Here is a 57671-nt window from a genome sequence, read left to right on the forward strand (position 1 = left end):
TATGTACACCGACAAACCGCCATCGCAGGCAAGCCAGCTCCCACATTTTTACCCGCCGTACATCCGCGACTAATGCACTGCGCCAATTCCTTCGAAAGTAGCATTCGCCTCCCACATCCCCCATGCATTAATGACCCAACCGGAATCTTCCGGCACAACAAGAGGAACGCCCCATGTGGAAAAAACCCGCGTTTACCGACCTGCGTATCGGCTTTGAAGTGACCATGTACTTCGCCAGCCGTTGATCGACCCTCCGGCCAGCCCCGTGCTGGCCGGTGCTGGGTGGAAGATGACTCTTTGGTCTGATTGCAATCGCCCAAGGATCAGTTAGTGTGGAGCGCATTCTTCCAAAATAATAAGAACAGGCTTTCCAATGAGCCCAAACCTGAGCCTTCTGCGTAAATTCGTCTCTCCTGAAATCATCTTTGGCGCCGGCTGCCGGCACAACGTCGGCAATTACGCGAAGACCTTCGGCGCGCGCAAGGTGCTGGTGGTCAGCGACCCCGGGGTGATCGCCGCCGGTTGGGTCGCCGATGTGGAAGCCAGCCTGCAAGCCATCGGCATCGACTACTGCCTGTACTCCGCTGTGTCGCCCAACCCTCGGGTTGAGGAAGTGATGACCGGCGCCGAGGTGTACCGTGAAAACCACTGTGATGTGATCGTCGCCATCGGCGGCGGCAGCCCGATGGACTGCGGCAAGGCCATCGGCATTGTGGTTGCCCATGGGCGCAGCATCCTTGAGTTCGAGGGCGTGGACACCATTCGTGTGCCCAGCCCGCCGCTGATCCTGATCCCCACCACGGCCGGTACGTCGGCGGATGTCTCGCAGTTCGTGATCATTTCCAACCAGCAAGAACGCATGAAGTTCTCCATCGTCAGCAAGGCGGTGGTGCCGGATGTGTCGCTGATCGACCCGGAAACCACGGCGAGCATGGACCCCTTCCTGTCCGCCTGCACCGGCATCGACGCGCTGGTGCATGCCATCGAGGCGTTTGTCTCCACCGGCCACGGCCCGCTGACCGATCCCCATGCGCTGGAAGCGATGCGCCTGATCAACGGCAACCTGGTGCAGATGATCGCCAACCCCACGGACATTGCCCTGCGCGAGAAGATCATGCTCGGCAGCATGCAGGCGGGTCTGGCGTTCTCCAATGCGATCCTTGGCGCGGTGCATGCAATGTCCCACAGCCTCGGCGGGTTCCTCGACTTGCCCCACGGGCTGTGCAACGCGGTGTTGGTGGAGCATGTGGTGGCGTTCAACTACAGCTCGGCGCCGGAGCGTTTCCAGGTGATTGCCGAGACCTTTGGCATCGACTGTCGTGGCCTCAATCACCGGCAGATCTGCGGGCGTCTGGTAGAGCATCTGATCGCGTTGAAACATGCGATTGGCTTCCACGAAACCCTCGGCCTGCATGGGGTGCGCGTGGCGGATATTCCATTTCTGTCCGAGCATGCGATGGATGACCCGTGCATCCTCACCAACCCGCGTGCGTCGAGCCAGCGTGATGTTGAGGTCGTCTATGGCGAAGCACTCTGACGACCCGCAACGCGCGCTGTCGGCGCTGTTGGGGCTGGGCGACCAGTCGGCGCGCAAGAGCCACTACCCGGAGCTGACCGCACGGTTGGATGAGCTGGAGGCCGAGCGCAAGCGTTATATCCGCCTCAACGATGAGCTGGAGCAACGCGTCGCCGCGCGCACCGATGAACTGCTGGAGGCCAACCACAACCTGCAACAGCAGATCGCCCAGCGCGAGCAGATCGAACAGGACCTGCGCGACGCCCGTGACGCCGCCCAGGCCGCCAACCGCAGCAAGGACAAATACCTCGCCGCCGCCAGCCACGACCTGCTGCAACCGCTGAACGCCGCACGCTTGTTGATCGCCACCTTGCGTGAGCGCCAATTGCCCAGCGTCGAACAGGTGCTGGTGGAGCGCACGCACCAGGCGCTGGAAGGCGCCGAGGACTTGCTCACCGATTTGCTGGATATCTCGCGGTTGGACCAGGCAGCGGTCAAGCCGGATGTGGCCCTTTACCGCCTGGATGAAGTGTTTGCGCCGCTGGTCTCGGAGTTCCAATCGGTGGCCCAGGCGGCCGGGTTGAATCTGCGGGTGCATACCGGGCATTACGCGGTGCGCACGGACCTGCGCTTGTTGACGCGCATCCTGCGCAACTTTCTCAGCAATGCCTGCCGCTACACCGATGAGGGCTGCATCCTGTTGGGGGCGCGGCGTCGCGGTGATTGCCTGCGCCTGGAGGTGTGGGACACCGGGCGCGGGATTGCGGCAGACCGGCTGGAGGCGATCTTCCTCGAATTCAACCAGCTCGACGTCGGCCGCGCGGCGGATCGCAAGGGCGTGGGGCTGGGCCTGGCGATTGTCGAGCGGATTGCCGAGATCCTCGGTTATCCGATTGCCGTGCGCTCCTGGCCGGGGCGTGGCTCGATGTTCAGCATCGAAGTGCCGCTGAGCGCCGAGATGCCCGTGGCGATCAGCCAACTGCCGGTGCAACCGAGCACCGGCAACCCGCTGCCGGGCCGGCGTTTGCTGGTGATCGACAACGAAACCAGCATCCTCGAAAGCATGAGCGCTCTGCTTGAACAGTGGGGCTGCGAAGTGCTCACCGCCACCGACCAGGCGGGCGCGCTGGCGGCGTTGCAGGGCAGGGCGCCGGAGCTGATCCTCGCCGACTATCACCTTGACCACGGCGTGGTGGGTTGTGAGGTGGTCAAGCATCTGCGTGAGCACTTCGCCTGCAAAATCCCCGCGGTGATCATCACCGCCGACCGTACTGACCAATGCCGACGGGCCTTGCGTCGGCTGGAAGCGCCGTTGCTGAACAAACCGGTCAAGCCGGGGAAGCTGCGGGCAGTTCTGAGCCAATTGCTCAGCTGAGTCCGCACATCTTGCTGTGTAAACCCCATCCCCTGTGGGAGCGGGCTTGCTCGCGAATACGGTGTATCAGTCAATACATTTGCTGACTGACACTCCGCATTCGCGAGCAAGCCCGCTCCCACATTTGAACCGATTGATACCTGTCAACACGGAGTGCGGCAATTCGGTCCATGCTTGCCGCCTGATTTAAAGGCTGACGGAGCCCGCCATGAACGCCCCCGCCACAACCGCAGCATCCTTCAAACTCCCCCTGGGCCTGGTCGTCGCTGTACTGGTAATGGCCGGGGTGCTGCTGTTGCCGCTGCCCGCCGATTTGCCGGTGGCGGGGCATCGCATGCTGGCGATCCTCGCGTTTGCCGTGGTGGTGTGGATCACCGAGGCGGTGTCCTATGAAGCCAGCGCAATCATGATCACCTCGTTGATGGCGTTCCTGCTGGGCACCGCGCCGTCGCTGCAAGATCCCACGCATCTGATCGGCACCAGCCCGGCCATCAGCATGGCGTTGACCGGGTTTTCCAACCCGGCGCTGGCGCTGGTGGCGGGCGCGCTGTTTATCGCGGCGGCCATGACCCATACCGGTCTGGACCGGCGCATTGCGCTGGTGACGTTGAGCCGGGTCGGCACCAGCACCCGGCGTATCCTGTTGGGGGCGATTGCCGTGACCATCCTGCTCAGCCTTGTCGTGCCCAGCGCCACGGCGCGCAGTGCCTGTGTGGTGCCGATCATGATGGGTGTGATCGCGGCGTTTGGCGTCGACAAGCGTTCGAACATCGCCGCCGGCATCATGATCGTGGTGGCCCAGGGCACCAGCATCTGGAACGTCGGCATCCAGACCGCCGCCGCGCAGAACCTGCTCACCGTCGGCTTTATGGACAAGATGCTCGGCCAGCGCGTGTCGTGGATCGACTGGTTGATCGCGGGTGCGCCGTGGGCGCTGATCATGTCGGCGGTGTTGCTGTTTCTGGTGCTCAAGCTGCTGCCGCCGGAGACCGATAGCATCCCCGGTGGCAAAGAGGCGGTGGCCCAGTCGCTGGTGGAGATCGGCCCCATGACCGGGCCACAGAAACGCCTGTTGGGCGTGTCGGTATTGTTGTTGCTGGCCTGGGCCACGGAAGGGCGCCTGCATAACTTCGACACCACCTCGACCACCTACGCCGGCTTGGTGTTCCTGCTGCTGCCGGGGCTTGGTGTGATGACCTGGAAGGATGTGCAGTCGCGCATTCCGTGGGGCACGGTGATTGTGTTTGGGGTGGGTATCAGCCTTGGCACGGCGCTGCTGACCACCCAGGCGGGGCAGTGGCTGGGGGCTACGGTGGTGGCGCACACTGGGTTGGATCAGGTGGGGCCTTTGGGTGTGTTTGCGATTTTGGGGGCGTTCTTGATTCTGATTCATTTGGGGTTTGCCAGTGCTACGGCGTTGACCTCGGCGTTGTTGCCGATCTTGATTGCGGTGTTGCAGACCTTGCCGGGGGATTTCAGTCGGTTGGGCATGACCATGCTGTTGGGGTTTGTGATGAGCTACGGGTTTATCCTGCCGATCAATGCGCCGCAGAATATGGTGTGTTTGGGGACTGGGACGTTTACGGCGCGGCAGTTTGCCAAGGTGGGGATTTTGGTGACGCTGATTGGGTATGGGTTGATGTTGGTGTTTGCCGCGACTTATTGGAGTTGGTTGGGGTGGATTTGAGGGCCCTGGAGTAGTGGTGTACATATCCGTTGGTTAGGTAACGGCGGCTTATGGTTCCGCCCTTACGGCGGGTCACTTTGGAAAAGCCCCAAAGTAACCAAAGGGCTCTTGCCCCAACACTCGGTGCCTCGCCTAGGCTCGGCATGCCCTCACTCCGGCTTGAATCCGTGGGCCGCCGCAATGGGCCATCCATGGCCCAGTGCGGCTAACCCGGCGTCCTGCCGGGTTGCCCACGGATTCAAGCCTGCGTTCGGCCAGCGTGTTTGACGGGGCAAGTAAGATCAAAAGCTAGAGCGCGGCGGCCTTAAAGCCGACCGGTATTTCTCATGGCGTTCACCCTTCAACTGTGGGAACCGGAAACTGTGGGAGCTGGCTTGCCTGCGATGCAGACACCTCGGTACATCAGGCACACCCAGTTGATGCCATCGCAGGCAAGCCAGCTCCCACAGGGTCCCGCGCACGCTTCACCTATCAGGTCGGCTGTCAGGCCGCCTCGCTTTGCTTTTGATTTTGATCTTAGGCGCCCCGTTAAACACGCTGGCCGGAATTCGACATGGATTTGGGGGGTAAACCGGCAGGGATGCCGGTTTAGCCGCCCCGCGCCATGGATGGCGCGTGGCGGCGGCCCCCCAAATCCATGTCGGATTACGGGCATGCCGAGCCCAGGCGAGGCACCGAGTGTTGGGGCAAGAGCCCTTTTGGTTACTTTTGGGGCTCTTTTCCAAAAGTGACCCGCCGTAAGGGCGGAACCATAAGCCGCCGTTACCGAAGAAACGGATATGTACACCGCCAAGCCCAGCCCCCCCACAGAAAAGCACACCCAAGATGGCAAGATACCCGCCCCTCAGGTTTACTACCCTCTGAGTAAGGTTTTACCGACACCCCACGTCGGGTCATCTAGGTCATCGAATGAACAACTACACCCCCCGCACCTGGCAGCCCCACGAGCGCCCGAGCCTGCCCGGTTCGCCGTCGACGCCGTTGCACCCCACGCACAAGCGTTGGCTGTTCGCACTGGTCGGCGTGCTGGTAGCAATCACCGGCGGCCTGGGCAACGCGCTGGTGATCGCCAACCTGCAATACCTGCAAGGCGCCCTCGGTGCGACCACCGCCGAAATGGCCTGGCTGCCCGCCGCCTATGTCATGACCAACGTGTGCATGAACCTGCTGCTGGTGAAGTTCCGCCAACAGTTCGGCCTGCGCGCGTTTACCGAAGTGTTCCTGGTGCTGTACGCGCTGGTGACCTTCGGCCATTTGTTCGTCAACGACCTCAGTTCGGCCATTGCCGTGCGCGCGGCCCACGGCATGGTCGGCGCGGCGCTGAGTTCGCTGGGCTTGTACTACATGATCCAGGCATTCCCGGCCAAGTGGCGCTTGAAGGCGTTGGTGCTGGGCTTGGGCACGGCGCAGTTGGCCTTGCCGCTGGCGCGGTTGTTCTCCGAGGATTTGCTGCAAATCGCCGAGTGGCGCGGCTTGTACCTGTTTGAACTGGGCATGGCGTTGATCTGCCTGGGCTGTGTGTTCCTGCTCAAGTTGCCTCCCGGTGACCGTTTCAAGACTTTTGAAAAACTCGACTTCCTCACCTTCGCGATCCTCGCCACCGGCGTTGCCTTGCTGTGTGCGGTGTTGTCCCTGGGGCGTATCGACTGGTGGCTGGAAGCCCCGTGGATCGGCGTGGCCTCGGCCTGTTCCCTGGTGCTGATCATGGCCGGGCTGGCCATCGAGCATAACCGCGCCAACCCGATGCTGATGACCCGTTGGTTGGGCAGCGGGGTAATGATCCGGTTGGCGTTGGCGGTGATCCTGATCCGCATGGTGCTGTCCGAGCAGTCCACCGGCGCGGTGGGGTTCATGCAAATGCTCAACATGAGCTACCAGCAGATGCACACGCTGTACGTGGTGATGCTGGCCGGGGCGATTGCCGGGCTTGCGGTCAGCGCGTTGACGATCAACCCGGCGCACTTGTTGATGCCGCTGGTGATTTCCCTGGCGTTGATGGCGACGGGGTCGGTGATGGACAGCTTCTCCAGCAACCTGACCCGCCCGCAGAACCTGTATATCAGCCAGTTCCTGCTAGGCTTCGGCGGGACGTTCTTCCTCGGGCCGACCATGGTGTTGGGCACCAAGAACGTGCTGACCAATCCGCGCAACCTGGTAAGTTTTTCGGTGATGTTCGGCATTTGCCAGAACCTCGGCGGCCTGATGGGCGCGGCGCTGTTGGGCACGTTCCAGATCGTGCGCGAGAAGTTTCATTCGAGCATGATCGTCGAACACCTGAGCCTGCTCGACCCGCGTGTGGCCGCGCGGGTGTCGAGCGGCGGCTCGGCCTATGGCGGGGTGATTGCCGACCCGGAATTGCGCAACCTCATGGGTATTCGCAGCCTGGCCACCGCGGCCACCCGTGAAGCGAACGTAATGGCCTACAACGATGTCTTCATGCTGATCGCGATCATCGCGATACTGACCATGATCTGGATCTTTATCCGCAGTCTGTGGCTGATGAGTACCACGAAAGCAGCCACTCCCGTTCAACCCAGCGGCGCACCTCAATGACCGAACCTTCAACGACCACCACCACCGCCATCGCGGCGACCCCGGAAGGCAGCACACCACCCGGTGCAGTGCCCACTGAATTGCGACCGTTGCGGGTGCGCATCCTCTCGTCCCTGGGCTTTGCCGCCATCGCCGTGGTCGGCGTGCTGATCGTGCTCTATGCCTGGCAATTGCCACCGTTCAGCAGCGCGGTGGAAACCACCGAAAACGCTCTGGTGCGCGGGCAAGTGACGATCATCGGGCCGCAGCTCGCCGGTTATGTGTTTGAAGTGCCGGTGCAGGATTTCCAGTACGTGAAGGCCGGCGACCTGCTGGTGCGCCTGGATGATCGCATCTACAAGCAGCGCCTGGACCAGGCACTGGCGCAACTGGCGGTGCAGAAAGCCGCGCTGGCCAATGTGGTGCAGCAGCGCAACAGCGCCGAAGCCACCATCAAGCTGCGCCAGGCCGCGCTGGCGGACAGCGAGGCGCAGGCGCGCAAAAGCACCGCCGATTTGCGCCGCAACGAAGAGCTGATCAGCGACGGTTCCGTGTCCCGGCGCGAGCTGGACGTGACCCGTGCGGCGAATGCGCAGACTATCGCGGCGGTGGCGCAAGCCCAGGCCAGCCTGGAAATCGCGCGGCAGGATTTGCAGACGGTGATCGTCAATCGCGGCTCCCTGGAAGCGGCGGTGGCCAGTGCCGATGCGGCGGTGGAGCTGGCGCGGATTGACCTGTCCAACACGCGCATCACGGCACCGCGTGACGGCCAGTTGGGGCAGATTGGCGTGCGCCTCGGTGCCTACGTCAACTCTGGCGCGCAGCTGATGGCGCTGGTGCCACCGCAGCTGTGGGTGATTGCCAATATGAAAGAAACCCAGATGGACAATGTGCAGGTCGGCCAGCCGGTGACGTTTACCGTGGATGCGTTGAACCACCGCAAGTTTCACGGCACGGTGCAGCATATTTCGCCGGCCACGGGGTCCGAGTTCAGCCTGTTGCAGGCGGACAATGCCACCGGCAACTTTGTGAAGATTGCCCAGCGCGTGCCGGTGCGGATTACGGTGGACCCTGATCAGGAGCAGAGTGAGCGGCTAAGGCCGGGGTTGTCGGTGGTGGTGAGTATCGATACCGCAGGGCGCCTGAAAAACAGCCCACCCTGACACTGACGCTGACACTGACACAACAGAGATCAAAACTGTGGGAGCTGGCTTGCCTGCGATAGCTATCTGTCAGTTGATGCACCTTTTACTGATGTACCGCTATCGCAGGCAAGCCAGCTCCCACAGTTGGAATGTATTTCAGGTTGAACTGTAGGTGTGCCGACTGGCCATGTTCCAGCAGCTTCAACCCCGGTTTTTCGGGCAGATGATGCGCATTCACCGGATGACTCACCGGCTCAATACAAAAGAACCCCAACCCCGGCGGGCAATACAGCAGGAAATAATCCGCACCACTGGCCTGGCACTCCAAGGCATAACCCAGCTCCGGTTGTTCGATCCGGCAATGCCCATCCCACTGGCAAAAACCGTTATCCACCAGGCCTTCAGGCAAGGCCTTGAGCTTTTGGAAATCCCACTCGACCGGAAGCGGCGCCAGCCCGGTAGGCAGTTTAGACGCATCACTCAGCCACACCTGCGAGGCCTTGGCCTGTAACCGCGTGCCGGGTTGGCGCGGCAAGTACGGGTGCAACCCCAAGCCATGCCAGGCGGGTTGTTCGGCCAGATGCGTGACCGTCAATGCGATGCTCAGCTCGCCGTTATTCAAGCGAAACCGTTGCTCGGCACGATAGGCAAACGGCGTATCGCAGATCACCTCCAGCACTACTTCATCCACCGACTGGCTGACCACTTGCCACGCCTGTTGCCACGCCGAACCATGGATCGGCAACGGGTCGGTCAGGCTGTTGGCCGACAGGGCCAGCCAGCCATCGGGGTTGTTGAAACCACCGTTGGCAATGCGGTTGGACCAGGGCGCCAGCGGATAACAGCCCAGCTTGCCCGCAAGCCCGGTGTTCACCGCGTGTTCGTCACTATGGCGCAATAACGGTTGGCCGCTGGCGATAACCTGCCAGTTGACGATGCTGCCGCCAGTGGCGGGCGCCAGGGTGAGGTGGGTGAGGGCGTCTTTGAGTTCGATCATCAGGGCTATCCCGTCAGAGGGTGAAAGTCGGCTCGGCCAAGCCCTGCACACCAGGATTGAGCGCAAACACACCGCCCGACAGCGACTGTTCACTTTGATCATCACGGATCGAGGTGACGAACAGGGTATCCAGGCGGCTGCCACCAAACGCGCACATGGTGGGCTTTTTCACCGGCACGCTGAGGGAGCGGTCGAGGCGCCCGTCGGGGGTGAAACGGTGGATCAGCCCAGCGTCGTTGGCGCAGATCCAGTAGCAACCGTCGGCGTCCACTGCGGCGCCGTCGGGGCGGCCTGGGTGTTCGTGCATGTCCACGAACACGCGGCGGTTGGACGGCGTGCCGGTGTCGATGTCGTAGTCGAACGCCCAGATTTGCTGCACCAGCGGGTGTGAGTCGGAGGCGTACATTGTGCGCCCATCAGGGCTGAAGGCCAGGCCGTTGAGGGTGATGAAACCATCCAGCGCGGCATGGGGCTCCTGGCCCGCCGCGTAACGGTAGAGGATGCCCTCGGCGGCATTCAAGCCCATGTTCAGCACCATGCTGCCAGCCCAGAAACGGCCCTGGCGATCACAGCGGCCATCGTTCAGGCGCATGTCGGCGCGTGGGTGTTCGACTTTGGCCAGGCGCGTGGCGTCGAGGCTGCCATCGCTGTGCGCGGTGAGCTGGAAGAAGCCGCTTTCCATCCCCGCGACCCAGTTACCTGTGGTGGTGCGGGCAATGCAGGCGAGCATTTGCGGGGCTTTCCAGGCGGCGACGTGGCCGCTGGCGGCGCTCCAGCGTTGCAGGCCGCCGTTGGGGATGTCCACCCAGTACAGCGCGTTTTCCTCGGGCACCCACACGGGGCATTCGCCTACGGCGTTGCGCGCGTCGACAATCAGTTCTGCGCTCATGACTCAGTCCCCGAACGGCCCGGCCGCGCAGAAGGCGCCGCCCTGGTAGACCTTGGCCGGATCATCGGCGGCCACCGGTGGCTGCGTCTCGACCTGGGCGCGGAACACTTCGGAATTGTCTTTAGGCGCGTAGCCCAGGTGCGCGGCGTAGCGGTTGTCCCACCAGGTGTCGAGGTTGTCCGACATACCGTAAACCACCGTGTGGCCGACGTCTGGCGTGTACAGCGCGCGCTCCAGCAATTGGGTCAGGTCGTCGAAGCTCAGCCAGGTGTGCATCATCCGGCGGTTCTGCGGCTCGGGGAACGAGGAGCCGATGCGAATGCTCACGGTCTGGATGCCGTAGCGATCGAAGTAGAAGCTGGCCATGTCTTCGCCGTAGGACTTGGACAGGCCGTAGTAACTGTCCGGGCGACGTGGCGAGTGGGCGTCAAGGATTTCGCCCTGTTTGTGGAAGCCGATCACATGGTTGGAGCTGGCGAAGATCACGCGTTTCACGCCATGCCGGCGCGCGGCTTCGTAAATGTGGAATATGCCGCTGATATTGGCGCCGAGGACTTCTTCGAAGGAGCGCTCAACCGAGACGCCGCCGAAGTGCAGGATCGCGTCGACGCCTTCTACCAGGTGGTGTACGGCCTGTTTGTCGGCGAGGTCGCAGGGTTGCACTTCTTCGCTGTCATCGGTGGCCGGGGCCATCTCGGCGATGTCAGACAGGCGTAGCACGTGGGCGTAAGGGCGCAGGCGTTCACGCAGGACTTTGCCCAGGCCGCCAGCGGCACCGGTGAGTAACAGGCGGTTGAAGGGAACGGCAGTGGTGGTGGTCATGGGCGGGTCCATTGTTGTTGTAGGTTGTCGTATGACTGTAACGAAGTATCGGTATTGATTCCCGGGGTTGTCAACGTCCTCTTGGATGAACGAGGTCCCCTGTGGGAGCTGGCCTGCCTGCGATAGCGGTGTATCAGAACCCGCTATGTGGCTGACCCACCGCTATCGCGGGCAAGCCCGCTCCCACACAAGCCTGTTCACACAGGGGGAAGTGGTGTTTGCCGGGGTTGAGGCCCTACAACAGTGAAATCGGGTAACTGATGAAAATCCGGTTTTCATCGAACTCATTGTTGCTGAAATCCCGGCGCATGGTCGAGTTGCGCCATTTCACATTCAAGTTCTTCAGCGCGCCACTTTGCACGGTGTAAGCCAGTTCCGATTCACGGCCCCACTCCTTGCCGTCGGTGATCGCCCCGGTGTGTACGTTACTGCCGCTGATATAGCGGTTCATCATCGTCAGCCCCGGCACGCCCAGCACGACGAAGTTGAAGTCATGGCGCAGTTGCCAGGATTTTTCCTTGGCGTTGTCATAGCTGGCGTTGTAGCTGTCATTGGCCAGGGTGCCGCCGCTGGTGCCGTTGACCTTCATCCACACGCTGTTGCCGGTGAGTTTCTGCAGGCCCACGTAAAAGGTGTTGCCGCCATAGCGCGCCGAGAGCAGGGCGAAGGTGGTCTTGTTGTCGAGGTCGCCGGCCAGGGCGCTGCCGTCTTCCTTGCCGTTGAAGAAGCCGAGGTTGGCGCCCAGGGTCCAGTCGCCCACGGGTTGGCTGTGGGTGAGGTTGAGGTATTGCTGCTGGTAGATGTCGGTGAGTTCGGCGTACCACAGGCCGACCTGGGTGCGTTTGTCGTTGAACGTGTATTCGCCGCCGCCGAAGTTGAAGCGGTCCGAGGTGAAGGCGGCTTTGCCGTTCATGAACATGTCTTCCATGCTCGCATCGTTGCGTGGGCTGTTGCCACGGAACTGGCCGCCGTAGAGGGTCAGGCCGGCGATTTCGTTGGAGGTGACCTGGCCGCCACGGAAGGTCTGGGGCAGGGAGCGGCCGTCGTCGGAGCGCAGAATCGGCAACACGGGCATCCATTCGCCGACCTTCAATTCGGTCTTCGACAATCGGGTCTTCAGCGCCACCCCCAGACGCCCGAAGTTGTCGGCCGGGCGGCCATCGTCGTGCACGGGCAACAACTGCGTGCCAGCGGTGCCTTTGCCGCCGTCGAGCTTCTGCGAGTAAAGGCCCAGCACATCAATCCCGAAGCCCACGGTGCCCTGGGTGAAGCCGGACTTGGCGTCGAGAATGAAGTTTTGCGTCCACTCCTCGGCCTTGGCTTGCGGATTGCTCGGGTTGGTGAAGTTGCGGTTGAAGTAGGCGTTGCGCAGGTTGAGCGTGGCCTTGGCATCGTCAAGAAAACCGTCGGCCTGGGCGCAGAGGGGTAGGACGGCGCTCAGGCTGCCGAGACCGATAAGGCCCAGGCGTGCGCAGGAATGGCGGGCGAATTGACTCACAGTGGAGCTCCCTTTCTTTTGTTGTTTTTATTATTTGTCGTACGTCGTCGTACAACATTGATGGCGATATTTGCGAGGTTTACGGGGCTTGTCAACAAGAAGTTATACGATGACTATGGTTTTCACCGGCAGAGAGTGGGCACGGTTTAAATGTGGGAGCGGGCTTGCTCGCGAATGCGGTAGACCAGTCAATAAATCTTGTGACTGATACACCGCATTCGCGAGCAAGCCCGCTCCCACATTTTTGATTGATGTTCGACTTGAGGGCTTAGTTGCTCATTACCATCGGCGGTAAGGTCCCCAGTAGGGAGACCGCAGCGACCGCCGCAATCCCCAACAGCCACTCCAGCAATACACTGGCCTTCAAGCTGGCACGACGTTCGTCACAGTGCTCGATCCGCAACCGGTTCAACAGCGCCAGGGCCAACATGCCCAGCACCAGCATGACCTTGACCAGTAGAATCAAGGCAAAGCCGCTGAACAAGGGCGTCGGCCACAGTTGCCCGGTCAGCACGCGCACGTTGATCAATCCAGTCACCAACAGCCCTGCAACCAAACCATAGCCCACCCCGCTGAACCGCCGCAGGATCGGCTCCAGTCCATAGCCCTGGGGTTGGCGCAGGATCAACACCAGCACCAATAACCCACCAAGCCACGCGCCGACGCACGCCAGGTGCACCACTTGGTTGAGGATCAGCAAGCGCCCGCTGAGCCCATCGAGCATGGCACCGTGGCCTACGGGCGCCAGGGTCGCCAGCAGCAGCGCGAGCAGCGGCAGGCGCAACGCCGGCCAGGGCTTGGCCAACGCAATCACCAGCAACAGGTTGAACAGCAAATGCCAAGTCCACACCTGGCCAAAAAAGGTCTTGCCCAACACCAGTTGCACGGTGGCCGGTTGCAGCGCCGCGTCCCAACTGCCGGCCATGCTGGCGGTGATCAGCAGCAACCAGGTCACACCCGACAACAGGCCGACCCAGGCCAGTGCCCGGGTGATGCGCAGCAGTTGCCGGTCGAGCGCCGGCTGTGGCCCGGCGCCGAGTAGCAGGGGCCTGAACACGCAAGCCCCGAACATCAGCAGCACGACGATGAAATGCACAAAGCGGCACAGCACCAGCAGGGTTGTCATGGGTTATTGGCCGACCTTGAAGCTGTATTCGCCGTTGCTCTTGTGGGTGTCGACCGACACCGCGTTCCACACCACCTTGTAGTCGCCGGCGGCCAGTGGCGCGGCCGGCGTGACGACCAGGGTTTTCTTGTCGGCGTCTGGGGTTTCCAGGCCCTTGATGGCGACTTCCGTGCCGTCCTTGCTCAGGGAGACTTTGGTGAAGGTGGCTTCCACGCCTTCGCTAAAGGTCAGGCGCAGATCGGCCGGCGCGGCGACGGTGCTGTCGGCGGCCGGCGTGGTGCTTTTCAGGTGGGCGTGGGCAAACGCCGCCGAAGCGCCCAAGAGCGAGGCGAGCAGGGCGACGGTGGTCAGGGTCTTTTTGATCAACATTGGGCAATACCAATCAATGGGGAGGAGGGGGCAGTGTACGAAGTTTCAGTATGGCCTGTCGCCGCGATCTAGAGCCGGTGGTAGTCTCTAACCCATGTTGTTGTCGGGGAGCCCTTATGGGCAATCACAAGAGTGGCATTCGTCGGGTTAACGTCGAAAAAATCCTGCTGGCGGCGGAGAAGGTCTTCGCCGAGAAGGGCTATGGCAGCACCGCCATGGCCGACATCGCCGAAGAAGTGCAACTGCCGCGCTCCAACCTGCATTACTACTTCACCACCAAGAGCGAGCTGTACAGCGCGGTGCTGTTCGACCTGCTGGACCTGTGGAAGCAGGACGCCCTGAGCTTTGAAACCTTCGATGATCCGCGGGTGGTGCTCAGCAGTTACATCCGCGCCAAGATGCAGCGCTCGCGTACGCGGCCGTATGGCTCCAAGGTCTGGGCCAATGAAATCATCCACGGCGCGCCCACCCTGGGTGAGGCGTTGGATGCGAGCCTGTACGACTGGGCCAAGATGAAGGAAGCGAAGATTCGTCAGTGGGTGGAAGACAAACGCATCCTGCCGGTGGAGCCGTCGAGCTTGCTGTATATGATCTGGGCGTCGACCCAGCACTATGCGGACTTTGACCACCAGGTGAAGATTTTGAATGATCACCAGCCGTTGTCGGATAGGCAGTTTGAGAAGGCGATCCAGACGGTGACGGGGGTGATTTTGCGGGGGATTGGGTTGGAGCCTTGAGGCTGATCGTTCCCACGCTCTGCGTGGGAACGCCGCCCTGGACGCTCCGCGTCCGCTGTTGTGGGTGTGACGCGGAGCGTCACTGGAGGCATTCCCACGCAGAGCGTGGGAACGATCAGGGTTAAACAGCTTCCCGGTAGGGATTACGCGGATCCTGCGTCCAATTCAAAAACGGCTTGCCCGTATCCACCGCCACCATCTCGATACAGTCCGCCACCGGGCAGGTGATCTGGCATAGGTTGCAGCCCACGCATTCCTCATCGATCACCTCGTAGTGATGCGTGCCATCCGCCAGTTTCACGTTCGAGATGGCCTGGTGCGAGGTGTCCTCACAGGCAATATGGCAACGCCCACACCCAATGCACGCCTCCTGGTCGATCTTCGCAATCACCTGATAGTTGATATCCAGGTACTTCCAGTCCGTGGTATTGCCCACCGCCCGCCCGGAGAATTCCTGCAAGCTCTTGTAGCCCTGACTGTCCATCCAGCGCGACAGCCCGTCCTTCATCTCATCGACAATGCGAAACCCGTGCAGCATCGCCGCCGTACACACCTGCACCGCGCCGCAGCCGAGGGCAATGAACTCCGCCGCATCGCGCCAGTTGCCAATGCCGCCGATGCCGCAGATCGGCAGGCCCTGGGTCTGCGGGTCACGGGCAATCTCGGCGACCATGTTCAGCGCGATGGGCTTGACCGCCGAGCCGCAGTAACCGCCGTGGGTGCTCTGGGTGCCGACCATTGGCAGGGCGACCATGCGTTCCAGGTCGACGCTGGTGATGGAGTTGATGGTGTTGATCAGCGACACCGCATCCGCCCCGCCGCGATACGCTGCCCGCGCGGCCACGCGGATGTCGGTGATATTCGGCGTGAGCTTGACGATCACCGGCAGCGAGCAGTACGTCTTGCACCAGCGCGTCACCTGTTCCACATATTCCGGCACCTGGCCCACCGCCGCGCCCATGCCGCGCTCGGGCATGCCGTGGGGGCAGCCGAAGTTCAGCTCGATACCGTCGCAGCCGGTGGCTTCTACCAGGGGCAGGATGTTTTTCCAGGATTCTTCCACGCACGGCACCATCAGCGAGACGATCAGCGCGCGGTCGGGCCAGTCCTTTTTCACCTGGGTGATTTCCCGCAGGTTGATCTCCAGGGAGCGGTCGGTGATCAACTCGATATTGTTGATGCCCAGCACTTCACGGTTGGCACCGTAGTGCGCCGAGTAGCGTGAGGACACGTTGACCGCCGCCGGGTCTTCACCGAGGGTTTTCCACACCACGCCGCCCCAGCCGGCTTCGAAGGCACGGACCACGTTATAGGCTTTGTCGGTGGGTGGCGCGGAGGCCAGCCAGAACGGGTTGGGGGCTTTGATACCGGCAAATACAATCGAGAGATCGGCCATTACGCAGCCTCCACAGTCAGCATGAGTTGGGCGTGCATGGCTTCGGCCGCCAGCTTGCCGTGTTGCACCGCTTGCACGGTGAGGTCCTGGCCGAGGCTGACGCAATCACCACCGGCGTACACCCCGGGAATGCTGGTGCGCAGGTGCTCATCGACAAAAATCCGCTCGCCGACGCGGTGCAGTTGCTGGGCCAGTGGGTCGTGCAAGGCCTCGCTGTCAAAGCCTTGGCCGATGGCCTTGAAGATCGCATCGGCGGCCAGTTCGAAGGTCTCGCCGGTGGGGTGCAGGCGGCCGTTGTCCATGCGCGTGCGCAAAAAGCGCATGCCGCGCACGTGGCCCTGGTCATCCAGCAGGATTTCTTCGGGTTGGGCCCAGGTCAGCAGGCGGACCTGGTTGGCCTTGGCGATATCCTGTTCATGGTGGGTGGCGCCCATGTCCGCCAAGCCACGGCGGTACACAAGGTTCACATCGCGAGCGCCGAGGCGGGCCATCTGCACGGCCATGTCGATGGCGGTGTTGCCGGCGCCGAGCACGATGCAGCGGTCGGCCAGGGGCAGTTGGGTGAGGTCGTCGGTTTGGCGCAGTTCGCGGATGTAGTCGGTGGCGGCGAGCAGGCCGGGGGCGTCTTCATGGGGCAGGCCGAGCTGTTTGCTCGCGGCCAGGCCGAGGCCGAGGAACACCGCGTCGAATTGCTGGTGCAGTTCGCTCAAGGTGAGGTTATCGCCCAGGCGTTGACCGTGGCGGATCTCGATGCCGCCGATCTGCAGGAGGAAATCCAGTTCCTTCTGCGCAAAATCATCCACCAGCTTGTACTTGGCGATCCCGTATTCATTCAGGCCGCCGGCTTTTTCCCGTGCTTCGAACACCACCACGTCATGGCCGTGCAGGGCGCTGCGATGGGCGCAGGCCAGACCGGCCGGCCCGGCGCCGACCACGGCGATGCGTTTGCCGGTGGCAGCGGCGCGGTGGAACGGGTGTTCGCTGAAGTGCGCGTTGTCCACGGCATAGCGTTGCAGCAGGCCGATCAGCACCGGCGCGCATTCTTCGGCGTTGTTGCGCACGCAGGCTTGCTGGCAGAGGATCTCGGTGGGGCAGACGCGGGCGCAACTGCCGCCGAGGATGTTGGCCGAGAGGATCTTCTGCGCGGCGCCTTGCACGTTTTCAGTGTGGATATTGCGGATGAATGACGGGATGTCGATCTCGCTGGGGCAGGCGTTCACGCACGGCGCGTCGTAGCAATACAGGCAGCGTGAGGCCTCCAGTTGCGCCTGGCGGGCGTTGAGGGGCGGGGCCAGGTCGGTGAAGTGGCTGGCGAGGGTGGGTCCATCCTCAGCGGGATGGGGGAGGTGGGTCAGGGTCTGGATCACGGTGGTGGCCTCACGGTTATTGAGGTGCTGCCTCTGATGGGCGATCGTTCCCACGCTCTGCGTGGGAATGCCTCACTGGACGCTCTGCGTCCGCTGTTGGGGCGCAGAGCGCCCTTGGCTGCATTCCCACGCGGAGCGTGGGAACGATCACATGTGCGCTGTATGTTCAGCGCTTTACGGCAGTGGGCCTGGAATGCTCAGCCCGCTTGCTCAACTGCTCAAACACCGACGGATACGCCGGCCGCTCCACATACCGCCCCGCACCGCGTTCGGCGCGCAGGTCGCCATCGGCCCAGACCAGCTTGCCCTGGCTCACGGTGTGGCTTGGCACACCGCGTACGGTCTTGCCTTCGAAGATATTGAAGTCGACGTTTTGATGGTGGGTCTTGGCGGAAATCGTCCGCGTCCCCTCGGGGTCCCACAGCACCAGGTCGGCATCGGCGCCTACGCGAATCGCGCCTTTGCGTGGGTAGAGGTTGAAGATCTTCGCGGTGTTGGTGGAGGTCAGCGCGACGAACTCCTGCATCGACAAACGCCCGGTGTTGACGCCTTCGTCCCACAGCAGCGCCATGCGGTCTTCGATACCGGCGGTGCCGTTGGGGATCTTGCTGAAGTCGTCACGGCCGGCGGCTTTCTGCTCGGCGCAGAAGCAGCAGTGGTCGGTGGCGGTGGTGTGCAGGTTGCCGGATTGCAGGCCGTGCCACAGGGCTTCCTGATGCCCGCGTGGGCGGAACGGCGGGCTCATCACGTAGCCCGCGGCGGTCTGCCAGTCGGGGTGGCGATAGACGCTGTCGTCCAGCAGCAGGTGGCCGGCAAGGACTTCGCCATACACCGGCTGGCCCTTGCTGCGGGCGTAGGTGATTTCATCCAGTGCCTCCTTGGTCGAGACGTGCACCAGGTACAGCGGTGTGCCGATGGTTTCGGCGATGCGAATCGCCCGGCTCGCCGCTTCGCCTTCGACCTGGGATGGCCGCGACAGCGGGTGCGCTTCCGGCCCGGTGATGCCCTGGGCCATGAGCTTGCGTTGCAGGTGGTACACCAGCTCGCCGTTTTCCGCGTGCACGGTGGGCACCGCGCCCAGTTCCAGGCAGCGCTCGAAGCTGGCGACCAGGGTGTCGTCGGCCGCCATGATTGCGTTCTTGTAGGCCATGAAGTGTTTGAAGCTGTTGATGCCGTGGTGGCTGACCAGCTCGGCCATTTCTTCGCGCACCTGCTCGCTCCACCAGGTGATCGCGACGTGGAAGCCGTAGTCGGATGCCGATTTTTCCGCCCAGCCGCGCCACTGGTGAAAAGCTTCCAGCAGGGACTGCTGCGGGTTGGGAATCACAAAGTCGATGATCGACGTGGTGCCCCCCGCCAGACCCGCCGCCGTACCACTGAAAAAATCTTCACTGGCCACGGTGCCCATGAAGGGCAGTTGCATATGGGTGTGGGGATCGATGCCGCCGGGCATCAAGTATTGGCCGCTGCCGTCGAGTATTTCAGTGCCGGCGGGAATATCCAGGTCCGTGCCAATGGCGCGGATTAGACCGCCTGCGCATAAAACATCGGCGCGGTAACTTTCATCATGGGTAATAACGGTGGCGCCACGGATCAACAGCGACATGTCGAGTTCCTCACAGGCTTGACCGGCTTGTGCCAGTTCTAAGTGTTGTAATGCTGCTTGCCGATGGGTGGGTTTATTCCTGTCATCGGTGACAGGAATAGAAGCTAGCCCGAGTTTTTCGATTGGGCAAGCAGATTTTTTATAAGCTTATATTGTTATTAACTTTTTGATTTTTAATGATTAAAAATACAAATCACCAAAATGAAGCGGGCGTTCACCGTTTTGACGCACTTGACAGGTTCTTAAATTGAGCAACATTTCTTATTGCAAATCAGACGCTTGAGATATGCCGCTTGACGGCGATGGGAAATAAAAATAATTGTGTTGCACCAGATTGAGTCCTGACAGTTCGGGCAACTTCCACGTTATTTAGCCTGAGTAACGTGGCAAGTACCGAGGGATCAATCGGAAAGCTGATTAACATCAGCCAGTTATATACGCGGTAGGGGTATGGCAACGGTTGTCGGCACGATTATTGAGTGCAGTGGCGGCTGGCCGGACCCGTGATGTCATGTTGTTTACGAGGTACTCCGGCCATCCAGCGCCAAGCGTTGGATGAGCAACAATAATTCGAAAAAACCGTGGAGCGGCCATGCAACAGAACAGATCGCAAGTCATTGAGCGCAACGGCCTGTACGAACTCGACGCCGGCCCCGACGTCCTCGACAGCCCCCGCTACAACCACGACATGGCACCGACCAAGGTGCATGAACGAACCTGGAACAAGTGGCACATCACCGCGTTGTGGGTCGGTATGTCGATCTGCGTGCCCACCTATACGCTGGGCGGGGTGCTCACCGCGTACTTCGGCCTGTCGGTGGGCGAAGCGCTGATGGCCATTCTGCTGGCCAATATCGTGGTGTTGATCCCGCTGACCCTTAACGCGTTTCCTGGGACGAAGTACGGCATTCCGTTTCCGGTGCTGTTGCGTTCGTCGTTCGGCATTCTCGGCTCCAACGTGCCGTGTCTGATTCGCGCGCTGGTGGCGTGTGGCTGGTTTGGTATCCAGACGATGTTTGGCGGGCTGGCGATTCACTTGTTCCTGGGCTCGATTTTCGAGGGCTGGAAGTCCCTCGGCGGCACCGGTGAAGTGATCGGCTTCATGATTTTCTGGTGCCTGAATTTGTGGGTGGTGCTGCGTGGCGCCGAGTCGATCAAGCGCCTGGAAACCCTGTCGGCGCCGCTGCTGGTGGCGGTGGGGATTGGCCTGCTGGTGTGGGCGATGCCGAACGTGTCCCTCAGCGAGTTGATGGCGATCCCGCCAAAACGCCCGGAGGGGGCGAGCCTCACCGGTTACTTCATGGCCGGCCTGACCGCGATGGTGGGGTTCTGGGCCACCTTGTCGTTGAATATTCCCGACTTCAGCCGCTACGCGAAAAGCCAGAAGGACCAGATCCTCGGACAGATTTTCGGCCTGCCGCTGACCATGTTCCTGTTCGCTGCACTGGGCGTGATCATGACGGCCGCGTCGGTGAAACTGGTGGGGGTGAGCGTGTCCGACCCGGTGACCTTGATCGGGCATATCCAGAGCCCGGTGTGGGTGGCCATTGCGATGCTGTTGATCATCATCGCCACCTTGTCCACCAACACGGCGGCGAACATTGTCTCGCCGACCAATGACTTCCAGAACATCGCGCCGAAGCTGATCAACCGCACCACGGCGGTGATCCTCACCGGGTTGGTGGGGCTGGTGTTGATGGGGCATGAGCTGCTGAAAAAGCTTGGTTTGATCGTTTCCGATGTGAGCCTGGAGACCGTCTATTCCAACTGGCTGCTCGGTTACTCCAGCCTGCTGGGGCCGATTGCCGGGATCATGGTGGTGGACTATTTCATCACCCGCAAACAACAACTGGACCTGGCCGGCCTGTACCGCGATGACGTGTACCCGGCGTGGAACTGGAGCGGGTTTGTCGCCTTTGGCGTGCCGGTGGTGCTGACGTTGCTGTCCCTGGGCAGTGATGCGTTCAGTTGGTTCTACAGCTATGGCTGGTTTACCGGTTCGGCGTTGGGTGGCTTGCTGTATTACGGCTTGAATGCCAAGCGCGGAGTCAGCCCAGTCGCGGTTAAAAGTTGAAATGCAATCCAAATGTGGGAGCGGGCTTGCTCGCGAAGGCGGTGTATCAGTCACCGAAAATGTTGCCTGAAAGACCGCATTCGCGAGCAAGTCGAATCGTCGCACCGCCGCTCCCACATTTTTGACCGAGTTTCGCCAGTTGAAACCATAAAAATGTAGCCTGAGGAGATCCCCATGAACGCTGCCCTCGACGTTCTGCAATCCACCCATCAGCACATCAATCGCGACCGTTTGTGGCAGTCCCTGATGGACCTCGCCAAACTCGGCGCCACACCCAAGGGCGGCGTGTGCCGCCTGGCGCTCACCGACCTCGACCGCCAGGCCCGCGACCTGTTCGTGCAGTGGTGCGAAGCCGCCGGTTGCACCGTGACCATCGACGGCATCGGCAACATCTTCGCCCGCCGCCCCGGGCGCAACCCCGACCTGCCACCGGTGATGACCGGCAGCCATATCGACACCCAGCCCACGGGCGGCAAGTTCGACGGCTGCTTTGGCGTGCTCGCCGGTGTGGAAGTGCTGCGCACCCTGAATGACCTCAACGTGGAAACCGAGGCGCCGCTGGAAGTGGTGGTGTGGACCAACGAAGAAGGCTCGCGCTTTCCGCCGTGCATGATGGGTTCGGGGGTGTTTGCCGAGAAATTCAGCCTGGCGGATACCCTGGCCAAGGTCGATGCCGATGGCGTTTCGGTGGGCGATGCGTTGAACGCCATTGGCTACGCCGGTACACGGGCGGAAAGCGGGCACAAGGTCGGCGCGTATTTTGAAGCGCATATCGAACAAGGGCCGATTCTTGAGGATGAGAAAAAGACCATCGGCGTGGTATTGGGCGCACTGGGCCAGAAGTGGTTCGACCTGAAACTGCGTGGCGTCGAAGCCCATGCGGGGCCGACGCCGATGCACCTGCGCAAGGACGCCCTGGTGGGCGCAGCGGCGGTGGTGGCGGCCGTGAATGCGGCGGCGTTGGGGCATCAGCCCCATGCGTGTGGCACGGTGGGTTGCCTGCAAGCCTATCCTGGCTCGCGCAATGTAATCCCCGGCGAGGTGCGCATGACCCTGGATTTCCGTCATCTGGAGCCGGCGCGGTTGGATTCGATGATTGCCCAGGTGCGCAAGGTGATCGATGAAACCTGCGCCAAGCACGGCTTGAGCTTTGAAATGGAGCCGACGGCGGACTTCCCGCCGCTGTATTTCGACAAAGGTTGTGTGGACGCCGTGCGAGATGCGGCCAATGGCCTGGGCTTGTCGAACATGGACATTGTCAGCGGGGCAGGGCACGACGCAATCTTCGTCGCCGAGTTGGGCCCGGCGGGGATGATCTTTGTGCCGTGTGAAGGGGGCATCAGCCATAACGAAATCGAAAACGCCGCGCCGGATGATCTGGCGGCGGGCTGTGCGGTGTTGTTGCGCGCGATGGTCGCCGCCTCCGCGGCGATAGCGGGGCGCCAGATGGCCGCCTGACGCGGTTTTTCTTCACTCACGGAGGCGCCACCTGGGCGCGTCCGCGCACACACAGAACCGGCGCCTAGCGCCGGTTTTTGCGTCTTTCCCCTTCTGAAAAATATCGCCTGCCTGCTCTGGTACAGATGTTGGAAAAAACCACCATACAGATGGCCGGGCGTTCAACTGTGCATCAAATAAGTGGTTTTTCTGGATCTTAATTAAGTGCCAAGTAGCGTTAACAATAGCTTATTCGTTGAGTTGCGTTGGGCACGTCTTAATGCAAGTACCGGAAAACCTATTCGTCCAGTTGTCTGTGTCCGGGGTTTAATAATGACTATCTATGCGTGGTTGTCGTTCATTCTGATTACGATGGTGCAGGCCGGTTCACCAGGGCCGTCAACGGTATTCCTGGTGAATAACTCAATCAAGTATGGGCCACTGAAAGCGATTGGCGTATTGACCGGGGATGTATTTGCCATCTTGATCATGGGCTTGATCTCGTCATTGGGTATTGCCACTTTTTTTGCAGAACATCCGTCGATGTTTAATGCCTTGAAACTGGCCGGTGCGGCCTATCTTGTTTATCTGGGGGTGGGCGCATTCAAGAAAAGTCGCGCGATCATGACTGCTGCAAGTCCTGATACACCTGTTGTCAGGGCGCCCGCTTTGACGCGCCAGTGGGCCCAGTCCTTTTTGATCGGTATCAGTAACCCGAAGGCGCTGGTGTATTTTACCGCGCTGCTGCCGCAGTTCGAAAAAAGTGGCACGCCTGATCTCCAGTTCTTTGCGTTTCTTGTGATTATCAGTGCACTGATAAAGTTTTCGATTCTTTCCTGTTATGCCGTGGTGGCGACCAGGATAGCGTCGAAGTTGACGTCGCCCTCCGCCAGTAGAATCGGTTCCAAAGTAGTCGCTGTATTCTTCGTATTTTTTGGTGCGGCACTAGGGTTCTCTACCATCCATTGAAGGATATCTATCTATGAAGTATGAAGGCTCTGCAGCCCGTTCATTGTCAACTGTGCAAAGCACCTCTGATCTGATTGAACAGCAGCTCAGGCACAGCGGTTATTGGGTGGGTAACTATTTCAACTATTTTGTAACGTTGGCCCATCGCTCCGCTGACTGGAGAACGTTCCTGCAGACGTGGGACAGCTTGCCGCCGGATGAGTTTATGGCGGACGGCGGCAAATACCGTCGGCGCCGGTTTACCGAACTTCGCTACAGTGTGCTTAACGATGAAATCGGCATACTTCCGCATCGGCCGTTCTTTCAGGACAAGTACACGAATACCTTGAATGGCGGCGTGGATCGATATTTTGAACCGATCACCCCCTACATTGCGACACACCCGTTTATAAAGCGCATGATTCGCGATTATGTGGCGATCTTTACCCGTTATAAAGATGTGGCGGTGTGGCAGGTCTATTTGCACCAAGTGCGAATTACATCGTCGCGCGGCGTTGCCGGTTTCCCGACGCCGGAAGGCATACATAAGGACGGTGTTACGTTTTCCAGTTTGTTTTGCGTCAACCGCACGGACAATTGCACCGGTGCAGAAAATTCCATCTACGACAACGACAAGGCCTTGCTCGAAAGTTTTACCCTCAAGCGTTATGGCGACCTGGTGATCTTTGATGATTCCAAGGTTTATCACAGCGTCAGTCAGATGAACACGGCAGACGATGGCGTCGCGTCGCGGGATATGTTGTTTCTGGAATTCACGGCGCAAGGGGCTGAGCATGTCGCGTCATAGTGGAATGGATATTGAAACCCGCGATTACTCGCGGGAAGTGATTGAACGCATCAGTCAAAGTTGGTCATTCGACGCCGAGGTCATGCGCTTTAAAGGTATTACCAGCCTTGCCTTTGATATGCATGCGCCAGACTTTCTGGAGGCGATGGTGCCCTTTTCGTCGTTCGACGCATGGCGCGCCCTGGAACCTCAAGATAAGAACGACTTGCTCTCTGCCGGGTGGATTATCTATCAGAGCAACACCATCTTTATTGAAACCGATTTAGTCACGCCGGCCTGTATCGAAGTCATTCGTTCGCGGCAAGACAACAGTGTCGGCCCCGAGATGGCGCGCTCCATGGCAGAGGCGATGACGGACGAGGGCTACCATACGCTGCTGGCAGTGCTCACCTGTGATGAGGTGCGGGCCAACCGGCAACTTGCGTTGTTTCCTGCGGACTTTCACCTGGTGAATGTCATGAATGCCTATATCCATGGGCTCGATAGCGAATGGAAGCGGCGCATTGCGCGTATCGCTACGGCCTGTTGCACAGAGAACCACATCACCGATTACCTGGACCTGCTGGCGAACGCGACGTCGATCCAGCCGATGTTTCTCGCGGCGGTCAATGCCCATGCCAAGGACGAGTGGAGCCACGGCTCGCAGTTTGCGGTGTTGGCGCGGGATATCTATTGGCAGCTCTCCAGCGCTGGAAAACAGGTGTTCAAGGAAACCGTCGAGCTGGTCGCGAAGAACTTCTTCCGGGCCGATCTGAATGCCTGGATCACGGTGATCGATCAACTCGCGCGGCCCTCACTCGATGGCGTGCGGGCGGCCGTGGTCGACAACGCCGTAGAGCTGCAGCGCGGCGTCGAGTTCACGAATAACAATCGCGGCTTGATGAAGCTCTACGACAGCCTGGAATGGGAATGGACCAACGATGACCGCCAATAATTTTACCCTCGCGTGCGCCGGGCAGCGTGAGCCCATCGCCGGCGACGTTTTTTCCCTGGTCAATGCCTGTGAAAAGCTCGGCCTGGTGCGTACCCGTTGCCGGCAGGGGCGGTGCGGCGCCTGTCAGGTGAAGTTTGTCTCCGGTGAGTACAGCGAGTGGGCACCCATGCTCGCACTCACGGAAAAGGAAAGAGGGCACAACGCAATTTTGCCCTGTGTGCTCGTTCCGCTCTCGGACATTGAAGTTGAGGCTTGGTACCCATGAGCGAGATGATTTACGTAAAAAACCAACACTTCCTGATTCGCAGCGCAAGACTCGAAGACGCTATCGCCATCCGCAAAATGGTGTTCAAGACCTTCGTGGAGTACGGCATCGCGGCAGACCCTGACGATGATGACCGCGACATCATGTGCTTTGGTGTACCCAAGGCGAATGTCGTGGAGCTGGTCACGGTGTTTGGCGATGTGCCGGTGGGGTCCGCCATCCTCACGGGGGGCGACGATGGCCGGGTGAAACTCACCAAGTACTACCTGGACAAGGACTACCGTGGTTTCGGTGCCGGTGTGGCGATGCTCCAGGCGGCGGTCTCGACGGCACGGCAACTGGGGTACAACGAGATTTTCCTGAAAACCCGGGCACGCTACAAAGAGGCGGTTCAGTTGTACGAGTCAACCGGTTGGGTGAGGGGGGCGGACCAGCCAGGCCCGGGCCCGGAACGCGTCTACGCCATTCGTTTTTCTGCAAGCTGACATTGATGCACTGAGGCAGGCAGGCCGTCACCGGCCTGTTTGTCATTGAGGCACTAGCGCAGCATGTTGGAAACGCTCAGGTCCAGCACCCGTTTGCCGATCATCTTGATCGCTTCCTCGACCCGCTCATCAAGCGCACCGCCATAGTTGATGCGGATGCAGTTTTCATACTTGCCGGAAGAGGAGAATATTTTCCCGGTGGCAATTTGTATGTTGTGTTGCATCAAGTAGTCGCTGAGCTCATAGGCCGACACCCCGTCCGGGAGCTCCATCCACAAGAAATACCCGCCTTGGGGCCGGCTGATCCGAATGCTCGGGTTGAAGTACTTGGAGATCCAACTGGTCATCAACTCGCGGTTGGCTTTGTAATTGGCGCGCATGCGCCGCAGATGGATCTGGTACAAGCCCTTGCCCATGAACTCGGCAATGGCTCGTTGGTTGGCGGTGGCCGTGGCGCCGGAGCTGGTGTATTTGATATGCAGCACTTTGTCGTAGATTTTCCCGGGCACGACCCAGCCCACCCGCAGCCCAGGCGCGAGTGTTTTTGAGAAGGAGCCACAGAGGATGATCTTGCCCTCGGTGTCCAGGGACTTGATGGTTTTGGGGCGCGGGTACGGGTACGTGAGGTCGCCGTAGGTGTCATCTTCGATGATAAAGAAGCCGAAGGTCCTGGACAGTTCCACCAGGGTTTCCTTGCGCTCATCCGGCATCACATAACCCAGCGGGTTGTTGCAGTTCGGGTTGACCAGCACCGCGCGGATCGGCCAGCGCTGCGCGATCAGCTCCAGTGACTCCAGGCAGATGCCCGTCAGCGGGTGGGTGGGCACTTCAATGACTTTTATGCCGCAGACTTTGAGGGTCTGTATCGCCCCGTGAAAGCTCGGTGACTCGACGACAACAATATCCCCCTGGCTGCAAATGGCCCGTATGGAGCACATCAGGGCTTCCTGGCAGCCGGTGGTGATGATGATTTCTTCGGGGTCGACCAGGCAGCCGGAATCGATAATCAGGCGGCTGACTTGCGCCCTTAGTTCCAGGTTGCCTTTGATGTTTTCATAGTTGAGCCCGTCCTTTTGCCAGCGTTTGGCTTCGTGGCTCAGGCTTTTCATCAGGGGCTTCAAGGTCGGTGTGTCAACGTGGGGCATGCCTCTGCCCAGTTGCAGCACCCGTTCGTCCGGGGTGCTGGTGGTCACCTTGTAGATTTCATCCCACTCGAGGATATCGAGGGGGTTCTTTTCGATTGCGCGCATGGTGGGCAACAGGTGCAGGTTCTGCCGGCGGGTGACGAAGTGGCCGGACTTGGGCGCGGGCGAGGCCAGGCCTTCTTCTTCCAGCAAGCGATACGCCTGTTGCACGGTGCCCAGGCTGACGCCGTGTTCCGCGCTCAACATGCGCACAGAGGGAAGGCGTTGCCCCGCCTGGTACATGCCCATTTCAATTCTGCTGCGCAGTAAACGGGCCAACTCTGAATACTTTGCCACTGATCCCTCACCGCTAACCTGTCCTGTGCGTAGTGGCATAGTCCTCCACCGCCCCGGTGGGTGGCAAGGGCGGCGGCGGTGAGGTGCCATCAGTGACTTTGCCAGCCACCTCCTAGAGCGGTCACTAAACCCACACTCGCTTGCAGTTGGCGCGTCTGCACCGCCTGCAAGGTCCGTTGCGCCTGCAAGGCGGCGGTCTGCGCCGTCACCACATCCAGGTAACTCACAGCGCCCGCTTGATAGCTGTTCATCGCCAAGGCCTGGGTGTGCTGCGCCGCATCCGCCGCTGCCTGTTCATCCTCGGCTTGCTGCTGCAAGTCGCGCAGTTGGGCGAGGTTGTCCTCCACTTCGCGCAGGGCTTTCAACACGTGGCTGCGGTACTGCGCCGAGGCTTCTTCGAATTCGGCCTTGGCCTGGCGCTCATTGGCGCTCAAGCGTCCGCCATCGAAGATCGGCAGGTTGACCAGCGGCCCCAGCGCCCAATAGCGATTACTCGCCGACAGCAGGTTGCCGACGCCTTGCGTCTGCCCGCCGATCAACCCGGTCAAGCTGAAGTCCGGGTACCACGCCGCCTTGGCCACGCCGATATTGGCGTTGGCCGCAAACACGCGCCGCTCGGCCGCCGCAATGTCCGGGCGACGTTGCAACAGGTGGCTCGGCAGCTGTGCAGGAATGCCTGGTAGCGCGAGCAGTTGCGCACTCGGCGCCAGGCTGAAGGTGCTGGCCGCCACGCCCACCAGTTCGCCAATCGCATGTTCGGTCAGGTTGCGTTGCCCGCGCACGTCATCCCATTGCGCCTTGGCTTCAGACAGTTGGTTTTGCGCGCGGGTGAGGTCCAGTTCCGAGGCGATCTGGCCCTCGTAGCGGCTGCGCGTCAGTTGCAGCGCCTGGCGAAAATCCTCCAGTGAGCGCTCGAGAATCCGCGCCTGCGCATCCAGCCCGTTGAGCTGCACATACAAGCTCGCCAATTGCTGTTGCAAGCTCAAGCGCGCCACCGCCAAGTCGTCGCCGGCCGCTTGCGCCTGGGCATCGCCCGCTGCGACCTGGTTGCGGATTTTGCCCCACAGGTCCAGGTCGTAGCTCAGGGAAAACCCTGCGGTGTTGCTGTCATAGACCGACGGCTGGGTGGTGCCGCGCAGGGGCCGCGAGTCCGATTGGCGTTGGCGCAGCGGCTGCGCACTGGCATTGATTTGCGGGAACAAGCCAGCATGCAGTTGGCTGGCATATGCCTGGGACGCGTCGAAGTGCGCCAGCGCCGCGGCCAGGTCCGGGTTGGCCTTGAGCAGTTGCTGTTGCAGTTCACTCAGGCGCGGGTCGTGGTAGAGCGTCCACCATTCGGGCGCCAATTGATCGGACGGTTGCGCGCTGTGCCACGGGCCGTCGCTGGTCTGTTCGCGATAGCCAGCGGGCAGGTCAACGCTGGGTACCTGGTAGGTGGGCGCCATGGAGCACCCTTGCAGGGCCAGCAATATCAGGGCCGCGAGGGGTTTAAGCCTTGGGCGCATGGGCACCTCCCGAGGCGTCGGCCACTTGCACCGGGTCACCTTCGCGCAGGGCGTCGGGCGGGTTGTCGATCACACGGTCGGCGGGCTTGAGGCCCTGGTCGATCACCAGGCGTTCGCCGAGGTCGAGGCCGATATGGATGCTTTGCAGGTGCACGTGATTGTGCCCGTCGAGCACGGCGACTTGCGTGCCCTCGGCGCGGAAAATCAACGCGCTGGCGGGAATGCTCACGCCATGGGTGTCGGCTGGAATCGGCAAGGTCGCTTCGGCGTAATCACCGGGCAGCAATTCGCCGTTGGGGTTGTCGGCGACGAACTGCGCGAGCAGGGTGCCGGAACGCCGGTCGATGGCGGTGGAGTCGCCGATCAGACGGGCCTTGAAGTGTTCGCCGGGATGTTCGGGCACGCTCAGTTCGGCTACCAGGCCGGGGTGGATGACCGCCGCGTAGTTTTGCGGCACCGGCACGTACAGGCGCAACTGGTGGGTATCGGCGAGGTTGAACAGCTCCGGGTCGCTGTCGGTGTCGGCCTTGATCAACTGGCCGATATCGGTGTTGCGTGCGGTGATGGTGCCGGCGAACGGCGCGCGGATCGTCTTGTAGCCGGCCAGCGCCGATAGCCGCGCATAATCGGCAGCGGCGGCATCGGCGTTGGCCTTCGCGGCGGCGGCGTTGGAGGTTTTTTCATCGGCCTCCTGACGTGATACCGAGTGGCTGGCCAGCAGGTTTTGCCAGCGCGCTGCGGTGGTCTGGGCCAGGCGTGCGTTGGCCTGTTCCTGAATCAGCCGGGCGTGGGTTTGCGCCAATTGCTGGTCGAGGTCCGGGCTGTCGATGTCAGCGAGGATTTGCCCGGCTTTGACTTGGGTGCCGATGTCGGCTTTCCAGTCCTTCAAGTAGCCGCTGACCCGTGCATGGATCGGCGCCTTGCTCCAGGCTTCCAGGTGCGCGGGCAAGCGCAGGGTATCGCCGGTGACGTTCTGTTGCGGTTGGAACACCAGCACGTGCGGGATGGCGGCGGTTTCCGTCCAGGCGGTGACGGATTGTTCATGCAATGTGCGAGCATGCAGGCCGTTGGCGACCAGCAGGGCGGCCAGGGTCAGGCCGCCGACACCCAGGAGCATCAGACGCTTGCGCGAGGGTTTGTGATCAGACGACATGTGGGGTTTCTCCGGCAACTGCGCGAGTAGGGTGACGGCCGTGGACCAGGCTGAAGACCACGGGGACAAACAACAGGGTGGCGAGGGTGGCGAAGATCAGGCCACCGATCACCGCCCGGCCGAGGGGGGCGTTTTGTTCTTCGGACAGGGCCAGCGGCAGCATGCCGATGATCATCGCCAGGGCGGTCATGCACACCGGACGGAAGCGCGTGTAGCCGGCCTCCATCGCCGCCTTGAGCGCATCGCCATGTTCGGCCAGGCGTTCACGGCAGAAGCTCACCACCAGGATCGAGTTGGCGGTGGCCACGCCCATGCAGAGGATGGCGCCAGTGAGGGCCGGCACCGACAGCGAGGTGCCGCTGAGGAAGAGCATCCACACAATGCCCGCGAGCGCGGCCGGCAGTGCGGTGATGATCACAAATGGGTCGGCCCACGACTGGAAGTTGACCACGATCAGCAGGTAGATCAGCACCACCGCGCCGAGCAGGCCCAGGCTCAAACCACTGAAGGCTTCGTGCAGCGCATCGATCTGCCCATGCAGGCTGATGGTCGCGCCTTTGGGGCGCATCGCGGCGGTGTCATCCAGCACTTTTTGCACGTCGCGCGCTACGCCGCCGAGGTCGCGGCCTTGCACGTTGGCGTACAGGTCCAGGGTCGGTTCGATGTTGTAGTGGGTCACCACCGCTGGGCTTTGCACCCGGGAAATACTCGCCACGCCGCCGAGGATCTGCGACTGGCCGTCGGCGCCGGTCACCGGTAGGGCTTCCAGCGCGGGCAGGCTGTCGAGGCGGTATTGCGGCGTCGCCGCGACGATGGAATACGACACACCGTTGGCCGGGTTGAGCCAGAAGGTCGGCGCCGTCTGCGAACTACCGGCCAGGGACGCGACCATGCTGTTGGTCACGTCGCGCTCGGTGATGCCCAGGCCGTTGGCGCGCAGGCGGTCGACATTGACTTGCAGCGAGGGGTAGCCGGTGGATTGCTGGATACGCAGATCGGCGATGCCGGGTACGTGTTGCAGGCGGCGTTCCAGCTCCACTGCGTAGGCACGGTTTTCGGCATCGTTGCGCCCGGAGATTTTCACGTCCAGCGGGGCCGGGGCGCCGAAGTTGAGGATCTGGCTGCTGATATCTGCGGGCAGGAACGCGAAGTGGCTGCCGGGGAAACGTTGCGGCAGCGCTTCACGCAGTTTTTTCACGTAGTCGGCGGTGGGCGCGTGGTCCTTTTTCAGGGTGACCTGGATGTCGCCATCCTGCGGGCCAATGGTGCCGCTGCTGCTATAGGCCATGTCGATGCCGCTGAGCGGGATGCCGATGTTATCGACGATGGTGTCGAGTTCAGTGCTGGGGATCACTTCACGGATGCGTGCTTCGATGCGGTCGAAGGCGGCGGCGCTTTCTTCGATGCGCGTGCCCAATGGCAAACGCACGTGAAGGGCCAGGGCGCCGGCGTCGGTGGCGGGGAAGAAATCCTGGCCCAGGCTCGGCAGCAACAGGAACGACGCGAGCACGCAGGCGAGGAAACCGACGATAAAACGCTTGCGCTTGCCCAGCACCAACAGCAGCAGGCCGTGGTAGGTGTCGCGGATACTCGAGAAGTGGCGCTCGAAACCCTGCTGGAAATTCAACACCGCTTGCAGCATCGCGTTGCGCGGTTTCTTGTGTTGCTCGCCTTCGTGATGGTTGATGAATTCATCTTCCGGGTGATGCCCCGCGCCTTGCTCCGGCGTGTGCGGCTTGAGCAGGAACATCGCCAGCGTCGGTACCAACGTACGCGAAAGGATGAACGAACTGGCCATGGCAAAGATCACCGCCAGTGCCATGGGGCGGAACAGGTAACCGGCAATACCTTGCAGCATGAACATCGGCACGAACACGATGCAGATGCACAGCAGCGAGACGAACGCCGGGCCGACAATTTGTGCGGCGCCGTCGAGGATGGCGGTTTTGACCGACTTGCCTTGTTCCAGGTGCCAGTTGATGTTTTCGATGGTCACGGTGGCGTCGTCCACCAAGATCCCCACCGCCAACGCCAGCCCGCCGAGGGTCATCACGTTGAGGGTTTGCCCGCTGACGGCGAGCAGTGCGATGGCCGACAGCACGGCCAGGGGGATCGACGCGGCGATGATCAGTGTCGAGCGCCAACTGCCGAGGAACAGCAGGATCATCGCACTGGTCAGCAGGGCGGCGATGATGCCTTCCTGGGCCACGCTGCCCACTGATTGCTTGACGAACACCGAGGCGTCGCCCAGCAACGAGGTCTTCAGGGACGGCGGCAGGGTCTCGTCGATGCGCGGCAGCATCTGGCGGATGCCGTCGATGATCGACAGGGTGGAGATGCTGCCGTTTTTCAGTGCCGGCATCAGCACGGCACGATGGCCGTCGACGCGCACGATGTTGGTTTGCGGCGGTGAGCCGTCACGCACATGGGCTACTTGGCCGATGGTGATCAGCGCGCCATCCACAGTCTTGATCGGCAGGTCGTTGAGCTCATCAATCGCCTTGGGGCTGTTGTTGAGCAGGATTGTGTATTCGTTGGGGCCGAGTTTGGCGGTGCCCACCGGGATGATCTGGTTTTGCAGGGCCAGGGCGTTGCCCACGTCCTGGGCCGACAAACCTTTGGCGGCGAGCGCCTGCGGGTCGAGGTCGAGGGTGATCTGGCGTTGCTTGCCGCCCATGGGCGTGGGCATGGCCAGGCCCGGCAGGGCGCTTAACGGCAGGCGGATATTGTTCTGCACCAGGTCGCGGATCTTCGCTTCCGACAGGCTCGGGCTGGAGAACGCCAGTTGCAGGATCGGCACCGTGGAGGCGCTGTAGTTGAGGATCAGCGGCGGTGTGATGCCCGGCGGCATTTGCTTGAGCACGGTTTGTGACACGGCCGTCACTTGGGCATTGGCGGTGCGGATGTCCACGCCGGGCTGGAAGAAGATCTTGACGATGCCCATGCCGGGCAGCGATTGCGATTCGATATGTTCGATGTCGTTGACGGTGGTGCTCAGGGAGCGTTCGTAGGTGTAGATCACCCGCCCGGCCATGGCATCCGGCGACAGGCCGTTGTACTGCCAGACCACGGCGACCACGGGGATGCCGATATCGGGGAAGACATCCGTGGGGGTTCGCAGGGCCGCCATTGGCCCGATGATGCAGATGAATATAGCCAACACGATAAACGTGTACGGCTTGTGCAGTGCGGTCTTTACCAGCCCGAGCATGCGTGAACCTCCATTGGAGCAGGATTGCAAACCCCGGCAGTCTTGCCCGACCCACCTAACACGCACCTTTCAGCCAGGTGAAGGAACATTTAGGGAGCGGCTGAAGATCGTTTCATATGTATTCATTTGTTCTACAAAGGGGCGCTCTCCAAGCTTGTGACCCATCGGACACGTCGTCCTTTTTTTGGAGCCCTGCCATGTCACTTAAACCTTTGTTGTTGATCCCCGCCCTCGGCGCTGTCTTGTTGTTATCGGCGTGCGCCGGCCCGATCCCCAAGGCGGACCCGAGCGAGGCATGGATTGGTTTGAAGGAAGAGGCGCCGAATGACCTGATGGCCGAGCGCCTGGATGGCAAGCGCGTGGACGACGGACGCTTTTTTGAAGTGCCACCGGGTGCCCATCGATTGGACGTGACGCTGTTCGAAGAGGAGCCAGGCGACGACAACCAGCAGGACTGCCAGGGGCGGGTCGAGTACAAGGATTTCAAGGCGGGTGAGCATTACACCCTGGTGGAGTCGAGCCTGGGCACCACCGTGCGTGCATCCCTGATGGATGCACACGGCAAGGAAGTCGCGGCGACCCAGGACTTCAACTGCATGCCTGGCTAGGCGTGATGCACTGCAGCCTTGAGGGGCTTGGCAGGTTTGACGACGTGGGGGTGATGGTGGCGGCGCGTGATGCGCAACACCCCCCACAACATGGCGCCGGCCACTGCCAGCCAACCGCAGACCAACAGGAAAATCGTTGTTGCAAGGCTCATACGGGCCTCCTTTCGCCCCGAGGGGGCATACACAGTCTTCTCAATGGACAGTCTAGCTACCTGGCGGTTGCCTGCTATTGACCAATGGTCGAGTCTGTCCAACTTCTTTGCTCTATCCCAGGCGCTTTACTGACGCTTGAGGCTATACCCGCGTGGCGCAGCGCCCTATGATCAGGACCCTTACCGGCAGTTGATCAAGAGAGTAAAAAATTGCGGTTACGGTCGAACGTGAAAACATCGTTGTTGCTGGCCTGCGCCCTCGGGCTTGCGGCCTGTTCCGGCAGCCCCTCGAAACTGCCGGGCCTGCCGGAACGGGTCGAACTCAATGGCGTGCCGACCTTTCGCAGCGAGGCTTATCAAAGTGGCCCTGCAGCACTAGCCAGCATGCTGTCGCAACAAGGCATTGTCATGACACCGGGCTTGTTGGATAAGCCGCTGCGCTTGCCCGGCGCCGAGGCGGACCTGGAGCGCAACATGCAGGTGCTGGCGCGTGAGTACGGGCTGATGGTGTATCCGCTGGATCCCCAGCTGACGGCGGTGCTGGCACAGGTTGCAGCCGGTTACCCGGTGATGGCGCGGATTGGCGGGGGCCTGTGGTCTGACGCACGGTACGTGGTCGTGGTGGGCTTCAATCAGCAGAAAAGCACGGTGCTGCTGCGCTCCGGGATGGACCGGCGCCTGTTGATGAGCTTCAGCGAGTTTGAATCGAAGTGGAAGAGCGCCGGGAGTTGGGCGATCCTCACCCAGCGGCCCAGTCAGTTGCCGGCCAAGGTCGATGCGCAGCGCTGGCGTGAGGCGGCGAATGCCACGGCCCAGGCCGGGCAGGAGCGGGCGGCGGCGCAGGCGCTCAAGGTGTTGGCGGAAACAAAGTAAGAGACAACACCTGAGATCTCATAGGGGAGTGGGCTTTGTGTGGGAGGGGGCTCCCACACAAGGCAGTTGCTCCCACATTCTTTTAGCGGCGCACTTCTGCCGCATTCGGCCGGTTCTTCAGATTCTTGTCAGCCTTGTAGCGCAACGCCACATCCGGCACCGAACCACTCTTGCCCGTCTCGACCCAATTGCGAATCCGGCTTGCATCGGCGAAGTGGGTGAATTTGCCGAACGCATCGAGGATCACCAGCGACACCGGACGGTTACCCATACTGGTCACCAGCACCAGGCAGTGGCCGGCCTGGTTGGTGAAGCCGGTCTTGGTCAGCTTGATGTCCCAGTTGGCACGGTTGATCAGGTGGTCGGTGTTGGAGAAACCCAAGGTGTAGTTGGGTTTGCGGAATGAAACGGTCTTTTCCTTGGTGGTGCTCAACTGGCTGAGCAACGGGTAATGACGCGCGGCGGCCAGCAGCTTGCTGAGGTCACGGGCGGTGGACACGTTGTGGATCGACAGGCCGGTGGGCTCGACATAGTGGGTGCTGGTCATGCCCAGCGCCTTGGCCTTGGCATTCATCGCCGCGATAAACGCCGGGTAGCCACCCGGGTAGTGGTGGGCCAGGCTGGCGGCTGCGCGGTTTTCCGAGGACATCAGGGCAATCAGCAGCATTTCTTTACGCGGCATTTCGCTGCCGATTTTCACGCGGGAGAACACGCCTTTCATTTCCGGCGTGTCCTTGATGTTGATGTCGATGTATTCGTCCATGTTCTGCTTGGCTTCCAGCACCACCAGGCCAGTCATCAGCTTGCTCACCGAGGCGATAGGCACCACCACGTCGGGGTTGCTGGAATAGATGACCTTGTTGGTCTGCAAGTCCACCAGCATGGCGCTGCCGGAGGCGATTTGCAGTTTGGACGTGTCACGCGGCGCCTGGGTGGTTTCGGCGGCGTGGGCGAAGGTGCCTGTAAAAACAAAAAATAGGCTGGCGATAGAGAGACGAATTTTCACGCGGATGAACTCGCTAAAAAGTAAGGAAATAACGTTGGTAAACGGGTTTTGTGACAAATGCCGTTACATTTTAGGAGTATGGATCAGAAAACGATAGAGAGCCTTTAAATAAAGGCTGTAAGACGATGATTGGTAGGGTTTGTACCGATTTTGTACCGGTTGGGAATGTGCAGTCAGGTGGCCGGTTCACGACGCATGCAATCGTACGTATTTGAGCTTTAATGAACACACCCAAAAACATCTGCAGTCGGGTGCCTGAAGTCATGGCTGGACGGCTCGACACTGCCTCACTCTGCGGACCCTCTTCACTGATAGCGGAGTTCCAGCAATGAGCAATAAACCAACGATTGTGCTTGTGCACGGCTTTTGGGGTGGTGCAGCGCACTGGAGCAAAGTGATTGTTGAGTTGAATCGCAAGGGTTATACGGCCATACGGGCGGTCGAGATGCCGCTGACCTCACTGGCCGACGACGCTGAACGTACGCGCAAAATGATTGCCCAGCAAAAAGGGCCGGTACTGCTGGTGGGGCATTCGTATGGTGGCGCGGTCATTACTGAAGCGGGCGACCAACCCAATGTCATCGGCTTGGTCTACATAGCGGCATTCGCCCCGGATGCCGGGGAGAGCCCGGGCGAGATCACCCAGCGCAACCTGCCCCAGGGCGCAGCGAACCTTGAGCCTGACAGCGACGGGTACCTGTGGGTAAAACAGGATAAATACCATGAGAGCTTCTGCCAGGACCTGCCGGCCGAGGAGGCGTTGGTGATGGCGGTGACGCAAAAGGCACCGCTTGCCAGCACGTTTGGCGATACGGTCACGGCGCCGGCCTGGAAGAAGAAGCCGTCCTGGTATCAAGTGTCCAGCGACGATCGGATGATCCATCCTGAAAACCAGCGGCTGATGGCGGCAAGGCTCAAACCCCGGGGCACGATTACCTTGGCGACCAGCCACGCTTCGCTGGCAACCAAGCCCGCCGAGGTGGCTGCGTTTATTGATGAGGCTGCGGTTGCTGCTTCGAGCGCCTGATCGTTGGGGTGTCGTGGCGCGTTTTCTGTCGACAATAAAAAAGCCCTGCGTGAGTGCAGGGCTTTTTCATGGCTGCCGGTTATCAGCCGTGCAGCGTTTCTGCCGCATACAGCGTGTTTTCCAGCAGGCAGGCACGGGTCATCGGGCCTACGCCGCCAGGGACTGGCGTGATCCAGCCGGCACGGGGCAGGGCGGTTTCGTACACCACGTCGCCGACCAGCTTGCCGTCTTCCTGGCGGTTGATGCCGACGTCGATGACGATGGCGCCTTCCTTGATCCACTCACCTTTCACCAGGCCCGGCTTGCCGGCGGCAACTACTACCAGATCGGCACGGCCGACGTGGCCGGCGAGGTCCTTGGTAAAACGGTGGGTGACGGTGACGGTGCAGCCCGCCAGCAACAGCTCCATGGCCATCGGGCGACCGACAATGTTGGAAGCACCGACCACCACGGCGTCGAGGCCGTACAGATCCACACCGGTGCTTTCCAGCAAGGTCATGATGCCTTTGGGCGTGCAGGGACGCAGCAGCGGAATGCGCTGGGCGAGGCGGCCGACGTTATAAGGGTGGAAACCGTCAACGTCCTTGTCCGGGCGGATGCGCTCCAGCAGCTTGGACGCATCCAGGTGCTCGGGCAGCGGCAATTGCAACAGGATGCCGTCGATGGCCGGGTCGTCATTCAGGCTGTCGATCAGGTCGGTCAGGGCCTGTTGGGTGGTGTCGGAAGGCAAGTCGTAGGCCTTGGAAATAAAGCCGACCTCTTCACAGTCTTTACGCTTGTGCGAGACATAAACCTGAGAGGCAGGATCGCTGCCGACCAGGATCACCGCGAGGCCAGGCGTGCGCAGGCCTTGCTGGCTACGCTCGGTGACTCGTTTGGCGATCTGCTGGCGCAGGCTGGCGGCGATTGATTTGCCGTCGATAAGTTGTGCAGTCATTACGCGTGATTAACCATCGAGAGGGGGAAGAAATGTGTGCGCATTCTCGCATGCCACGGCGTGAGGGCAAAGGCGCTTGGTCTGCAAATTGCCCTAACCCCTTAAATAAAATGAATTTTTTTCAAAAAAGATTTGACGGCTTTCCGAGGCGTCTATACTATTCGTCGCACTTGTCGGGCACAGCCTAGCACTGGTTAAGAAGGTCGAGCAGAATAGAGTGTTGTTCTGCAAGGCTGGAAGCACTTAGTTTGTAATCCTCCAAGAGTACAGATTAATAAGGCGCCCGTAGCTCAGCTGGATAGAGCATCCGCCTTCTAAGCGGATGGTCGCAGGTTCGAGTCCTGCCGGGTGCGCCATTAGGCAGCTTTGGCACAAGTAGCGTTAGATGGTGGGCGTAGCTCAGTTGGTAGAGCACGGGATTGTGACTCCCGTTGTCGAGGGTTCGATCCCCTTCGTCCACCCCATATTTTGAAAAGGCGCCAGATTAAACGTCTGGCGCCTTTGCTTTAAGAGCTTCAAGCGCGGATGTGGTGGAATTGGTAGACACACTGGATTTAGGTTCCAGCGCCGCGAGGCGTAAGAGTTCGAGTCTCTTCATCCGCACCAATTTCAAGGCGTCGCCCTGCCGCAAGGTGAGGTGAGGTTCAACAAAGAAGATGTTTGAGTTCTTTGTTAATGCAATATGGTGGGCGTAGCTCAGTTGGTAGAGCACGGGATTGTGACTCCCGTTGTCGAGGGTTCGATCCCCTTCGTCCACCCCATATTCGAAAGGCGCCAGATTTAACAGTCTGGCGCCTTTTTTGGTTTTAGCGGTGCAGATTTTCGGCGGCTGCAGGTTCTGGGTCGCAAGGCTAGGGCGCTTCATCGTATTTATGTGTCTCGATGATGCTGCGCTGCCTGCCAGCCCTGCTTGCAGGGTGGGCCGTCAGGGAGATGAATGGCGACCTCTTCTATATATAGAAGGGGCGGCGCAGAGCCCTGGCGTGATGGGATGTATTTGTCACCGGGGCGAGGTGCATCCGTGCCTTCGTACCGATAAATTGCCGGCTGTTTTCGGGCATATTTCCAGCAGGGTGACTTCTTGAGTTTGACCCTCTAGAATGCATGCCCTTGATTGGGGTCGGAAATGGCCGGCTAACGTCTGTGCAACGAGGAATATCCATGCAAGTTTCTGTTGAAAATACTACTGCTATCGAGCGCCGCCTGAGCATTACCGTGCCGGCAGAGCGTATTGAGACTGCGGTCAACAAGCGTCTGCAGCAGACTGCCCAGAAGGCCAAGATCGCTGGTTTCCGTCCAGGCAAAGTGCCAATGAGCGAAATCAAGCGTCGTTTTGGTGCCGATGCGCGCCAGGACGCTGTGGGTGATGTGATCCAGTCTTCCTTCTACGAAGCCGTAGAAGCGCAGAACCTGAAGCCAGCTGGCTCGCCTTCCATCGAGCCTAAGTCCCTGGAAGCTGGCAAGGACCTGGAATACGTTGCCGTATTCGAAGTGTTCCCAGAGTTCGAAGTTGCCGGTTTCGAAGGTATCACCGTAGAGCGCCTGAGCGCTGACGTGGCTGATGCCGACCTGGACAACATGCTGGAAATCCTGCGCAAGCAGAACACCCGTTTTGAAGTGACCGATCGCGCCGCTCAGAACGAAGACCAGTTGAACATCGATTTCGTAGGCAAGGTTGACGGCGAAGTATTCGCTGGCGGCTCCGCCAAGGGCACTCAGCTGGTGCTGGGTTCCAACCGCATGATCCCTGGCTTCGAAGACGGCCTGGTTGGCGCCAAAGCCGGCGAAGAGCGCGTTCTGAACCTGACTTTCCCTGCTGACTACCAGAACCTGGACCTGGCTGGCAAAGCCGCCGAGTTCACCGTGACTGTCAACAGTGTTTCCGAGCCTAAGCTGCCAGAGCTGAACGAAGAGTTCTTCGCTCAATTCGGTATCAAGGAAGCGACCCTGGAAGGTTTCCGCACCGAAGTTCGCAAGAACATGGAGCGCGAGCTGCGCCAGGCGATCAAATCCAAGGTGAAGAACCAGGTGATGGACGGCCTGCTGGCTGCCAACCCGATCGAAGTGCCTAAGGCCCTGCTGTCCAACGAAGTGGATCGTCTGCGCGTTCAAGCGGTTCAGCAGTTCGGTGGCAACATCAAGCCTGACCAACTGCCGGCCGAGCTGTTCGAAGAGCAAGCCAAGCGCCGCGTTGTTCTGGGCCTGGTCGTGGCCAAAGTGGTCGAGCAGTTCGACCTCAAGCCTGACGAAGACCGCGTTCGCGAAATGATCCAGGAAATGGCTTCGGCCTACCAGGAGCCTGAGCAGGTCGTGGCTTGGTACTACAAGAACGACCAACAGCTGAACGAAGTACGTTCGGTTGTGCTGGAAGAACAAGTTGTGGATACTGTTCTGCAGAAGGCTAAGGTGACCGATAAAGCGGTCTCTTACGAAGAAGCAGTCAAACCGGCGGAAGCAGCACAAGCCGACTGATTGTCCAACTCGTTGGAAATACAACCATAAGCCAGCCTCGCGCTGGCTTATGCGTTTTCAAGACATGACTATTTGGGAGTAACTGCAGAGCATGTTCCGTAATTCCTATATTCAGCAGAACTCTGATATCCAGGCCGCTGGCGGCCTGGTCCCGATGGTTGTCGAGCAGTCTGCTCGTGGCGAGCGCGCCTATGACATCTACTCGCGTCTTCTCAAGGAGCGAGTGATTTTCCTGGTCGGCCCTGTAGAGGACTACATGGCCAACCTGATCTGTGCGCAACTGCTGTTCCTTGAAGCGGAAAACCCGGACAAGGACATCCATCTCTACATCAACTCCCCAGGCGGTTCGGTAACGGCGGGCATGTCGATCTACGACACCATGCAGTTCATCAAGCCAAACGTGTCGACCACCTGTATCGGCCAGGCCTGCAGCATGGGCGCATTCCTGCTGACCGCAGGTGCCGAGGGCAAGCGTTTCTGCCTGCCTAACTCGCGTGTGATGATTCACCAGCCACTGGGCGGTTTCCAGGGCCAGGCATCGGACATCGAGATTCACGCCAAGGAAATCCTCTTTATTCGTGAGCGTCTCAACACGCTGATGGCCAAGCACAGCGGTCGCACCTTGGAAGAAATCGAGCGTGACACCAATCGTGACAACTTCATGAGCGCCGAAGCCGCACGTGATTACGGGTTGATCGACGCTGTGATCGACAAGCGCCCCGCTTAATATAAGCCGCTCAAAATAGGGCTGGTCGGCATGTCCGACCACTTGCGGGCTTGAAAAAGCCCGCATAAGCCTTCATCTTGTGTTGCAAGCCTATCGGATTTGGATCGAACGAATGACTGACACCCGCAACGGCGAGGACAACGGCAAGCTGCTCTATTGCTCCTTCTGCGGCAAAAGCCAGCATGAAGTGCGCAAGTTGATTGCCGGCCCCTCGGTGTTTATCTGCGACGAGTGCGTCGACCTGTGCAATGACATCATCCGCGAGGAGGTGCAGGAAGCCCAGGCCGAGAGCAGTGCGCATAAATTGCCTTCGCCTAAAGAAATCAGCGGCATCCTTGACCAGTATGTGATTGGTCAAGAGCGTGCAAAGAAGGTTCTGGCCGTAGCGGTGTACAACCACTACAAGCGCTTGAACCAGCGTGACAAGAAAGGCGACGAAGTTGAACTCGGCAAGAGCAACATCTTGCTGATCGGTCCTACAGGTTCGGGTAAAACCCTGCTTGCAGAAACCCTCGCTCGCCTGCTGAACGTTCCGTTTACCATCGCCGACGCCACCACCCTCACCGAGGCTGGCTACGTGGGTGAAGATGTCGAGAACATCATTCAGAAACTGCTGCAGAAGTGCGACTACGACGTAGAGAAGGCCCAGATGGGTATTGTCTACATCGACGAAATCGACAAGATCTCGCGCAAGTCCGACAACCCGTCGATCACCCGGGACGTTTCCGGTGAAGGCGTGCAGCAAGCCCTGTTGAAACTGATCGAAGGCACGGTCGCTTCCGTACCGCCACAAGGCGGCCGCAAGCACCCGCAGCAGGAATTCCTGCAGGTTGATACGCGTAACATCCTGTTTATCTGTGGTGGCGCGTTCTCCGGCCTCGAAAAGGTCATCCAGCAGCGTTCTACCCGTGGCGGCATTGGTTTCGGCGCGGAAGTACGCAGCAAGGAAGAAGGCAAGAAGGTGGGCGAGTCCCTGCGTGAAGTCGAGCCTGACGATCTGGTCAAGTTCGGTCTGATCCCGGAGTTCGTTGGCCGTCTGCCAGTCCTGGCGACGTTGGACGAGCTGGATGAGGCTGCTTTGATTCAGATCCTCACCGAGCCGAAGAACGCCCTGACCAAGCAATACGCGAAGCTGTTCGAAATGGAAGGCGTGGACCTCGAGTTCCGTACCGACGCGCTCAAATCGGTGGCCAAGCGGGCACTGGAGCGCAAGACCGGTGCACGTGGTCTGCGTTCGATCCTCGAAGGCGTATTGCTCGACACCATGTACGAAATCCCCTCGCAGTCCGAGGTGAGTAAAGTGGTGATCGACGAAAGCGTCATAGAAGGTAAGTCCAAGCCACTGTATATCTACGAAAACAGTGAGCCGGCTGCCAAGGCTGCGCCTGACGCGTAAGCGTTTGGCGGTTGCTTTACAAACAAGGGGCCTCTAGGGGCTCCTTTGTTTTTTGTATCAGTTTTAGCTGTAGGGCTTTTCCTGCGTTTAACTGCTGGCATTGAGCTTGTTTTTTTCGCAAGCAGCCCCCATCTTGGCTTCAAGCTTATTTTTCATCTGTCATAGAGGCGAAATCATGAAGACCACCATTGAATTGCCTCTCCTGCCGTTGCGTGATGTCGTCGTCTATCCGCACATGGTTATCCCGCTGTTCGTGGGGCGCGAGAAGTCTATCGAAGCCCTTGAGGCAGCGATGACGGGCGACAAGCAAATCCTGCTGTTGGCCCAGAAGAATCCTGCTGATGATGATCCAGGCGAAGACGCCCTGTATCGTGTCGGCACCATTGCCACTGTCCTGCAGTTGCTCAAGCTGCCTGATGGCACCGTCAAGGTGCTGGTGGAAGGCGAGCAACGCGGTGCCGTCGAGCGCTTCATGGAGGTGGACGGTCACCTGCGTGCGGAAGTAGCGCTGATCGACGAAGTCGAAGCCCCAGAGCGCGAGTCCGAAGTCTTTGTACGCAGCCTGCTCTCGCAGTTTGAGCAGTATGTGCAGCTGGGCAAGAAAGTCCCGGCTGAAGTCCTGTCTTCCCTCAATAGCATTGATGAGCCGAGCCGCCTGGTCGATACCATGGCCGCCCACATGGCGCTGAAAATCGAGCAGAAGCAGGACATCCTCGAAATCATCGACCTGTCCACCCGTGTCGAACACGTGTTGGCGTTGCTGGATGCCGAAATTGACCTGTTGCAGGTTGAAAAGCGCATCCGTGGTCGTGTGAAGAAACAAATGGAGCGCAGCCAGCGCGAGTACTACTTGAATGAGCAGATGAAGGCCATTCAGAAAGAACTCGGCGACAGCGAGGACGGCCACAACGAAATCGAAGAGCTGAAAAAGCGCATCGATGCCGCAGGCCTGCCCAAAGACGCCCTGACCAAAGCCACTGCCGAGCTGAACAAGCTCAAGCAGATGTCGCCGATGTCGGCCGAAGCCACCGTGGTGCGCTCCTACATCGACTGGCTGGTACAAGTGCCGTGGAAGGCGCAGACCAAAGTGCGCCTGGACCTGGCCCGCGCCGAAGATATTCTCGACGCCGACCACTATGGCCTCGAAGAAGTCAAAGAACGCATCCTCGAATACCTCGCCGTGCAAAAGCGCGTGAAGAAGATTCGTGGTCCGGTGTTGTGCCTGGTCGGGCCACCGGGTGTGGGTAAAACCTCCCTGGCCGAGTCCATCGCCAACGCAACCAACCGCAAATTCGTGCGCATGGCCCTCGGCGGCGTGCGTGATGAAGCGGAAATCCGTGGCCATCGCCGTACTTACATCGGTTCGATGCCCGGAAGATTGATTCAAAAGATGACAAAGGTGGGTGTGCGCAACCCGCTGTTCCTGCTCGATGAAATCGACAAAATGGGCAGCGACATGCGTGGCGACCCGGCGTCGGCCTTGCTGGAAGTGCTCGATCCCGAGCAGAACCACAACTTCAACGACCATTACCTGGAAGTCGACTACGACCTGTCCGACGTAATGTTCCTGTGCACCTCCAACTCCATGAACATCCCGCCAGCCTTGCTGGACCGGATGGAAGTGATTCGTCTGCCGGGCTACACCGAAGACGAGAAGATCAACATCGCCGTCAAGTACCTCGCGCCCAAGCAGATTTCGGCCAATGGCCTGAAGAAGGGTGAGATCGAATTTGACGTCGGCACGATCCGCGACATCGTCCGCTACTACACCCGCGAAGCCGGTGTGCGGGGCCTGGAGCGCCAGATCGCGAAGATCTGCCGCAAGGCGGTCAAGGAACATGCGCTGGAAAAACGCTTCTCGGTGAAGGTCACGGCCGACTCCCTGGAGCACTTCCTCGGCGTGCGTAAATTCAGCTATGGCCTGGCCGAGCAGCAGGATCAAGTCGGTCAGGTCACGGGCCTGGCATGGACCCAGGTGGGCGGCGAGTTGCTGACCATCGAAGCTGCGGTGATCCCAGGCAAGGGCCAATTGATCAAGACCGGTTCGTTGGGTGATGTGATGGTCGAATCCATCACCGCCGCGCAGACCGTGGTGCGCAGCCGCGCCAAGAGCCTGGGGATTCCCCTGGACTTCCACGAGAAGCACGACACCCACATCCACATGCCGGAAGGGGCGACCCCGAAGGATGGCCCTAGCGCTGGTGTAGGCATGTGCACGGCCCTGGTGTCGGCATTGACGGGTATCCCTGTGCGTGCGGATGTCGCCATGACCGGCGAAATCACTCTGCGTGGCCAGGTATTGGCGATCGGTGGCCTGAAAGAGAAATTGCTCGCTGCTCACCGGGGCGGTATCAAGACCGTGATCATTCCTGAAGAGAATGTTCGCGACTTGAAGGAAATTCCTGACAACATCAAGCAGGATCTGCAGATTAAACCGGTTAAATGGATTGACGAGGTCCTGCAAATTGCGCTGCAATACGCGCCGGAGCCCTTGCCGGATGTGGCTCCCGAGATAGTTGCAAAGGACGAAAAACGCGAGTCTGATTCCAAGGAAAGAATTAGCACGCATTAATGCGAATAAGCCTGGGGGCTTCCTTGACAGCTTTTTAGAGCCCTTGTTATAAAGCGGCTCTTATAAGTGTCTGTAGGCCATTCAGCACTGGTTTTTGCTTTCACCAAAAAACTTAGAATCATACTCAATAGATATATAAGGGGACTTAGAGTGAACAAGTCGGAACTGATTGATGCTATCGCTGCATCCGCTGATATCCCGAAAGCTGCTGCTGGCCGTGCGCTGGATGCAGTAATCGAATCCGTCACTGGCGCTCTGAAGGCCGGCGACTCCGTAGTACTGGTAGGCTTCGGTACTTTCTCTGTGACTGACCGCCCAGCTCGCACTGGCCGTAACCCACAGACTGGCGCAGCTCTGAAAATCGCTGCTGCCAAGAAACCAGGTTTCAAAGCCGGTAAAGCCCTGAAAGAAGCTGTTAACTAAGCTTCGATCCAGCCTTTACCTACCCGGGTCGAACGCAGGTTCGACCTGGCAGCGGAGCGGCAGCAGACCCACGTATCCATCGGGTCGCCAAGCCGGGGGGCGGATTCAAACCCCCGTCCGCTCCGCCAGTTGCGAGAAGGCGCATCCTTGGATGCGCCTTTCTTATATCCGTACTCTACCCACGCTCCACGGTTGCCAATTTTTGAAGTTCAACCGTTTCTGGGGGACGCATGCTGCAAAATATCAGGGACAATTCACAAGGCTGGATTGCCAAGACCATTATCGGGATCATCGTCGCGTTGATGGCGTTCACCGGTATCGAAGCCATTTTCCAGGCTTCCGGTAACAACAAGCAGGACGTGGCCAAGGTCAACGGTGAAGAGATTACTCAAACCGAATTGAGCCAGGCCGTCGATATGCAACGCCGTCAGCTGATGCAACAGCTGGGCAAGGATTTCGACGCTTCGCTGCTGGACGAAAAACTGCTGCGCGAAGCGGCCCTCAAGGGTTTGATCGATCGTAAGCTGTTGCTGCAAGGCGCTGCGGACTCCAAGTTCGGCTTCTCCGAAGCAGCACTGGACCAGACGATCCTGCTGACGCCTGAGTTCCAGGTGGACGGCAAGTTCAGCGCTGAGCGCTTTGACCAGGTGATCCGTCAGTTGGGCTACAGCCGCATGCAATTCCGTCAGATGCTGACCCAGGAAATGCTGATCGGCCAGGTTCGCGCAGGCATCGCTGGCAGCGGTTTTGTCACCGATGCTGAAGTGCTGGCATTCGCCCGCCTGGAAAAACAGACCCGCGATTTCGCCACCGTCAACATCAAGGCCGACCCGGCTGCGGTGAAGCTCACCGACGACGAGGTCAAGGCTTACTACGACCAGCACGCCAAAGAGTTCATGACCCCGGACCAGGTGGTCATCGACTACCTGGAATTGAAGAAGTCGTCCTTCTTCGACCAGGTCGCCGTCAAGGACGAAGAACTGCAGGCTGCCTATCAGAAAGAAACCGCCAACCTCGCTGAACAGCGTCGTGCCGCGCACATCCTGATTGAAGTCAACGATAAGGTCACCGAGGCGCAAGCCAAGGCCAAGATCGAAGAGATCCAGGCGCGCCTGGCCAAGGGTGAGAAATTCGAAGCCCTGGCCAAGGAGTTCTCCCAGGATCCAGGTTCTGCCAACAACGGCGGCGACCTCGGCTTTGCCGGCCCTGGCGTCTACGACCCGGACTTCGAAACTGCTCTGTACGCGTTGAACCAGGACCAGGTCTCGGCACCGGTTCGCTCGTCCTTCGGTTGGCACTTGATCAAGCTGTTGGGCGTTGAAGCACCCCAGGTGCCATCGTTTGCCAGCCTGAAAGACAAGCTGACCCGCGAGCTCAAGACCCAACAGGTCGAGCAGCGTTTTGTCGAAGCGACCAAGCAATTGGAAGATGCGGCATTCGAGGCCTCGGACCTGGCGCAGCCGGCGTCCGACCTGAAGCTGACCGTACACACCTCCGCGCCGTTCGGCCGCGAAGGTGGCGAAGGTGTTGCGGCCAACCGTGCCGTGCTCACCGCCGCGTTCAGCCCGGAAGTGCTGGATGAGGGTGCCAACAGCACCGCCATTGAGCTGGACCCGGAAACCATCATCGTGCTGCGTGCCAAAGAACATCTGAAGCCAACGCAACTGCCGCTGGAAAGCGTAGCAGCGGCGATTCGCGCACAGATGACCAAGGAACGTGCAAGCGCAGCTGCCAAGGCTCACGCTGAAGAGTTGATCGCCAGCCTGCGTGAAGGCAGGACGCCATTGACCCAACCGGTCGATGGCCAGGCGTGGAAAGTGACTGAAGCGGCCAGCCGCAATCAGGAAGCGATCGACCCTGCCGTGCTGCAAGCCCTGTTCCGCATGCCCAAGCCTGCGGCCAAGGACAAGCCGACCTTCACCACCGTGACCCTGGCTGACGGTAGCCTGGTGATCGTGCGCTTGAACGGCGTCAACGAAGCAGCTGCCCCAACGGACGAAGAAAAGGCGCAAATCCGCCGCTTCCTCGCTTCCCGCGTTGGCCAGCAAGACTTTGCTGCGTACCGCAAGCAGTTGGAAAGCCAGGCTGACATCAAGAAGTTCTGATTCCCGCTTGAACAAAAAGCCCCCGGCCTGAAAAGACCGGGGGCTTTTTTATGGGCGTTTGCAAAGGGCCAAGGCCATCAGCGCCACCACAGCCCACGGAAATGCAATCACCCCCCAGCCCTGCAGCAGCAGGCCGCCGACTAATCGTATCCGTCCGGCCAACACACCTTCCTGGCCCCGACGCCAAAGGCGATGGTGTCCACCTGATTTAAGTGGACACCATTTCTAGCCTTTTAAGCGGGTCTTTCATGCAGCCACAACGCCGTTCCTACTCCAAATCCTTCAAGGCCCAGATTATTCAAGAGTGCGCCCAGCCCGGGGCCTCGATTGCCAGCGTTGCGCTGAGCCACAGCCTCAACGCAAACCTCGTCCATAAATGGATCCGAGTGCACACGCAGAAAGCCATGGCGCTGCAACCTGCTTTCATTCCTCTGTCCTTGCAGGCTATTGGGACAAAGTCGGATTCCGCGTCATCGACTATCTGTCTGGAAATCCCACACCCGAGCGGTACCATCAAAGTGAACTGGCCGACCGAAAGCGCCGCTGCCTGGTAGCCGACCGCGCAACACGGTGCAATATCACCATATCTACCAGGAACTGCTCTCTGTGGGTCGGCGCTGGCGCGCACCACCAACGTGCCTACAGACGAGGCGTTAGCCTTACCCTTGGTCAGGTCGCCTCCCAATACCCCGGCATCAGCCGGTCTTCGATCTCCGGCGGACGCACATGAATGCTGACCATCTCAGGGATCAGGCCGCGCCGATCCACACCGCCATAGCGCGGTCTGCGCGTCGTCTTGCTTTGGCGCAGGCAGATGATAAGCTCCTTGCGCAGTTCACCGACCGGCAGGGCATAGATCGCGTTATTGATCGTCTTGCGACAGACGTAGGCCTCTCTGAGGTTGGGAGTCTTCATGCTGCGCATGCTTGCGGGCAATCTGATCGGGAGACAAACGCTCACGCAGCAGATGGGCCACCAACTCGAAGCGCTCGCTACCCAGCAACAGCTTTCGCATCGGTCGACAAACCTAGCGGCGGGCCTGCATCTGCTGCCGGGCCGCACGGGCCGAGTAACAACCGCAGGCATCTCGATTGCGGCGCAGCTCCCGGCTGATGGTCGAAGGGGATCGGGTGATCAAGCAGGTAATCCTACGCAGGCTGAAACCTTGGGCATGACCGATTTAAATGACGCGCTCTTCAACGCTGAGTTCGGAGTAAGACATAGGGGCAGCACCGTACCGGAAAGGCCAGGTGCTGCACTCAACTTTTGCCGCCGCAGGTCGACAACTGTTTGCCAGCCCTAATACCTATCAAGGGGGAGCACTCTTCGACAGTTGTGACTATCAGGCTGTTCACCTGTCTTTTAGCCCCCCCTCTATGGGGGGAGCATCAAGAGGGGTGCCTGCTAATGTGAAAAAGTTTGACTAAACGATCAGCTTACAGAGCCGACTAGACCCACTGCCTCCCAGGCTATCGATGTGCCTATCATTCAGGTGAGCCCTCCCCATGCGAATCAATCAACCACTCAGCGGCCGCGAACGCAGTTTCCCAGCAGAACAGCACCTCATTTCCGCCACCGATACCCGCGGGATCATCACGTACTGCAACGACGAGTTCGCCGAGATCAGCGGATTTACCCGCGAGGAATTGGTCGGCAGCCCGCACAACCTAGTGCGTCACCCGGATATGCCGCCTGCCGTGTTCGCTCATATGTGGGACTACCTAAAATCCGGACGCAGCTGGATGGGCATCGTCAAGAACCGCTGCAAGAACGGCGATCACTATTGGGTCAGCGCCTATGTCACGCCCATCCAGGAAAACGGCCGGGTCGTCGGCTACGAGTCGGTGCGCAGCAAACCCAACAGCGAGCAGGTGCGCCGTGCCGAAGCGCTCTACGCGCGCCTGAACCAGGGGCGCCCGGCCATCGGCCGTGGCGAGGCATTCGCGCAACTGGCACGCTTCTTCGTGCTGCCGCTGCTCGGTGTAGTGAGCGGCGCGGCGCTCTGGAGCCTGGAATTGCCCGGCACGGCGTTGCTGCTGACCTTGGTCCTGCTTGGGCTGCAGGGTTTTGCCAGCCTGCACAACTCCAGCCAGCTGCTCGGCCGGGCTCGTGCAGTAGCGCCAAAAACATTCGACAGCCCGCTGGTGGCCCGCACCTACAGCGATGCCTCCGGGCCACTGGCGCTGCTGCACCTGGCACTGATCAGCGAGGATGCACGGATTCGCACGGCGCTTTGCCGCCTGGGAGACTTCGCCGACCAGACCGCCGCCCTGGCCAAGGAAAACGGCCGCCTCAACGAGCAGGCCGAACGTGCCCTGCAGGCCCAGCGCAATGAAGCTGACCAGGCCGCCACGGCGATGCACGAGATGGCCGCGTCGATCAATCAGGTCTCCAGCCACGTCCAGCAAACCGCTCAGGAAGCACGTCAGGCCAGTGAACTGGCTATGGCCGGCGCCCAGCAGTCGCAGCAAAGCCGCCAGGTCATCGAGCAACTGGCGCAGACTGTCGATGGCATCGGCCAATCGGTGCAGTCACTGGCCGATGAAACCGCTTCCATCCAGCAAGCCGCCAGCATGATCCACGCGATTGCCGAGCAGACCAACCTGCTGGCCCTGAATGCCGCCATCGAAGCAGCCCGCGCCGGTGAGCAGGGCCGTGGCTTTGCCGTAGTGGCCGACGAAGTGCGCGCCCTGGCCTCCAAGACCCGCCAGTCTACCGACGTCATCCAGGGCATCATCACGGGCCTGCATAAGGAAACCGAACGTGCCTTGAGCGTAGCTCGCGCCGGCAGCGAGGAAGCGCGTAACGGCGTGGCGCGGGTAGCGCAAACCGAACAGTCGCTACAGGGCATCAGCCAGACGGTCGACAACATCCATCAGATGGCCGAGCAGATGGCCGCTGCCGCCGAACAGCAGAGTCTGGTCGCTGAGGATATTGCCCGGCAGATCAACTCGATTTCCCAGGCCACCAACGACAATGCCGAAGTCACCGGCAATAGCGCGCGCCTAGGCAGCCAGCTACAGTCCACTGCAGGCTCCCTGCACGCGCTGGTCGAGCGTTTCAACAGTTAATAATCCTGCACAACGGGCGCTAGCAGCGCCCCCGGACAACGCCTTGCAGCCTCTCTATCTGAACCACCGCAGTCTGGCTCTGAGCACCTGCGCCCTGGCCTTGGTACTGATGGCCCTGGCCCTGAGCCTGCCTCCGATTGCCATCTTCACTGCCCGTCCGGCCGACTACCTCTCGGTGCATATCCTGCTGGAAATGTTCGCCATCAGCGTCTCGCTGATGATTGTGACTATTGCTTGGAATACCCCTGATCATGACGCCGAGCCCATAGCTCAGACCTTGGTCTTCGGCTTCGCCAGCGTGGCCGGCCTGGACATGTTGCATACCCTGTATTTCGCCGGCATGCCGGGGCTGGTGGTGGATGGCAGTACCAACACGGCGATCTTTTTCTGGCTCAGCAGCCGTGCGGTCGAGGTGGCCGTTCTCTGCCTGGCAGCCCTGTCGTTGCGCCTACCCGGCAGCCGCAATGCCTGGCTGATAGCAGGCATTGTCCTGGTCGCCGCCCTGTTCCTGATCGCCACTCAGCGCCCACAATGGCTGCCGCTGAGCTATATCCCCGGCAGCGGCCTGACGCCACTGAAGAACACCTGCGAACTCATCCTGTGCGTCGCCAACCTGGGCCTGGCCCTGTGGTTCTTCCTGCGTAGCCGCAAGACTCAGAGCAGCCGCGATCTATGGCTGGGCGCGGCCTGTTTCATTACCGCGATGGGCGGCCTGGCGTTTACCCAATACCGAACGACTTCGGAATTCATCAACCTGTTCGGCCACATCTATAAGGTGGCCGCCTACTGCTTCTTCTACCTGGCTGCCTTCCAGATTGCCGTGCGCAAACCCTATCGTTTGCTGGAAGTGCGTGAGCAGCGCATTCGCGAACAGGAAACCGAACTGCACAACCTGCTGAGCAACCTGCCGGTTGGCATCGCCCGCCTGGATGAGCACCTGCACCTGCGCTATGCCAACCCGACGCTAATCCGCAGCCAGGATCGTCGTCCGGAAAGCGTGATCGGCCAAACCATCGGCGATCTGCTGCTGGACGACGTTGCCGAGCAGATCAGACCACACCTGATCAAAGCCCTCGACGGCATACGCAGCGACCTGGACCTGCAATACCTGCGCCCGGACGGCAACAGCGCCTATGCCTCCTGCCTGGTGGTGCCGGAACGCCAGGTCAGCGGCCGCGAAGCCGGGGTGCTGGCGATTTTCACCGACACCAGCGAACGCGAGCACAATCGCCGACAGTTGATTGACTCACTGCGTGAAATCGCCGAGATCAAGGCCGCCCTGGATGCCCACGCCATCGTCGCCATCACCGATGCCCGCGGGGTAATCACCCAGGTTAACGACAAGTTCTGCGCCATTTCCCAATACGCCCGCAGTGAACTGGTCGGCCGCACCCACAAAATGATCAACTCCGGCCATCATCCGCGCGAATTTTTCCAGGACCTGTGGCGCACCATCAGCCATGGCGAGGTGTGGAGTGGCGAGGTGTGCAACCGCGCCAAGGACGGCTCGCTGTACTGGGTGCAGAGCACCATCATGCCCTTCATCGGCAAGGATGGCCTGCCCGAGCAGTACATCGCCATCCGCGCCGACATCACCAAGCGCAAGCGCATCGAAGAAGCCGCCCAGCGCATGGCCCTGCACGACGCCCTCACCGGCCTGGCCAACCGCCGCCTGATGAGCGAACGCCTGATCCGCGCCCTGCACAACAGCCAACGGCATAATCAGCACGGTGCCCTGTTGCTGATGGACCTGGACCACTTCAAGGAAATCAACGACACCCTCGGCCACCCGATCGGCGACCAGCTGCTCAAGGAAGTGGCCGTGCGCCTGCAGGGCACCCTGCGCCAGAGCGACACGGTGGCGCGCCTGGGCGGCGACGAGTTCGTGGTGATCATCGAAGAGCTGGGCAACAGCCAGGAAAGCGCCATGCACCATGCCAGCGATACTGGCGAGAAGATCCGCCAGGTGCTGTCCGCGCCCTATCAGCTCCACGACCATATGGCGCAGATCACCCCGAGCATTGGCGTGGTGTTGTTCGATGGCACGCTGCAGAACGCCGACGAACTGATCAAGCGGGCCGACATGGCGCTGTACAAAGCCAAGGATGCCGGGCGCGACCAGCTGTGCTTCTTCGATAACGCCCTGCAGAGCGAAATCAACCAGCGCGCCCTGCTGCAGCGGGACCTGCGCCTGGCCCTGGAGCAGGATGAGCTGCGCCTGTTCTACCAATCGGTAGTCGACGCCGACGAGCAGATCCTCGGCTTTGAGGCCCTGCTGCGTTGGCAAAACCCGCAGCGCGGCCTGGTTTCCACGGCGCAGTTCATTCCCCTGGCCGAGGAAAGCGGCCTGATTATTCCGATCGGCCAATGGGTACTGGCCACCGCCTGCCGCCAGCTGGCCGAGTGGCAGCACGACCCCATGCGCCAGGTCTGGACCATTGCCGTGAATATCAGCGCCCGCCAGCTCAGCCAGGCCGATTTCGTCCAGCAGGTGCTGCAGGTGCTGGCCAGCAGCGGCGCACCGGCCAACCGCCTGCGCCTGGAAATCACCGAATCCATGCTGCAACACGACCTGACGGTAACCATCGGCAAGATGCAGGCACTGCGCCAGGTCGGCGTGCGCTTCTCGCTGGACGACTTCGGCACCGGCTATTCGTCCATGAGCTACCTCAAGCACATGCCGCTGGATCAGCTGAAGATCGACAAGTCCTTCGTCGACGAAATCCTCACCGACAACACCGACAGCGCCATCGCTCACACCGTGGTGACCCTGGCGCAAAACCTCGGCCTGGAGGTGGTAGCCGAAGGCGTGGAGCAGCGCGAACAACTGGAGTTGCTGATTGCTATCGGCTGCCGAGCGTTCCAAGGTTACCTGTTTGGTAAGCCGGAACCGATCACCCGAACATAAGGGGAAATTAGCGTGTAAGGCTGAGCTGTAAATGAAGTTGTCAGCGAAGGTTATAAAGCCGTCGCTGAATGAGATCGAACTCAGACTGGAGATCTGTTTTAGTCGCTCATTCGACAAGCGTCTGCGTGAGTTAGCCCGTGTCCAGGAGACCGTTCACGCACCCCATTGAAATCCTAGGGCACAGCCTAGTCGTGTCAGCCAGCCTGGGGGTCGCCATCGCGCCCAAAGATGGGCAATGCACGAACGATCTCATCATGCATGCAGATCTGGCCATGTACCGCGCCAATGAAAGCCTTCCGCGAATACTTCCGTAACTCTTTTTTGGCACAGCAGCTCGTCAGCACTAGGCGATAAATTGCCGGCGGCGAATCGCCATGACACAGAGAAGCAACCCGATGTTTGCTAACGCCGGACTTGGTGAGCACCATGAGCGCCATCAACGGTCGCTGGGGGCGCGGAACTGTAAGCGTCTGCCGAACTCACCTTGCGTAATTCAGGCGGGTGCCCATTGATGCGGCAGTAGTTGGCCAATCTCGCTGGCCCGCTGTGTCGGCAGCCGCATCAGCACATCCTTCAGGTAGGCGTACGGATCATGCCCATTCATCCGCGCCGACTGGATCAGGCTCATGATCGCCGCCGCCCGTTTGCCGCTGCGCAGCGACCCGGCAAACAGCCAGTTCGAGCGTCCAAGGGCCCATGGTCGAATCTGGTTCTCGACCTGATTGTTGTCGATAGGCACGGCGCCGTCGTCCAGATAGCGCGTCAGCGCTAACCAGCGTTTTAGGCTGTAATCCAGGGCTTTTGCCGTGGCTGATCCGTTGGGCACCCGATCACGCTGGGCCAGCATCCAGTTATGCAGCGCATCGAGGATTGGTGAAGACTTTTCCTGCCGTATTCGCCAGCGTTCTTCATCGCTCATGTGCCGTGCTTGCCGCTCGATTTCATACAGCCCGGCAATGGAGTGCAGCGCCTGTTCGGCTAACTGGCTTTTGTTCGCTGCGTGCAGATCGAAAAATTTGCGGCGGGCGTGGGCCATGCAGCCAATTTCGGTGATGCCCTGCTCGAAGCTGGCCTTGTAGCCGGCGAAGTCGTCGCAGACCAGCTTGCCACTCCACTGACCCAGAAAATTGCGCGCATGCTCACCAGCCCGGCTGGGGCTGAAGTCATACACCACGGCCTTCAGGTCGGCGAAGGGTGTGGTGCAGTATGCCCAGACGTAAGCCCGGTGGGTTTTCTTCTCGCCAGGGGCCAGCATTTGCACGGGGGTTTCGTCGGCGTGGATCACGCCTTGCGCCAGTACCGCCTCGCGCAGGGCGTCGACCAATGGTTGGAGCTGTACGCCGGTGTGTCCGACCCACTGCGCCAGCGTCGAGCGGGCGATGGCCAGGCCAGCGCGCCCAAAAATCTTTTCTTGCCTATACAGCGGCAGGTGGTCGGCAAATTTGGCCACCATCACGTGAGCCAGCAGGCCGGCAGTGGGGATGCCCTTGTCGATCACCTGGGCTGGTACCGGCGCCTGGATCAGTGTTTCGCACTGACGGCAGGCCCATTTGCCACGCACGTGCTGTTCGACGGTGAACACGCCCGGCGTGTAATCCAGCTTTTCGCTGATGTCTTCGCCGATGCGTTGCAGCTGGCAGCCGCAGGTGCATTGAGTGTTCTGCGGCTCGTGACGGATCACAGTACGCGGAAACTGGGCTGGCAGCGGTGCGCGCTTGGGCTGTTGGCGGGGTTCAGCCGGAGCCGCCGGAGGATTGAGGGTTTTCAGTTCCGCCTCGATAGCGGCAATGTCCGTGTCGAGCAAATCATCCAGCAGGCTGCCCTGGTCAGGGCTTAGTTGCTCGCTACGCTTGGCGAACTTGTATCGCTTGAACCAGGCGATTTCATGGGTGAGCTGCTCGATGACGGTTTGATCGCGGTCGATCTTCTTGCCCATCGTTTCAACCGTCTTACCCAACGTGTCGACTTGCGACAGCAACTGCGCAGCGAGTGCGCGCAGTTGCTCAGGTGTCAGTTGGTCGAGATTGGGCGAGGAAGTCATGCCGCTGATTGTGCCAGAGCAGGCGATCAGCGCAGATAAAGCGATGGGCTAATGGCCGGCGCTACAGCACTGTGATCGCACCGGCTGCACCAACCCGCTGCCAAGGTAAACCGAGCACCAAAGCCTGAAGCTGCTCGGTGTCGAGTTCAACTTCCGAGCCGCGGTGGATGCCTGGCCAGTGAAACTTGCCCTGGTTCAATCGCCGCGCGGCCAGCCAGATCCCTACACCGTCATGCACCAACACTTTCATGCGGTTGGCGCGGCGGTTGGCGAACAGATAAGCACAGTGCGGCTTCGCCGCACCGAATACCTCCACTACACGGGCCAATGCGGTCTCGGTGCCGGCGCGCATGTCCATCGGCTCAGTGGCAAGCCAGATGCTATCGATGCGGATCACGGGGCAAGCCCCCGGACAAAGCGGGCGCAGCCGTCAGGATCGGACACTGGCCATTTCACTGTGACTGACTGCTCGCCAAGCGATAGCTCAATAATCACCGATGCTGCAGTCGGCCGTTTGGGCGTAGCCCTCAATGGAACGAACGCCGACAACACCGCGGGTAGCTGATCTCGGTAAAGCGGTAGCCATTTTCGAATGACGTTGGCGTTGATGCCATGGCGGATGGCAACGCTGGAGACGGTCGCACCCGGTTGTAGGCATTCCTGAACGACCTGGACCTTGAACGGTTTGGGGTAAGAGCTTCGTTGGCGCATGGAAATCCTAACGTTAAGGACGATCGCGTCCGCTTAAAAATACGCGGACACCATCGCCCTTAATGCTGGAGTTCGGAAGGTGACTTGGCTGGACGCTTACGACTAATCCCCCGCCCGCGATGCCCAGGTTCCACACGGTGACCAGCATCGATTGCGCGGCATCCGCCGAGTCGCCAGCGGCCTTGGCCAGTGCCGTTTGCAACAAGGCCGGCAGGCCGCCGAACGCCAGGCCCCACAAGGCCACCGCGAGGTAGATCACGCTGGGGGAGGTGATCCAGAACGCCAACGCCAGGGCGATCAGGCCAAACAGCGCGCAACTGATCAGCACCAGCTTGCGCAACCAGCGATCGATCAACAGGCCCGTCAGCCAGATGCTCAACAGCGCGGCGACACCAAAAACCAGCAGCACGCGGTCAATATCCGCCGCAAGGCCAGCGGGAACCAACAGTGGGGCGATGTAGGTATAGAGAATGTTGTGGGCCAGCACGTAGGTAAACGTCACCCACAGCACCGGACGAATCCCTGGCAAAGTCAGTACCTGACGCAGCCCCAGGCGCTTGCCTGTAGCTTGCCCGGCAAAATCCGGCAGTTGCCAGCGCGCCCAGATCAGCAACACCAGCGTCAGCCCGGTCATGATCGCAAAGCTCAGGCGCCAGCCTACGACGGTCCCCAGCAAGGTCCCCGCCGGTACGCCGAGGGATAACGCCAGCGGCGCCCCCAGCATCGCCACGGCAATTGCGCGGCCTTGCAGGTGCGGCGCGACCATCCGGCTCGCATAACCCGCCAGCAACGCCCAGAGCAGTCCGGCGAAGACACCGGCGAAAAAGCGCGCCACCAGGGTCAGCCCGTAATGGCTGGAGAACGCGGTGACGCTGTTGACCAAGGCAAAGCCACCGATGGCCACCAGCAGCAACGGGCGCCGGCGCCAGCCGCGGGTCCATAACGTCAGCGGGATGGCGGCGAGCAATGAGCCCAGGGCGTACAGCGTGACCAATTGGCCGACGAGGGCGGGTGACACACCCAGGCCTTCGCCCATTTGTGGCAGAAGCCCGGCGGGCATGGCTTCGGTGAGGATGGTGATGAACCCGGCGAATGCCAGCGCCAATAAACCACCCAGCGGTAGCGTATCGCCCTGGGTTGTCGTTGCGGATTCGGTAAGTGCTGTCATGACGCTGTATCCCTGAAAAAGGCCAAGGCGCCAGAGTAGGGGGCTGTGGGCGGCGGAAAAACAGGCTAAGGTTCCGAACTTATCGGACAGGGGTGTCCGCAATTACGAGGC

General features: G+C 60.4%; 47 protein-coding genes, 4 tRNA genes and 2 pseudogenes. 32 read left to right on the plus strand and 21 right to left on the minus strand.

The window, feature by feature from the left end:
• The first annotated feature begins 173 nt into the window (after positions 1 to 173).
• The 6 genes from pqqA to ACZRMO_RS18455 all read left to right on the plus strand — a co-directional run bounded on the left by pqqA (position 174) and on the right by ACZRMO_RS18455 (position 8273).
• The gene (gene pqqA, locus ACZRMO_RS18430) at positions 174 to 245 is read left to right on the plus strand and encodes a pyrroloquinoline quinone precursor peptide PqqA (RefSeq protein ID WP_020289857.1); all 72 of its coding nucleotides are present in this window, start codon (positions 174 to 176) and stop codon (positions 243 to 245) included.
• 128 nt (positions 246 to 373) lie between these two features.
• The gene (gene ercA / locus ACZRMO_RS18435) at positions 374 to 1537 is read left to right on the plus strand and encodes an alcohol dehydrogenase-like regulatory protein ErcA (RefSeq protein WP_124528356.1); all 1164 of its coding nucleotides are present in this window, start codon (positions 374 to 376) and stop codon (positions 1535 to 1537) included.
• Positions 1521 to 2891: an ATP-binding response regulator gene (locus ACZRMO_RS18440; RefSeq protein WP_463973769.1), complete on the plus strand. Its 1371-nt coding sequence runs from the start codon at positions 1521 to 1523 to the stop codon at positions 2889 to 2891. The genes ercA and ACZRMO_RS18440 overlap by 17 nt, the downstream gene beginning before the upstream one ends.
• A gap of 208 nt (positions 2892 to 3099) precedes the next feature.
• Positions 3100 to 4578 (plus strand): DASS family sodium-coupled anion symporter, encoded by a 1479-nt coding sequence (locus ACZRMO_RS18445; RefSeq protein WP_463973770.1) that lies wholly within the window; start codon positions 3100 to 3102, stop codon positions 4576 to 4578.
• 909 nt (positions 4579 to 5487) lie between these two features.
• Positions 5488 to 7131, plus strand: coding sequence for an MFS transporter (locus ACZRMO_RS18450; protein ID WP_124528793.1), 1644 nt, complete (start codon positions 5488 to 5490; stop codon positions 7129 to 7131).
• A complete protein-coding gene (locus ACZRMO_RS18455; protein ID WP_448183926.1) occupies positions 7128 to 8273 on the plus strand; it encodes an HlyD family secretion protein in 1146 nt (381 codons plus the stop codon). Before ACZRMO_RS18450 ends, ACZRMO_RS18455 begins: the two co-directional genes overlap by 4 nt.
• An 85-nt stretch (positions 8274 to 8358) precedes the next feature.
• Here the strand turns inward: ACZRMO_RS18455 and ACZRMO_RS18460 are convergent, their stop codons facing one another.
• The 6 genes from ACZRMO_RS18460 to copC form a co-directional block, all read right to left on the minus strand.
• On the minus strand, positions 8359 to 9252 hold the full coding sequence (locus tag ACZRMO_RS18460) for an aldose 1-epimerase (RefSeq protein WP_463973771.1): 894 nt from the start codon (positions 9250 to 9252) through the stop codon (positions 8359 to 8361).
• 13 nt (positions 9253 to 9265) lie between these two features.
• Entirely contained in the window at positions 9266 to 10141 is an 876-nt protein-coding gene (locus tag ACZRMO_RS18465; protein ID WP_463973772.1) for an SMP-30/gluconolactonase/LRE family protein, read from the minus strand.
• Between the two features lie 3 nt (positions 10142 to 10144).
• Positions 10145 to 10963 carry an NAD-dependent epimerase/dehydratase family protein gene (locus ACZRMO_RS18470; protein ID WP_463973773.1) on the minus strand — a complete coding sequence of 273 codons (819 nt, stop codon included), beginning with the start codon at positions 10961 to 10963 and terminating at the stop codon, positions 10145 to 10147.
• A 235-nt stretch (positions 10964 to 11198) separates the two neighbouring features.
• Positions 11199 to 12461 (minus strand): OprD family porin, encoded by a 1263-nt coding sequence (locus tag ACZRMO_RS18475; RefSeq protein ID WP_463973774.1) that lies wholly within the window; start codon positions 12459 to 12461, stop codon positions 11199 to 11201.
• Between the two features lie 268 nt (positions 12462 to 12729).
• Positions 12730 to 13587: a copper homeostasis membrane protein CopD gene (gene copD, locus ACZRMO_RS18480; RefSeq protein WP_463973775.1), complete on the minus strand. Its 858-nt coding sequence runs from the start codon at positions 13585 to 13587 to the stop codon at positions 12730 to 12732.
• A 3-nt stretch (positions 13588 to 13590) separates the two neighbouring features.
• On the minus strand, positions 13591 to 13956 hold the full coding sequence (copC, locus tag ACZRMO_RS18485) for a copper homeostasis periplasmic binding protein CopC (protein ID WP_463973776.1): 366 nt from the start codon (positions 13954 to 13956) through the stop codon (positions 13591 to 13593).
• A gap of 116 nt (positions 13957 to 14072) precedes the next feature.
• Here copC and ACZRMO_RS18490 point away from each other — a divergent pair, with 116 nt between their 5' ends.
• A complete protein-coding gene (locus tag ACZRMO_RS18490) occupies positions 14073 to 14693 on the plus strand; it encodes a TetR/AcrR family transcriptional regulator (RefSeq protein WP_017737434.1) in 621 nt (206 codons plus the stop codon).
• A 121-nt stretch (positions 14694 to 14814) separates the two neighbouring features.
• Here the strand turns inward: ACZRMO_RS18490 and preA are convergent, their stop codons facing one another.
• The 3 genes from preA to hydA all read right to left on the minus strand — a co-directional run bounded on the left by preA (position 14815) and on the right by hydA (position 19062).
• Entirely contained in the window at positions 14815 to 16089 is a 1275-nt protein-coding gene (gene preA, locus ACZRMO_RS18495) for an NAD-dependent dihydropyrimidine dehydrogenase subunit PreA (protein WP_463973777.1), read from the minus strand.
• Positions 16089 to 17456 carry an NAD(P)-dependent oxidoreductase gene (locus ACZRMO_RS18500; RefSeq protein WP_463973778.1) on the minus strand — a complete coding sequence of 456 codons (1368 nt, stop codon included), beginning with the start codon at positions 17454 to 17456 and terminating at the stop codon, positions 16089 to 16091. The genes preA and ACZRMO_RS18500 overlap by 1 nt, the downstream gene beginning before the upstream one ends.
• Before the next feature lie 166 nt (positions 17457 to 17622).
• Positions 17623 to 19062 (minus strand): dihydropyrimidinase, encoded by a 1440-nt coding sequence (gene hydA, locus ACZRMO_RS18505; RefSeq protein WP_463973779.1) that lies wholly within the window; start codon positions 19060 to 19062, stop codon positions 17623 to 17625.
• 592 nt (positions 19063 to 19654) lie between these two features.
• Between hydA and ACZRMO_RS18510 the strand changes: the two genes are divergently transcribed.
• From ACZRMO_RS18510 to ACZRMO_RS18540, 7 genes are all read left to right on the plus strand, one after another.
• Positions 19655 to 21136: an NCS1 family nucleobase:cation symporter-1 gene (locus tag ACZRMO_RS18510; RefSeq protein ID WP_463973780.1), complete on the plus strand. Its 1482-nt coding sequence runs from the start codon at positions 19655 to 19657 to the stop codon at positions 21134 to 21136.
• Positions 21137 to 21310: 174 nt separating this feature from the next.
• Positions 21311 to 22594, plus strand: a complete 1284-nt coding sequence (locus tag ACZRMO_RS18515; RefSeq protein WP_463973781.1) for a Zn-dependent hydrolase — start codon at positions 21311 to 21313, stop codon at positions 22592 to 22594.
• A 312-nt stretch (positions 22595 to 22906) separates the two neighbouring features.
• Positions 22907 to 23542 (plus strand): LysE family translocator, encoded by a 636-nt coding sequence (locus ACZRMO_RS18520; RefSeq protein ID WP_463973782.1) that lies wholly within the window; start codon positions 22907 to 22909, stop codon positions 23540 to 23542.
• Between the two features lie 13 nt (positions 23543 to 23555).
• Complete coding sequence (locus ACZRMO_RS18525; RefSeq protein WP_463973783.1) at positions 23556 to 24329, plus strand: 2OG-Fe dioxygenase family protein; 774 nt, start codon at positions 23556 to 23558, stop codon at positions 24327 to 24329.
• Positions 24316 to 25263, plus strand: coding sequence for a diiron oxygenase (locus ACZRMO_RS18530; RefSeq protein WP_463973784.1), 948 nt, complete (start codon positions 24316 to 24318; stop codon positions 25261 to 25263). Before ACZRMO_RS18525 ends, ACZRMO_RS18530 begins: the two co-directional genes overlap by 14 nt.
• A complete protein-coding gene (locus ACZRMO_RS18535) occupies positions 25250 to 25528 on the plus strand; it encodes a 2Fe-2S iron-sulfur cluster binding domain-containing protein (RefSeq protein WP_257782819.1) in 279 nt (92 codons plus the stop codon). Before ACZRMO_RS18530 ends, ACZRMO_RS18535 begins: the two co-directional genes overlap by 14 nt.
• Positions 25525 to 26013 carry a GNAT family N-acetyltransferase gene (locus tag ACZRMO_RS18540; protein WP_463973785.1) on the plus strand — a complete coding sequence of 163 codons (489 nt, stop codon included), beginning with the start codon at positions 25525 to 25527 and terminating at the stop codon, positions 26011 to 26013. Before ACZRMO_RS18535 ends, ACZRMO_RS18540 begins: the two co-directional genes overlap by 4 nt.
• Before the next feature lie 53 nt (positions 26014 to 26066).
• On the opposite strand, the gene ACZRMO_RS18545 is transcribed toward ACZRMO_RS18540, so the two are convergent.
• The 4 genes from ACZRMO_RS18545 to ACZRMO_RS18560 form a co-directional block, all read right to left on the minus strand.
• Positions 26067 to 27494: an aminotransferase-like domain-containing protein gene (locus ACZRMO_RS18545; RefSeq protein WP_463973786.1), complete on the minus strand. Its 1428-nt coding sequence runs from the start codon at positions 27492 to 27494 to the stop codon at positions 26067 to 26069.
• 89 nt (positions 27495 to 27583) lie between these two features.
• The gene (locus ACZRMO_RS18550; RefSeq protein WP_463973787.1) at positions 27584 to 28999 is read right to left on the minus strand and encodes an efflux transporter outer membrane subunit; all 1416 of its coding nucleotides are present in this window, start codon (positions 28997 to 28999) and stop codon (positions 27584 to 27586) included.
• On the minus strand, positions 28983 to 30152 hold the full coding sequence (locus ACZRMO_RS18555; RefSeq protein ID WP_463973788.1) for an efflux RND transporter periplasmic adaptor subunit: 1170 nt from the start codon (positions 30150 to 30152) through the stop codon (positions 28983 to 28985). Before ACZRMO_RS18555 ends, ACZRMO_RS18550 begins: the two co-directional genes overlap by 17 nt.
• Entirely contained in the window at positions 30142 to 33363 is a 3222-nt protein-coding gene (locus ACZRMO_RS18560) for an efflux RND transporter permease subunit (RefSeq protein ID WP_463973789.1), read from the minus strand. Before ACZRMO_RS18560 ends, ACZRMO_RS18555 begins: the two co-directional genes overlap by 11 nt.
• Positions 33364 to 33560: 197 nt before the next feature.
• On the opposite strand from ACZRMO_RS18560, the gene ACZRMO_RS18565 reads away from it, so the two are divergent.
• Positions 33561 to 33971 carry a PA0061/PA0062 family lipoprotein gene (locus ACZRMO_RS18565; protein ID WP_207043362.1) on the plus strand — a complete coding sequence of 137 codons (411 nt, stop codon included), beginning with the start codon at positions 33561 to 33563 and terminating at the stop codon, positions 33969 to 33971.
• Here ACZRMO_RS18565 and ACZRMO_RS18570 read toward each other — a convergent pair.
• Positions 33968 to 34123, minus strand: a complete 156-nt coding sequence (locus ACZRMO_RS18570; protein WP_017736932.1) for a hypothetical protein — start codon at positions 34121 to 34123, stop codon at positions 33968 to 33970. The genes ACZRMO_RS18565 and ACZRMO_RS18570 overlap by 4 nt on opposite strands.
• A gap of 210 nt (positions 34124 to 34333) precedes the next feature.
• On the opposite strand from ACZRMO_RS18570, the gene ACZRMO_RS18575 reads away from it, so the two are divergent.
• Positions 34334 to 34996: a peptidase C39 family protein gene (locus ACZRMO_RS18575; RefSeq protein WP_463973790.1), complete on the plus strand. Its 663-nt coding sequence runs from the start codon at positions 34334 to 34336 to the stop codon at positions 34994 to 34996.
• Positions 34997 to 35078: 82 nt separating this feature from the next.
• Here ACZRMO_RS18575 and pbpG read toward each other — a convergent pair whose 3' ends face one another.
• The gene (gene pbpG / locus ACZRMO_RS18580) at positions 35079 to 36002 is read right to left on the minus strand and encodes a D-alanyl-D-alanine endopeptidase (RefSeq protein ID WP_124528849.1); all 924 of its coding nucleotides are present in this window, start codon (positions 36000 to 36002) and stop codon (positions 35079 to 35081) included.
• 328 nt (positions 36003 to 36330) lie between these two features.
• Here pbpG and ACZRMO_RS18585 point away from each other — a divergent pair, with 328 nt between their 5' ends.
• Positions 36331 to 37029, plus strand: a complete 699-nt coding sequence (locus ACZRMO_RS18585; RefSeq protein ID WP_463973791.1) for an alpha/beta hydrolase — start codon at positions 36331 to 36333, stop codon at positions 37027 to 37029.
• An 82-nt stretch (positions 37030 to 37111) separates the two neighbouring features.
• On the opposite strand, the gene folD is transcribed toward ACZRMO_RS18585, so the two are convergent.
• Entirely contained in the window at positions 37112 to 37966 is an 855-nt protein-coding gene (gene folD, locus ACZRMO_RS18590) for a bifunctional methylenetetrahydrofolate dehydrogenase/methenyltetrahydrofolate cyclohydrolase FolD (protein WP_124528853.1), read from the minus strand.
• Between the two features lie 279 nt (positions 37967 to 38245).
• Between folD and ACZRMO_RS18595 the strand changes: the two genes are divergently transcribed.
• From ACZRMO_RS18595 to tnpA (ACZRMO_RS18645), 11 genes are all read left to right on the plus strand, one after another.
• Positions 38246 to 38322 (plus strand) — tRNA-Arg (locus tag ACZRMO_RS18595).
• 32 nt (positions 38323 to 38354) lie between these two features.
• A tRNA-His gene (locus ACZRMO_RS18600) sits at positions 38355 to 38430 on the plus strand.
• 57 nt (positions 38431 to 38487) lie between these two features.
• Positions 38488 to 38572: transfer RNA gene (locus ACZRMO_RS18605), tRNA-Leu, on the plus strand.
• 79 nt (positions 38573 to 38651) lie between these two features.
• A tRNA-His gene (locus tag ACZRMO_RS18610) sits at positions 38652 to 38727 on the plus strand.
• Between the two features lie 400 nt (positions 38728 to 39127).
• Positions 39128 to 40438, plus strand: coding sequence for a trigger factor (gene tig / locus ACZRMO_RS18615; protein ID WP_463973792.1), 1311 nt, complete (start codon positions 39128 to 39130; stop codon positions 40436 to 40438).
• Between the two features lie 91 nt (positions 40439 to 40529).
• Entirely contained in the window at positions 40530 to 41165 is a 636-nt protein-coding gene (gene clpP, locus ACZRMO_RS18620) for an ATP-dependent Clp endopeptidase proteolytic subunit ClpP (RefSeq protein ID WP_017736926.1), read from the plus strand.
• A gap of 112 nt (positions 41166 to 41277) precedes the next feature.
• Positions 41278 to 42561: an ATP-dependent Clp protease ATP-binding subunit ClpX gene (gene clpX, locus ACZRMO_RS18625; RefSeq protein ID WP_017136464.1), complete on the plus strand. Its 1284-nt coding sequence runs from the start codon at positions 41278 to 41280 to the stop codon at positions 42559 to 42561.
• A 175-nt stretch (positions 42562 to 42736) separates the two neighbouring features.
• Positions 42737 to 45133, plus strand: coding sequence for an endopeptidase La (lon, locus tag ACZRMO_RS18630; protein ID WP_463973793.1), 2397 nt, complete (start codon positions 42737 to 42739; stop codon positions 45131 to 45133).
• A gap of 135 nt (positions 45134 to 45268) precedes the next feature.
• Positions 45269 to 45556, plus strand: a complete 288-nt coding sequence (locus tag ACZRMO_RS18635; RefSeq protein ID WP_463973850.1) for an HU family DNA-binding protein — start codon at positions 45269 to 45271, stop codon at positions 45554 to 45556.
• Positions 45557 to 45786: 230 nt separating this feature from the next.
• Positions 45787 to 47661, plus strand: a complete 1875-nt coding sequence (locus tag ACZRMO_RS18640; protein WP_463973794.1) for a SurA N-terminal domain-containing protein — start codon at positions 45787 to 45789, stop codon at positions 47659 to 47661.
• Positions 47662 to 47909: 248 nt separating this feature from the next.
• Positions 47910 to 48215, plus strand: coding sequence for an IS66-like element accessory protein TnpA (gene tnpA / locus ACZRMO_RS18645; RefSeq protein ID WP_047302739.1), 306 nt, complete (start codon positions 47910 to 47912; stop codon positions 48213 to 48215).
• 62 nt (positions 48216 to 48277) lie between these two features.
• Here the strand turns inward: tnpA (ACZRMO_RS18645) and ACZRMO_RS18650 are convergent.
• A pseudogene (locus tag ACZRMO_RS18650) lies at positions 48278 to 48841 on the minus strand (IS30 family transposase); the annotation flags it as partial.
• Positions 48842 to 49166: 325 nt separating this feature from the next.
• On the opposite strand from ACZRMO_RS18650, the pseudogene ACZRMO_RS18655 reads away from it, so the two are divergent.
• The 4 genes and pseudogenes from ACZRMO_RS18655 to ACZRMO_RS18670 form a co-directional block, all read left to right on the plus strand.
• A pseudogene (locus ACZRMO_RS18655) lies at positions 49167 to 49496 on the plus strand (PAS domain-containing protein); the annotation flags it as partial.
• Between the two features lie 150 nt (positions 49497 to 49646).
• Entirely contained in the window at positions 49647 to 50732 is a 1086-nt protein-coding gene (locus ACZRMO_RS18660; RefSeq protein ID WP_411829050.1) for a methyl-accepting chemotaxis protein, read from the plus strand.
• A gap of 43 nt (positions 50733 to 50775) precedes the next feature.
• The gene (locus ACZRMO_RS18665; protein ID WP_198342814.1) at positions 50776 to 53640 is read left to right on the plus strand and encodes a bifunctional diguanylate cyclase/phosphodiesterase; all 2865 of its coding nucleotides are present in this window, start codon (positions 50776 to 50778) and stop codon (positions 53638 to 53640) included.
• 137 nt (positions 53641 to 53777) lie between these two features.
• Complete coding sequence (locus tag ACZRMO_RS18670) at positions 53778 to 53954, plus strand: diguanylate cyclase domain-containing protein (protein WP_078466174.1); 177 nt, start codon at positions 53778 to 53780, stop codon at positions 53952 to 53954.
• 179 nt (positions 53955 to 54133) lie between these two features.
• Here the strand turns inward: ACZRMO_RS18670 and tnpC are convergent, their stop codons facing one another.
• The 4 genes from tnpC to ACZRMO_RS18690 all read right to left on the minus strand — a co-directional run bounded on the left by tnpC (position 54134) and on the right by ACZRMO_RS18690 (position 57560).
• The gene (tnpC, locus tag ACZRMO_RS18675; protein WP_060772731.1) at positions 54134 to 55681 is read right to left on the minus strand and encodes an IS66 family transposase; all 1548 of its coding nucleotides are present in this window, start codon (positions 55679 to 55681) and stop codon (positions 54134 to 54136) included.
• Between the two features lie 61 nt (positions 55682 to 55742).
• On the minus strand, positions 55743 to 56078 hold the full coding sequence (tnpB, locus tag ACZRMO_RS18680; protein ID WP_010562499.1) for an IS66 family insertion sequence element accessory protein TnpB: 336 nt from the start codon (positions 56076 to 56078) through the stop codon (positions 55743 to 55745).
• Complete coding sequence (gene tnpA, locus ACZRMO_RS18685) at positions 56075 to 56392, minus strand: IS66-like element accessory protein TnpA (RefSeq protein WP_073665984.1); 318 nt, start codon at positions 56390 to 56392, stop codon at positions 56075 to 56077. The genes tnpB and tnpA (ACZRMO_RS18685) overlap by 4 nt, the downstream gene beginning before the upstream one ends.
• 13 nt (positions 56393 to 56405) lie before the next feature.
• On the minus strand, positions 56406 to 57560 hold the full coding sequence (locus ACZRMO_RS18690) for an MFS transporter (RefSeq protein WP_463973795.1): 1155 nt from the start codon (positions 57558 to 57560) through the stop codon (positions 56406 to 56408).
• Between the last annotated feature and the right edge of the window lie 111 nt (positions 57561 to 57671).

The organism is Pseudomonas sp. B611 (assembly GCF_055407965.1).

Excerpts from the sequence above, each read along its gene's own strand:
- ercA (WP_124528356.1), top strand. The coding sequence starts at position 374 with ATGAGCCCAAACCTGAGCCTTCTGCGTAAATTCGTCTCTCCTGAAATC.
- ACZRMO_RS18440 (WP_463973769.1), top strand. The coding sequence starts at position 1,521 with ATGGCGAAGCACTCTGACGACCCGCAACGCGCGCTGTCGGCGCTGTTG.
- ACZRMO_RS18445 (WP_463973770.1), top strand. The coding sequence starts at position 3,100 with ATGAACGCCCCCGCCACAACCGCAGCATCCTTCAAACTCCCCCTGGGC.
- ACZRMO_RS18450 (WP_124528793.1), top strand. The coding sequence starts at position 5,488 with ATGAACAACTACACCCCCCGCACCTGGCAGCCCCACGAGCGCCCGAGC.
- ACZRMO_RS18455 (WP_448183926.1), top strand. The coding sequence starts at position 7,128 with ATGACCGAACCTTCAACGACCACCACCACCGCCATCGCGGCGACCCCG.
- ACZRMO_RS18460 (WP_463973771.1), bottom strand. The coding sequence starts at position 9,252 with ATGATCGAACTCAAAGACGCCCTCACCCACCTCACCCTGGCGCCCGCC.
- ACZRMO_RS18465 (WP_463973772.1), bottom strand. The coding sequence starts at position 10,141 with ATGAGCGCAGAACTGATTGTCGACGCGCGCAACGCCGTAGGCGAATGC.
- ACZRMO_RS18470 (WP_463973773.1), bottom strand. The coding sequence starts at position 10,963 with ATGACCACCACCACTGCCGTTCCCTTCAACCGCCTGTTACTCACCGGT.
- copD (WP_463973775.1), bottom strand. The coding sequence starts at position 13,587 with ATGACAACCCTGCTGGTGCTGTGCCGCTTTGTGCATTTCATCGTCGTG.
- copC (WP_463973776.1), bottom strand. The coding sequence starts at position 13,956 with ATGTTGATCAAAAAGACCCTGACCACCGTCGCCCTGCTCGCCTCGCTC.
- ACZRMO_RS18490 (WP_017737434.1), top strand. The coding sequence starts at position 14,073 with ATGGGCAATCACAAGAGTGGCATTCGTCGGGTTAACGTCGAAAAAATC.
- preA (WP_463973777.1), bottom strand. The coding sequence starts at position 16,089 with ATGGCCGATCTCTCGATTGTATTTGCCGGTATCAAAGCCCCCAACCCG.
- hydA (WP_463973779.1), bottom strand. The coding sequence starts at position 19,062 with ATGTCGCTGTTGATCCGTGGCGCCACCGTTATTACCCATGATGAAAGT.
- ACZRMO_RS18510 (WP_463973780.1), top strand. The coding sequence starts at position 19,655 with ATGCAACAGAACAGATCGCAAGTCATTGAGCGCAACGGCCTGTACGAA.
- ACZRMO_RS18515 (WP_463973781.1), top strand. The coding sequence starts at position 21,311 with ATGAACGCTGCCCTCGACGTTCTGCAATCCACCCATCAGCACATCAAT.
- ACZRMO_RS18520 (WP_463973782.1), top strand. The coding sequence starts at position 22,907 with ATGACTATCTATGCGTGGTTGTCGTTCATTCTGATTACGATGGTGCAG.
- ACZRMO_RS18525 (WP_463973783.1), top strand. The coding sequence starts at position 23,556 with ATGAAGTATGAAGGCTCTGCAGCCCGTTCATTGTCAACTGTGCAAAGC.
- ACZRMO_RS18530 (WP_463973784.1), top strand. The coding sequence starts at position 24,316 with ATGTCGCGTCATAGTGGAATGGATATTGAAACCCGCGATTACTCGCGG.
- ACZRMO_RS18535 (WP_257782819.1), top strand. The coding sequence starts at position 25,250 with ATGACCGCCAATAATTTTACCCTCGCGTGCGCCGGGCAGCGTGAGCCC.
- ACZRMO_RS18540 (WP_463973785.1), top strand. The coding sequence starts at position 25,525 with ATGAGCGAGATGATTTACGTAAAAAACCAACACTTCCTGATTCGCAGC.
- ACZRMO_RS18550 (WP_463973787.1), bottom strand. The coding sequence starts at position 28,999 with ATGCGCCCAAGGCTTAAACCCCTCGCGGCCCTGATATTGCTGGCCCTG.
- ACZRMO_RS18555 (WP_463973788.1), bottom strand. The coding sequence starts at position 30,152 with ATGTCGTCTGATCACAAACCCTCGCGCAAGCGTCTGATGCTCCTGGGT.
- ACZRMO_RS18560 (WP_463973789.1), bottom strand. The coding sequence starts at position 33,363 with ATGCTCGGGCTGGTAAAGACCGCACTGCACAAGCCGTACACGTTTATC.
- ACZRMO_RS18565 (WP_207043362.1), top strand. The coding sequence starts at position 33,561 with ATGTCACTTAAACCTTTGTTGTTGATCCCCGCCCTCGGCGCTGTCTTG.
- ACZRMO_RS18570 (WP_017736932.1), bottom strand. The coding sequence starts at position 34,123 with ATGAGCCTTGCAACAACGATTTTCCTGTTGGTCTGCGGTTGGCTGGCA.
- ACZRMO_RS18585 (WP_463973791.1), top strand. The coding sequence starts at position 36,331 with ATGAGCAATAAACCAACGATTGTGCTTGTGCACGGCTTTTGGGGTGGT.
- folD (WP_124528853.1), bottom strand. The coding sequence starts at position 37,966 with ATGACTGCACAACTTATCGACGGCAAATCAATCGCCGCCAGCCTGCGC.
- tig (WP_463973792.1), top strand. The coding sequence starts at position 39,128 with ATGCAAGTTTCTGTTGAAAATACTACTGCTATCGAGCGCCGCCTGAGC.
- clpP (WP_017736926.1), top strand. The coding sequence starts at position 40,530 with ATGTTCCGTAATTCCTATATTCAGCAGAACTCTGATATCCAGGCCGCT.
- clpX (WP_017136464.1), top strand. The coding sequence starts at position 41,278 with ATGACTGACACCCGCAACGGCGAGGACAACGGCAAGCTGCTCTATTGC.
- lon (WP_463973793.1), top strand. The coding sequence starts at position 42,737 with ATGAAGACCACCATTGAATTGCCTCTCCTGCCGTTGCGTGATGTCGTC.
- ACZRMO_RS18640 (WP_463973794.1), top strand. The coding sequence starts at position 45,787 with ATGCTGCAAAATATCAGGGACAATTCACAAGGCTGGATTGCCAAGACC.
- tnpA (WP_047302739.1), top strand. The coding sequence starts at position 47,910 with ATGCAGCCACAACGCCGTTCCTACTCCAAATCCTTCAAGGCCCAGATT.
- tnpC (WP_060772731.1), bottom strand. The coding sequence starts at position 55,681 with ATGACTTCCTCGCCCAATCTCGACCAACTGACACCTGAGCAACTGCGC.
- tnpA (WP_073665984.1), bottom strand. The coding sequence starts at position 56,392 with ATGCGCCAACGAAGCTCTTACCCCAAACCGTTCAAGGTCCAGGTCGTT.
- ACZRMO_RS18690 (WP_463973795.1), bottom strand. The coding sequence starts at position 57,560 with ATGACAGCACTTACCGAATCCGCAACGACAACCCAGGGCGATACGCTA.